Origin of the sequence: Cryobacterium sp. HLT2-28 (assembly GCF_004402495.1) — a bacterium.
In the GTDB taxonomy this organism is placed as follows: Bacteria; Actinomycetota; Actinomycetes; order Actinomycetales; family Microbacteriaceae; genus Cryobacterium; species Cryobacterium mannosilyticum.
This window is the reverse complement of record NZ_SOFH01000029.1, coordinates 225,600-277,978: the sequence shown is the minus strand read 5'-3', so window position 1 is coordinate 277,978 and position 52,379 is coordinate 225,600. Positions and strand designations below refer to the sequence as shown.

Genomic DNA, 52,379 nt, shown 5'->3' with positions numbered 1-52,379 from the left:
ATGTTCGCCGGCCTGCTTCAGACTCGCCTTGGCCTGATCGGTCTTGCCTTCAGTCTCGAGCGACTTGTCCCCCGCGATCTTGCCTGCGCTCTCCTTGAGTTTCCCCGCGGCCTTTTCAGCCGCGTTCCTGATCTTGTCAGCCTCACTCATTGTTCCCACCTCACGTCAGTCGAAGCTCGTGACGCTGCACCAACTGATCGGATCTTCAGCGTTCCGGGCGAGCCCCTTTTATTCTGACGATACTCTCGCGGCAAGGCCACGACAATGAACTGGACACCAGCTCCGCTTTCGTGAATCAACTCGCGCTGAGGATCCCGGCACCGGCAACACTCCCGCCAAGCGGCTGAAAACGACAGCGTGAACGGATGGCGCCGGCGACCACGGCGGATAGCTTTCCTATGCGAGCGAGCGTGGCGCGTTGCCTGCCTTCCCCGGTTCCCCGCCGAATGATGGGAAGGTCCCGGACCGCTACACCACTCCTCGCCCTCTTCGGGGTCGATCTGCACCCCGTTGCCATACACGGCACCACCGGACGGGCTCTTCCCCGATATGCGGGAGAACTGATATCGCCCTCAATCGCCTGGGCACCAAGTACTACGAGTGAAACCTCCCGACGGCCCTCACTCGGGTCGGCGGGAAGCCCGAAAGGCGTTTTGCTTCACTCCCCCAACACCCCGCCCAACTGCGGAGATTTCGCCACTCCGTGGGACGCCACCCCGTCCGGCGTCACCCCGACACGCAGGGATAGGTGCCGCTGCTCAGAACGACCTGACAGCAGCGAACGAAGCGATCGCAGATTCCAGACGGTCAAACATTAAGTGACGATGACGGGTCTGTCCAGCTAACCGCCCACGAGCGACGCTGGCGTGTGTGCCGACGATCCCCTACGTGTCAGGGTTGGGGGCCCGGTTAGGTCTTGCTCAGCCGGAGGACCGCGCGGATCACAGAGGGGGTCTAGTATTTTCGATAACGGACAGATGGGCTGAGCACGGGGTGGGTGCCATGAGGAGCCGAAATAGCGGCGCGCGCGGGGCGTTAGTGCTCGCCATGATGGTGGGCACCTCATTGCTCATGTCCGGGTGCACACCGGCGCTGGCTGGTCGGCCTCAGATTGATGCCCCTTTTTCTGCTGACATCACCGACCGGCTCGATGCTGCCCTCATCGACGCGATCGCGCTCTCTGGTTCATCTGGCGCTGTGGCCGGGGTTTGGGCGCCGTGGGCCGGCCACTGGGTTGCCTCCCCTGGAACCACGACGATCAACGGGGCAGTCCCCCTCCGCACGGACATGCGCTTCCGGATCGGAACGAACACCACGGCGATGACCTGCACAGTGCTGCTGCGCCTCGTCGACGAGGGCCGGGTCGCGCTCAGCGACCCGGTCAGCACCTACCTCAACCATGTCGTCGGTGTGGGCGACATCACCCTCGGCCAGCTCTGCCAGAACACATCCGGCCTGCCCGATACCAGCGCGGCACTCACCGCGCAGTTCGTGAGCAATCCCACTCGCCAGTGGCCACCCATGGAACTCGTCTCGAACAGTCTGGCCGGTGCCCGCCTAACCGCGCCCGGCGGAGCCTGGGCCCACTCGGACACGGGCATCGTGTTGCTCGGAATGGCACTCCAGGCTGCCACCAACCAGGACTGGGCCTCACTGTATCGGCAGTACCTCTTCGACCCGCTCGACTTGAACGACACCTCCTTCCCCGCTGCCACCGAGCTGGAGATCCCCGGACCACACCCGCACGGATACGCGACGGCGCTCACAGCCACCGGCCAGATGGTGTGCGAGAGCCTCTACGACGACACCACACTCTCCACCTCCCTGAGCGGGGTCGCCGGCGGTATCATCTCGACACTGGACGACATGAAAATCTGGACACAAGCCCTCGCCGACGGCAGGCTCCTCTCCAGCACGTCCACGAAAGCGCAATGGGCGGCCGGCCCGCGAGGGACGGACTTGCCCTCCTGGCAGAATCACGGTCTTGGCACCGAACAATTCGGACCATTGCGTGGACACGGTGGCACTATCCCCGGTTTCATCTCAGCCACATTGTCCGACCCGACATCCGGACTCACGGTGGTGATCATGCTCAACAACTCCAGCGCGGGCGGCGCCTTCGCCCAGACCCTCGCCCGGCGCCTAGCCACAATTGCGTCCACCGCCCCCGCGGCACCCACCGCGACGGTGCCCCCATCGACACTGCCCTGGTCGGAGGAACAAACCGTCACCACCCTCCAGGCCACCGCCGTATGCCAACTACCCGCCGCCCCCGTTAGATAGGTGAACCAGTTGGACATCATCGTGGACACCCGTCACTGGATCGGTCGCGCCCGGACCCTTCTCGCAACGCGGATAACACCTGGCCCGGCGTGCTCTCCCCTATTGGACGATAACTCGTCCGAGATGGCGACCTCGATGGCGGCCTATCTTGGGTTCAGACACCCCTTTAGATGGCGGGACTGATGGTCAAGACCTACCGGCTGGGCGGTTCGCAATGCGCGGCCAATGTGGTTTTCGGTTTGATGACGACGCGCGGCGATCGCTGATCGCATACGACCACAGACCCTTGGAGTCAACCATCTAGACGAACTACGGTCAAAGCGAAACGTGCGTGATCGATTGCCTCAGCCCCGCTGGCAGGTGCAAGCAGACCAAGCAACCTCCGCCGATAGTCTTCGCCCAAAGTAAGACGTAGAGCGGTTCGGCACGGATGACCGCCTCCTGACCGCATTCGGATCGAACGTGGTCCGCAAGGCGGGCGATGTGCCACATGTCTCCATTGTCGTAGAGTTTCTGGGCGAGTTCGGGAAACCGCAAAGATTCGGCAATGACCAGCCGGTGCAACCCGACCATCTGGGCCGAGTGCAACCGGTAGACGATACGTACCGCCAGAGAATCCGATGTGTCCTCACCCAGAGGCCGCCGTTCGACAATTCGCAGCTTTGCCCCCCGACAACGGACCGTCCTCCCGGCGCGACGGCAGCAAGATCCGGGGAGTCTCGTGGCAGCTCCGACGCCACGGAATCCGGTGACCAAGTATCCGTGCGCTGGCGGTTCCCCTGTTTTCGCCGACCTCGCCGAGAACGGTCCGACAATTTCCTACTTCGTGGGCTTTTGCATGCTTTCCGCAGGTGTGCTCAGTGCAGCCGGTCTCGCCGTTGCCTTTGACGTCGACTCGGTGCGCGGAGCAGTCACTTTCCTCGCAGCAGTGAGACCGACGTGCCGCCGCTGTGACTTGAAATCGCCGACTTCACGGCAGTAACTGCCCAGAACATGGGTACCAGCTACTTGGACTGGAGTACCAAAAAGGGCTACTCGCCAGCGGCGGCCAAGAACGCGGAGAATGTCGTGACCAAGCGGATCATCGGCCACCTCGACGAGATTGTTTTCACGTCCCTCAGCGGGTGCGGGAGATTAACCAAGGCACCCGTCGCGCTGCCGATTCGACCCGGGAACCAGGCGTCAAGCTCAGAGGCGCGGAGCACTGTCCGGCGTTGCGTGTCGGGGCTACGACACCTCGCTAAACGACGCTAAGGACACCGACTCCAATACTTCATCCCTTCGCGTCCTGATCGGTCTCAATGATCATTGCGAGTCGGTCAAGTTCGGCCGCGGCGTTTTCGCCCTCTGCTGACATCATCACCGTCGTTCCCGAATCTGCTCCGAGAGCCATGATCGCCAGAATGCTCGTTGCATCAACCGGTTCACCGTCTCCAACTGAAATGGTTATGGGGAGGCCGCACTTCTTAGCGGCTGAAACAAAGACGTGAGCGGGACGAGCATGCAAACCTGATGCAGAACGTACCGTGGCGAGTCGTTGGGGCATTGGAAGTTTCCTATCGCGAGATGCTTGTGAGTCTGGGGGTTCGGGTGGAGGACGGTTCTGCATACCATCGCAAGAGCCGCTCGACTTCCGCTTCTACTAGGCGATTGCCCTGCGTGAAGTACTTTCGGGAATCGACGACTTCGGGATTTAGCTCAAGAAAGTCCTTGATGGCATTCGTGAAGATGACGTTCAAGTGGGTCGAGACATTCACCTTCGTTATTCCGGCCTGGATTGCCTCTCGCATTCCTTGATCGCTGACGCCCGAGGAGCCATGCAGGACCAGAGGAACGGGCACTGCGTCTCGAAGTTCACCGATCAGTCCGAGGTCGAGGGTCGCTCCGCGTGTGGTCATGGCGTGGGAGGAACCAACGGCAACAGCGAGCAAGTCGACCCCGGTTGCGGCGACAAATCGGGCCGCTTCCGCCGGGACTGTCCGTGCGATCGGGTCATGCACTCCGTTCTTGCCGCCGACTTCACCAAGTTCTGCCTCCACAGATACGTTTCTGTCGTGGCAAAGCGTGACGACATCGGAGGTTGTCTTCTGGTTCACGTCGAATGGAAGCTTCGATCCATCGAACATCACAGAGGTGAATCCCAGGTCCACGGCTTCAAAGATGAGATCCACGCGCTTGGCATGATCGAGGTGAACGACGACAGGTACCTCTGCTTTTCTGGCAATGGCCAGGACACCTGTTGCGATGGGGGCTAGACCTCCATGGAAGCTGACGGCATTCTCGCTAATTTGCAGGACCACTGGGCGGCGGGCGCGCGTTGCTGCAGATACGAATCGTTCGGCGCTTTCCAGATGAACGACGTTGAAAGCGCCGAGGCCGCTGCCATCCGACGCACACAAGCGCGCGGCGGCCTTAAGGCTAAAGAGGGACATGGATCTCTTCCACTTCTACTTGGCTCAGGAATCTTGCGTAGGACGCCAGGTCCACGACTCCGGCGACGGGAGCCACGACTGCGGCAGCGGACAACGCGACGGTCTGTCGGAGGTGGTCCGGCACGATTTCGGCGAGGTTTCCACCAGCGGCTACGTGCTGGAGCAACAGGGCAAGTGCCGCAACGGCTGCGTCACCGGCGCCAGTTGGGTTGCCGTGCACGATTTCCGCTGGAGCGGCTCGCCACGCTCGCACCCCTTCTCCTCTCCCGGTAACCACGACGAGCCCTTCTTCCCCGCACGAGACAGCCACGGTGCCTGCGCCTCGAGCAATGAGCGATCGGGCACCGGCGACGACATCGTCGATCCCTGTGGCCTCCCGGAGTTCCTCTTGGTTGGGCTTCAGCAGGTCGGCACCGGAATCCGCAGCCGCACCCAGGAGCGGGCCCGACGTATCAACGAGGATGAGCGCGCCGGCGCGGCGGGCCGCCGACACGAACCCCTGGACATGCCTCGCCTGGGTACCGGGCGGAAAGGAACCAGAGAGCACAACGACGTCTCCGGATGAGCACCTGGTTGAGATCTCGGCCGAAATCCGATCCCAATCGTTCCCGGAAACGCGCGGCCCGGGCTCATTGAGGAGGGTCGTGGAGGATTCATCAACCACTACCGTCGTGCAGCGAGTCTCCCCCTCGATCGGTGTCCACTGCTGTTCGATCGGATAGGAGTCGAGCAGCTGAGAAAGGGACTGTCCGTTAGCTCCCCCCAGAAAACCCGTGGTCTGGGCTGCGTGTCCCAGTTGCGCTAGGACGCAGGCGACATTGACCCCTTTCCCTCCTGCGCGTCGAGTGACGCTGTCAACCCGATTCACTCCGCCCCAGACGGCGTGCGGAAGGCGGTAGGTGACGTCCACAGCGGGGTTGGGTGTCACTGTGATGATTGCGCCCGCAGCATTCCCGTCCTGCGCCATGGCTACTCGCCCCCGCCAATGCGATAGAGGATTTTCAGCATCGTCCCATGTGCTTCACGAACATCGCGGAACGGGAGCGTGCCATCCGTGAGTTCGTAAACTTTGCTGATGAGTGGTGCCACCTGAACCGCGCCGGAGTGGATGAGCCGAATCGCTTCCGCCCATTCGTGGCCGGGGAATGGTGCCGAATAGGACATCCAGGAACCGGTCACGCCGAGTTCGCCGCGGAGGATGTTCTCAAAGACTTCGGGCTTGAGCACGACATCTCGCGTACTAGTTCCCACGAACACGACCTGTCCGGCCTTGCCACAATATTGAAGCGCCTGCGCCTGAGTCGCTGAGTTCCCTGCGGTTTCGATGCAAACCGCGGGCAGGTCGTGGACGGCGAAGTAGTCGTCCACCTTTGTCCCCGTTCCAAGAACGGTCGCATCGGCTCCGAGATTGCGGGCCAGTGTCAGCTTTTCGTCCTGGATGTCGACGACGATGACTTCTCCGGCGCCATGGGCCTTGAGCGCCATGACGGTCATCAAGCCGATCACGCCTGCGCCAAAGACAGCGACCCGGGCACCTTGTGGAATCTTGACTCGTTCGATTCCATGGATTGCGATGGTCAGCGGTTCGACGAGAGCGGCATCGCGAAGCGACATCGACTCCGGAAGTGGCAGGACATTCTGTTCTGGCACGTTGACAAACTCCGCCAGCGCTCCCTGGCGGCGTGACCCGATGAAGCTGTAGTCCGAGCACAGTGCCGGGCGTCCGTGGTGGCAGTACTTGCAGTCGCCGCACGGCACGAGTGGAGCGACGACGACGGCGTCGCCGGGATCGACAGATGTCACTCCCGGGGCAACCGAGTCGACGACGCCGGAGAATTCGTGGCCCAACACCTGCGGGAAGGCGTGCACTCCTCCTTCGAAATAGCGGGGAAAATCTGACCCGCAGATTCCGCAGTAGGCGACCCGGACCACGACTTCGCCCGGGCCAGCGATCGGTTTCTCCATGTCGGTGAGGACGAGTTCTTCGATTCCGGTTACGGCAAGGGCCTTCATGCTCTGACGGCTGGGTGAGGTAGAGGTGGGTGTGGTGCCCGGCACCGATATGACTGTCATCGTCTTGACGCCGCTTTCTGAGTGACGGGTAGTGCGACGCGGTAGAGCGTACCTCTCTTGTACTTCAGGTAGGTGTAGACGAAGGACCCGATATAGAGGAGGAAGATCACGAAGAACCCGATTGAGACATCCCAGGTGAAGCCCTTGGCCATCAAGAAGGTAAGCGGGTTACCGCCCTGGTCGAGGGAACCGACCTGATCGGCCTTGCCGAGCAGGTTGACCCGTTCCGCCAGACTCGTCTGCAGGACGACCATTTGGTTGGCGATCCAGATCGTGATGTACATGATGACTGATCCGGAAATCAAGGTGCGGAAAAGGTTGCCCTTGTGGACGCCGACCGCCATGGCCACGAAGAAGCCAATTGTTGCGAGGTCTCCAAATGGGAGCACCTTGTTGCCCGGAACGATGAACGCAATGAGGATGGTCAAGGGCACAAACATGAGTCCGGCAGCAACAACCTGTGTGTCGCCCAAGAGAAGTGCAGGGTCGAGGCCGACCTTGTAATCGCCGCTCTTGAAATGTTTCTGGAGCATCTTCTGTGCGGCCGCGGCGATCGGCAGGAGTCCCTGCATGATGAGCTTGACGACCATGGGCATAAGAAGCATTACGGCACCCATCTGGACACCCAATTGAAGTGCCGCACCGACCTGATATCCGGCCAAAAGGCCGATAGCGAGCCCAAGGATTGTGCCGACTATCAATGGTTGGCCAAAGACGCCGAACCGTTGCTCAAGCTTCTCTGTCGTTAGGTTGATCTTGCGAACGCCCGGGATGAGTTCGATGAGGTCATCGATAGGAGATGCCATCACGCCCATGGTCGCGGACGATCCGTGAGGGATGGCTACGCCATCGAGTCCAAAGTAGTTGTCGGTAACAGACCCGAATATGTCGCCGAGCTTGTAGGCGATTGCTGCGTGAATCGCGACCGCAGCCATGCCCACCCAGACGTTTCCGGTGGCTATCTGAACAATGATGCCGGTGAAGGCCATGTGCCAGATGTTCCAGATGTCGACGTTGACGACCTTGGTCATCTTGGTGACGAGCATGAGGACGTTGACCACAATGGCGATCGGAATGGCGATCAGGCCCATTGAGGATGCCCACGCCATGGGCGATGTACCTGGCCAGCCCAAGTCGATGACGTTGAGACCGACTCCGAAATGCTTGGCCATGTCGGATGCGGCGGGACCGAGGTTGTTCGTCAACAGACCGATTACGAGGCCAATCCCGACGAAACCCACACCGATCGTCAATCCCGACATCAAAGACTTTCCAAATCCCTGACGGAGACACAACCCGATGATCATGATCACGAGCGGCAGCATGACGCTGGGGCCGAGATCCACGATGTACTGCAAGAAATTCATAACTCGTCCTTAAGTTGAATTGCTAAATGGATGGCGCAGTATCGCTGGATTCTTGAAGGCCCCCACAGCACGGAGCCGGCCTCGAGCTGATTCAGCTCGAAAGGGCGTCGAGGACCTTTTGCTCGGTCGCCTCGAGATTGATTCCGGAAATGAACGCGATCCCATGAATGACGGGCGTGCCGTAGTCAGTGGTTACCCGCGCGGTTGTGACGATCAGATCGACATCCGCAGCCCGCATCGCGATCTCCTGGATTCGGCACTGTTGCACGTCCACATCAATGTGGTGGAGCTGGCAGAGGGTACGGATCTTGTCAGCAGCGACTGTCGAGGTTGCAACGGCTCCACCGCAGGCGACGAGAATTGTCTTCATGATGATCTCCTATGACCTAAATGTTGAGTTTGAGCGTGACGAGCTCTTGAACGTCCTCGTCTGACGACGACGACATCAGGGCAGCGACGAATACAGGGTCCTGAATTGCTTTGATGGTCTCGGACAGGAAAGCGAGGTGACCGGCAGCACTCGTGAGAACGAGAAGCATGATCAGGGACACCTGGACCAGGTCATCGTCGTCGCCACCCATTTCTCCAAACGAAATCGGTTTCGCAAGAGTGGCCACCGCGATGGTGTCCTTCAGGACATGGGACGCGTCGGTGTGCGGAATCGCGACGCCACCGGGAACAGGAAGTCCGGTCGGGAATTCCGCCTCGCGATCCTTCAAAGCCTGCGCGTAGTCCGCGGTGACATAACCGGCAGCGTAAAGGTCGGATGCGACACCGTTGAAGAACGCATTTTGATCGACGAACGACGTGTTCCGATAGATGAAATTCCGGTCCAGTTTCATGCGTTGCCAATCTCGTGAGCAATCTGGATATCCGCGCCAGCTTTTTGCAGTGCCAGGACGGTCGCGCTCGGCACGGCCTCGTCTGTGATGATGAGGTCGACATCCTCAGGAATCGCCGTCTTATGGGCCGCGACGACATCGAACTTGGTGTGGTCGGCGAGCAGAACGACCTTTTGACAGTGCTCCATGGCCAACGTCGAGAACGATGTCTCGAACATGTTGTGGTTCGTTATTCCAGCGCGAGTGTCAATGCCAGCGCAGCCAAAGAAGCCGATGTTCATGAACAAGTGGTCCATGTTCCGGGCGCCGAAGGGGCCATAGAGCGAGTTCTCATTCGTCCGGACGATCCCGCCCGGGATCATGATTGAGATGCTCGTATTGGGGATGAGCAGGTTGACGATCGGGAGCGTATTGGTCACCACCGTGATTCCCTCAAAGAGGAGGAGCTCTTCGGCGACCATGAAACTCGTGGTCCCGTAATCGAGGAACACCGTGTCTCCAGGCTGGATGAGGCCAGCGGCGAGCCGCGCAATGGCCTTCTTCGCTTCAGCATCTTTCGCCTTGCGCAAGTCGTACGCCGTCTCGACATCGCCTGAGGTCAGGATGGCTCCGCCGCGCACCTTGGTCAGAAGACCATCGCGTTCGAGTTCGTACAGATCCTTGCGGACCGTTTCACGGCTGACCTCAAGCACCTTGCTGAGCTCGCCGATCTCAACAGTCTCATTGGCCCGGAGCCGGGCCAAGATGCGATCGTGCCGCTCTTTGAGATTCATGTTTTTACCTCCCGCAAGTGGTCGCCAGCGACCTGTCAAGTGCGCTTTGCAGCAGCTTGGCGCTTGACAAGTAACTATTGTCTATCGCCAAGTCTATGTCAAATTATAGAACGTCAGTAGCGGCGCAATGGCGCGCTATACGGGCGGGCGACGTGGCCAGTCACAAAAATGTCTAGCCGCCCCCGAACGTGGCCCGCTTCAGCCTTCTCCCAGCGAATCCCGATTATCGAGAATCCACAATTTCAGTTGCCTCCAACAAACCATCACGATTACGAGGAGAGAACATGCCTTTCATCACCGTTCCCAGTCACAACGGGTCCGACGTCGAGTTGCACTATGAAGACGCCAGCGCCGGCAAGCTCGTCGTACTAATCCACGGCTGGCCCCTCAGCGGAAGATCTTGGGAGGGTCAAGTACCCGCGCTGGTCGACGCCGGTCACAGAGTTATCACGTAAGACCGTCGCGGGTTTGGCCAGTCATCACAGCCATGGAACGAGTATGACTACGACACGTTCGCCGCCGATCTGAAGGCCGTTCTCGACACTCTTGACCTGCGGGACGTCACTCTGATCGGATTCTCGATGGGAGGCGGCGAGCTCGCCCGATACGTGAGTACGTACGGCACCGATCGCATCGCGAAACTCGTCTTCGCCAGTGCAGTGCCGCCGTACCTCTGGAAATCAGATGACAACCCGGATGGAGGTGTCGACGCCGAACTCGCCCAATGGTTCCACGACGGCTTGACCGGAGACCGGCCAGCATTCCTGCACGAATTTCTTCAGATGTTCTTCAGCGCCGGCAAGCCGTCGCTGATCAACATGCCGAAGGTCAGCACCGAACAAATTGCCTACAACCTCGATATCGCCCAAATGGCGTCACCGAAGGGAACGCTCGACTGCACAACCGCATTCGCCACGACGGACTTCCGCGATGACCTGACGAAAATCACCGTGCCGACCTTGGTAATACACGGCGACTCCGACACCATCGTGCCATTCGAGGTCAGCGGCAAGCGCACTCACGAAGCTATCTCGGGCAGCGAACTCGTGGTGATCGAAGATGCCCCTCACGGTGTCACCGTTTCACACAAGGACGAATGGAACCGCCACGTGCTTGCCTTCCTCGCGAAGTAGCGGAACCGACGAGGGCCCTCGCCGGTCCGCGAACGCGTCATCGGGAACAACCTTGGGACTCTTTGACGGCATCCTGTGATCGCTAGGCGGCGCATCGAGCTGGGCCCGCGGAACTCTCAGTTCCTTGCACATTCACCCTTGGCGCTGTTGCACAGTCTTCGCCAAAAGGCAATGGGAGATATGAAAAGAGGCCCCACCGATGCCAGAACCACTCACGGTCTACACGCTGCCGAATTGCATCCAATGCACCCTGACCAGACAAGCACTCGACAACGCCGGCCTGCATTACGAAACCGTCGACCTCGTCCACGACCAGGCCGGCGCCGACTTGGTCACCCAACTCGGCTACAGATCCGCACCCGTCGTGATCACCGACGCCGACCACTGGACAGGGTTCAGGCCCGACAAGATCAACGCTATCGCCGCAGCGCACGCCGCGGCACTCACGCTGCTCTCGAAGGAGGAGAACGCGTGATCAAGCCCAGGCCGGTCTCGCCCCTGATGACGCCGGCCGAAGTACGCGCAGCTCAATCGACCCCTGTCGTTTATACGTTCGATTACGTGACAACACGATCCCTCGCGCGCTGGAATCAGAATCTGTCACATAGCCAGTCATCTGTTCTCCGTGTCGCGAAGGCTAGGCGCTCGGCCAGCGTGTCTAAGATCCCAGAAACTTTGGCGACCCCATCTTGGGTACTGAATCGGATGCCTCAGATCCGCACAAAGCGGAAACGCACGTCACTCGGCAAGCGTGCGATGCGACAGCAGCTCCCTGCGATCATGGGACGAGCCAAGGCTGAGTCATATCTGTGGTCGGCGCTGTCGGTGCGGAGGCAGATATTGCCACCCCACCACTTATTATTTGCCGGATTGACCCCTCGGGCACCGTGGTGACCGAGGGAGCACAAGCCGCCCGCGACGGCTTAGCGGTCTGCGGGCGGCGCGCTCTCCTCAGCCCCCACCGTCATGACCTACTGGCTGAGACGGCTCAACGATGAGGCTATTGCGGCTCTGTCCGCCGACTGGGTGCCTATACCGACATGGAGCCAGGAATATTCTTAGCCAAGTACATAGCGGAGTCGGCGTCACGAAGCAATGCCGATGGCTCTGTTGTGGCAGAATCTGTCACGGCGAAACCAATGCTCACGTGGACAGGCATGAACCAGCCCTGGGCATCCCATGGCGTGGAGGTCGCGGCCACGACCCGAGCCGCCAACTTTTCGGCATCGCCGACGCCACCGAAGTTCTCGCAGAGGATCACGAACTCATCCCCACCGAAGCGCGCCACCGTATCGGTGGGGCGCAACACGCTGGCTAGTCTCCTCCCAAACTCGATAAGGATGTCGTCGCCCCCGCCGTGCCCGAGAGTGTCGTTGATGATCTTGAAGTCGTCGATGTCGAGGTACATCACGCAGACCATTCCACCGTTGCGCTCAAGTCTCGCCAGCGCCCCCACGAGGCGGTCCGCGTAAAGGGCACGGTTGGGCAACCCGGTCAACGCGTCCGTGCGGGCCGACCTGCGCAGTGCGAGGACAGACCCAGCCAGTTTCCCCTGGTGACGAAGGATGTCCAGGACGTCAGCGGAGAACACTCGCGCATGGTGGTCGAAGATTGCCACGCTGCCCAGAACCACGCCGTTATCGACAAGCGGGACGCCCGCGTATGAACCGATAATGCCGCTGAGTACCATCGGGTTCTGGCAGTAGACGGGATGCGCAGCGGCATCGGGGACTGTCGTGGCCCGACCCGTGTCAACCACCTCCGCACAAAAGGACAGTGCGTCCGGTACTGACGTGCATTCTGCCCCGACACCAACCTCCGCCGCGTAGGTCTGCCGGTCCGCACTGACGATGTTCACGACGACGATCGGCGCCGCGCAAGCCAGGCGCAGGGTGGCAACCACCGCATCCAGATCAGGGTCAGCCATGGACCCTCGTAGGTCTGCGTCGGCGACAACCTTGAGCCGGCGCGGATCACGCACCCCGGTGATCACACCCTCGAATAGGTCCGAGTCATCAATGGGCGACGTCACTGACACTGTCACGGCGAAATCCTCCGGTTCACCGAGGCTCACCCGGACGCTCCTGGTCGATCTTCACGAACCCTAATTCTACGACACTGGATGACCCTGGCCAGCTCTCGGTGCACCTGGCCCCAGTCCGGCTGCATGAACACACTCTCACGTACCCCGCGGCCGGGAAACAGCGCGAGATACACCTCGCCTTCAGACCTCTCGGCAACGTCATCGCAGCCCATCCCCGCCCGGTCAGAACGAGACGAACGAAACTGCACTCCGAGGGCCAGAATGGGCCGTCATCGGTGCCCTCGATCACCTTGGGGTCAAGCATCGTTCAAAGTTCGGCACACCCAGGTCGTCGTCCTTGTCGGCCACACTTTGCGCACGTCGTTTGTTGGACTTTCAGAGGATCCGGTGGCCTGCCTGGTGATCGCCCAACTGGATGCCCGGCCGGCGGGTAAGAGCGAGCTGTCACCCTCGTATCTCGCCCCTGTTGCACAAGAGTTGGGGGTGACTTCGCCCCGGGACCGGGCGAGACGGGCGGTCAGGACCAGCCGCGGGCGGCCGCCAGCGCGTGGACGGAGTTGGCGACGGTGGCGGCGTAGCCTCGCACTCCTGGCCCCGTCGTTGCCGTGGCCGCATCCGCAAACGCCGCAGCCATGTTCGTTCGGATGTGGGCGACCCGGTCGGCGGCCACGTCGGCCCGGATGCGAAGTTTGGTGGCCGCTTTGAGGAGTTCGGGCAGCCCGATGGCGTCGATCGTGTACTCGTCGTCGACCTTCATCGCGGAGCGTAGCGGTTCCGCCGCCGGATATGGGGCGTGGGTACCCACGTCATAAGGCGGCGCCAGGGTCGCCCGACGGCCGGAGAGAAGCATGGAGAAGTTCTTGGCGTGGGCGTCGGTACACGCGGCGCTCACATTGAACACCAAAGCATCAAAGAACCGGCGGCGGCTGTCGGCCTGGTCCCGGGCGTCGGAGAGATTGTCGAACAGTCCTGCTATCTGGTTGACGCCCGGGCCACCGTCCTGCTGATACTTCATGTCCGGGGCCACAGACAGCGCCTGGCACAGGTCCTCTTGGTGCAGTCGAACCCACCGGCCGCCGACCTTCCGCCGGTCGTACCGGGTAGACACGAACACCCGGTGGCCTTGGTCGGTGGTCATCAGCTCGTGCTGGGACACGGTCAGGCCCAGTATCCGGGCCGCGCCCAACGTCACGTGCTCGTTCACGTCATGGTCGGTGTACGGCGCGACGGCCGGCTTCAAAATATGGGTCGTGGGGGTCGAATCGTTCGGGGTACCCCAGGAGCCGTCGTCGAAGCGGAACAGGGCGACCTTGGGTTGGGCGCCAGGCAGGGACCAATGCATGTCGGCGCGGCTACGGCCCCACGTGTCGGAGTGTTCGATGAGGTCCGCGATGACTTCACCCACGTTGGCATTCGTGAGCGGTGTGACATCGCCCTGCCGGGTTGCGGCATCGGTGGAGTCCTCACCAGGCGGTAGCACCTGAACAGCACCAGCGGAATCCCTGCCCACATGGGCGAGGAGCCCGAAAGCGTTGCGGGGCGAGGTCTGATAATCCCGGGCAAGCTGGGCGAGTTTCGTAGGACTGTCCGGCAGGAGACCCTGCAGGAACGGCATAACGACGCGCGCCGGGTGCTCTCGGCGGGCCACCGGCATAGACAGGGAAACGGGCGTGGGAGCTGCCCGGCGGCTCGCGCCGTAGTCATCCTCGTACCGGAACGTGGTATTGCCGTGGCTGGTCTGGCGCAAGGTGCCCGCGCGGGTACCGTCGAGGTACACGCTCAGTTCACGGGTCATGGCCTGTCCAGATCCGCGAACACGTCGTCGAGGGCCGTATCCTCGTCGGCCTTCATCTCGGCGAGTTCGAGGCCCAGGTGCAGGGTATGTAACACAGTGAAGACGCGGGACAGGGACACACCGGGCTTTCCGGACTCGAAGCCCCCCAGCCACTCACGAGACACGCCGGCCGCATCGGCCGCGGCCTGCTGCGTCAGCCCGAGCGCTTCGCGCTTCTGGCGGGCAGCCGCACCCAGATCCCGGGCGTTGTAGACGTTCAAGCTTCTCCCCTCGAGTGCGGATCATCGACCACACTCAGTATTATGGATTATTGTCCACATCCCGTAAAGTGGGTTATTGCCCGCTTTTACCCAAGCGAAACATCGCTCACCCCGGTCAACCGATTAAATAAGTATGCCGCTGTGGCCTTGCAACTGGCGGCATCCTGTGATCGCTAGGTGGCACATTGAGCTGGCTGCGCGGGACTCTAGAAAAGGTCACGTCCCGCTCAGTGATGGAGTTTCTCGACGCCGTGCGGGTCAGTTGATTTGATTACGCAGCACTGAGCTCGGGAATGGGAATCACCCCCGTCAGCGTGCCGGCGTCGGGGGTGGTGAGGGCGGTGTTGAAGGCGTCCAGCTGGCGCATGGAGTCTTCGGAGAGGTAGCGGCGGGCGCCGGCTTCCCACTCGTCGTGTTGCTCGACGAGGACGGCCCCTGCGAGGCGGAGCCGGGCTGCGGGTTGGGGAACACGCCCACGACGTCGGTGCGGCGTTTGACCTCTCTGTTGAGTCGTTCGATTAACCGGCTCTCGTTGTCAGGTCACGGGGATTGGGGTTTTGGTGTCAACGTCGGACTTGGCGGAGGTGGCTGGTGAGGGCTGCCGCGGTGGTGGCGTGCCTGGCTGCTTCGCCGTCCCAGCCGCGAGCGCTTCAGCACCAGAGGCGAGCCAAAGATCCTTGGCGCCCCAGCCGCGGCCTGGATCGACACACCAACCTCAACCATCCAGGCAGAACAAGCCAAATGAACTCACGCTCGCCTCATTCAACTGGACGTTGGGAGGTGGCGTTCGACTCGACTGTCGGTGGGTCCCGTGAGAATGGATACATGAAGATCGTCATGGTGCCGCCTTTGCTCTGCTCCCCCCTCGCGTACGCGCCGGTGATCGACACTGTCTGGTCCCACGGTCAGGTCACCTTGGCCGACACCCGCCATGACGACACGATCGCGGCAATGGCTGAACGGATTCTCCGCGAGAACGCCGGAGAATTCGCCATTCTTGGTACGAGCATGGGAGGGTACGTCGCCTTGGAAGTCGTCCGGCAAGCACCCGACCGGGTCACCGCCCTCGCACTCGTGAGCACGTCCGCCCGAGCCGACACCACGGAGCAGGTCAAGGCGCGGTCCAGCCAATCCGCACTCGTCGAGGACGGGCATTTCGACGCTCTCGTCGAGGCCGCCTTCCCCGGCGTCGTCGCAGCAGACAACGAGTCTGACCAGGCATTGCTGGCCACATGGCGGGCAATGACGGCGCCAATTGGCCCAGGCGCCTTCCTGCGCCAGCAGCGTGCTGTCGTTCAGCGCGCTGACCTCCGCTCGATGCTGCCGTCGATAACGTGTTCAACAGCGATCATCCATGGGGCCTCAGATCGCCTCATTCCCCTCGACGCCGCCGAAGAGACAGCCGCCGCAATGCCCGCAGCCACATTCACCATCATCGAGGGCGCCGGCCACTTCCTGTTCCATGAACGGCCCGCCGCCGCACGAGACGCCGTAGACACATGGCTCGACTCATCTAAATAGCTGAATCGCAGCCATGTGATGCCGCCCGATGGCGGTCGCCACCGGGCCTGCGTGTGTCCGGGACGCCTCGGCAAAACCTTCTGCACCGCCCGATGCGACTTCGGGGTAATTCTGCGTTTCCGGACTTGGCAATACGTCCGGACACGTCCGTTCAACCGGTTAAGCGAACGCCGTAAGAGGGACGCTTGTCGCGCCAGATCGTTATGGGGCTGGCCTCGAATATTCGGTAGGGTGCGGAAATGGCACTGCATCCGATTGACCGCGTCCCGAAAGTCATCGCTGAGCTGCCAACTCTCTAAGGTGGATCGATGCCCTACGTGTCGGGGTGAGCTGAGGCCAGTAGCTCAGAGCAAGTCCGCCGTTTGACGTAGGGCGAGAATCAGGAAGTCCCCCCATGTCCAGCCCATCGTTGATCGCCGTGCGCGACGATAGTTCCATGAACAACAGCAGTCCCGGCCCCCGCGCGGGCGGCCCCACGCCCCGGCGCTCGTTCACGCCGAAGCAGAAACTCGACCACCTCGCCACGTATGAGGACGCCATCTCACGGAACGGGGGCGGCGCGTATTTGCGGGAGCAGGGGATCTATTCCTCGCAGATCACGGAGTGGCGAAAACTGCGAGATGCGGGCGTGCTGCAGGGCAAGAAACCTGGGGAGAAGATCGGCCGGCTCACGCCCGAACAGGCCGAGATCGCGAGGCTCCGCCGCCAGCTGGACCTGACCGAGCGACGGTTGGAAACGACGGGGGTGGCGTTGGAGATCATGTCAAAAATGCACGAGCTACTCGAAAATCTTTCGAAGAGCTCGCGGGACGAAACACCGCAGACGAAACCGTGATGACCACCTACCGCGACCTGACCGGCCGCGGCGTTCCGACCCGGACGGCCGCCGTGCTGGTCGGGTTGCCCCGGCGACCGCGACCCGGACGCCGCGCACCCGGACGCCCCGGCCGGTGCGGGTGCCGGCGAACCGGCTCGATGTCCTCGAGCGGGCCCGGATCCTGGCCGTGGTGAACTCGACCCGGTTCGTGCACTTGCCGCCGACCGCCGAAGTCGTTGAGGGCAATGACCGCAACGGGAATCGTTGGGCATCCATCGACATGACCTGGAATGGTTAGCCGGCCAACACGCGGCGAGAAGTTCGAAAGTTGACGTTGAGAGAGACCTTCCGAACGCGAATCGCGCCCCGTCCGCTCGAAGCGGAGTTGTGTCCGTAGGGAACCTTCAACGGGCCGGGCGGTCATACGGGCTCAGCCGCGTGCCCCGGTGTGATTGGTCGAGATCGGAACTGACCCGCAGCGCTGCAGTCCAGCCTAAGGTCGGACCATCGGAGGACCCGATCATCGCGCCAGTCACGGGGAACGGAGGTTGGTGGGTCTCCAGGGCTCGTGACCGTGGGAGAGCCAGACCAGTTCTGGATTCAGAGCGCGTATGAGCAGCTGGCCTTGGGTATGTGGCTCGTCAAGTTCACCGAACCAGACTGCGGTGTCGCCGGCAACAATCAGCTGTCCCTCGCCTGTGTCGACGACGACGATCTGCGTGCCGCGGCTGTGGCCAGGCGCCGGTAAGAGGCGTAGCCCTGGAAGCAGCTCGAACTCGCCTTCGACCGGCATGTAGCGCGGGCCGGGCGGGTCCACCCATTCGCGGATCGTGTAGTTGTCCTCGGAGCGGGCATCGGCGAGTTCCTGGCGCTGAACGTAGATTGGCTTGCCGGTGAAGAGTTTGTTGCCGCCGCAGTGGTCGAAGTGTAGGTGCGTGTTGACGACGATGTCGACGCTGTCAAGGTCGAATCCCTGTTCGTTCAGGGGACGGAGGCGGGGATCAAGATCTGCCACCGCCGGGTGCAGCTCGGTCATGCCGGTATCGACCAGGACGCGCGCATTGGGATGGTCGATGACGTGTACATAGATTGGCATCACCTCGCCCGCGGCAAGTAGATCGCCAACGTGGATGGGCGTGATTCGGATCGGGGAAGGGACGGTCATAATTGAACTCCCGTGCGAGATGTCGATGCAGCGAGCGGCCGGCTGAGGACCGGGATGACGATGGCGGCGAGGAGGTGAGTGCCACGAGAACGAATTTGGTCGCAACTTCCTCTGGCGTGTGCCAACCAGTAAAGCGGATACCGAACGCGTCTTCAAGGATATTCCGCACCTGCCGTACTAGTGACTGGTCACCATCAACGCGCACCCGGATAGTGGGTAAGCGCCCGTAAGACGGAGCCCTTGCGGTTCAAATCCACGAGCCGCAGGGCGATCGTCGGGCATGGTGCTCGTGTGTCACAAGGGGAACCCGTATTGGAGCACGGTTTCATGATTGAGAAAGCGGCTTCGTCGGCCTGATCGGGCACTGCCTGAAGTGGCTTCGCGCCCCGCCAATCTGCTGGCACGCCGCCCGTGTCTGTCCCTGCCGCAGTGGTATCGGGCTGATGAACTGGGCAGCCAAGGCCTGCCCTATCCGCTGGAACGTCGCCGGCACCGGCGCCTCAGGCCGGGAAACGTGCTCGCGCACCGGCCCAATCGGGTGGGCGGGTGCCGGGCGTCGATGAGTCAGTGTCTGGCGTGTTTGGCGCGGGGGTGCGCATACTGGATTCATGCTTGACGATGAGGTGCCCCTCGCGTGCGTGAGTTGTGATCGTCGGCTCGAATCCGCGGGCACTCTCGCGCACCCTTACCTGTATTGTCCCCACTGCCACACCGCCGTCCTGACCGGGCCTATCGCACTCCGAAGCAGCTGGGGAGGCGGGCGAGGTGCATTCCTCCATCTCGACGGTCCGGGCACTCCGAACCGGCATTAGAGCTCTCTCAACGCTGACCATCAGTGGAGTGGGGACCAACAGAGGCGTCACATGTTGACGGTGGCCGCACCAGACATGTGCAGCCGGTGCGGCTGACACGGTATCCGGTACGGCCACGTGTGATCGCGCTGGGTGTTGGTTAGAGCGCGGGCGCGGTGACGGTGTTCATCTGCAGGGTGACAGCGGTCTGCGAGAGCAGGCGGCCGTTGATGGTCGCGCCGGTCTTCACGGCGATGAGTGACTTCGCGAGCACGATGCCCTCGAAGTGCGCTGCTGTGCCGACCGATACCTCTCCGGCGGTCTGCCAGAACACGTTCTTCGCCTGCACGCCACCGGCGAGGGTGACCTGCTTGGCGCCAGCTTCGCTGATGTTCCCGGCGACCTGGAAGATGAAGACATCGTTCGGGCCGCCGGTCAGGGTGACGTCGCTGGAGATGGTGACACCGGTGTTCCACTGGTACAGGCCCGGGTTCAGGGTCAGGCCGCCGATCTCGCCGGCACCGAGGTCGATCGCGTCGGCCTGGTCGCGGCTGACGGCATCCTGATACGCGATCCCCATGTCACCGACGACGGTGTTCAGGTACGCCGGGTCGGTGACCGCGCACGCGGGCCCGGCAGCATCGACGGTGTAGATCGTGCCGGTGTGCACTTCGCCGCAGCTGAGGTGGATCGCGGCACCGGTGATCGGGCTGGAGCCCACGTTACCGTTGACGGCCGACGCGTAGACATCCGTCACGCCCGTTTCGGAGAGAATGGCGAAGGTACCCGCTGCGCCGAGCGCGATGGGGGCGCGAACGGACCCGGTCGGAACGGCCGCGGACGCGGAGCTGGCGCCGGCGGCGCTTAGGCCGACCGTGCCAACGCCGGAAACGGCGACGGCGAGCAGCAATGCGGGCAGCCACCGGCGGGCGCGGGTACCGGAGAGCGGTTTCTGAATGGTGGTGGTCATGGTGAATCCCTTTCCCGTGTGACGCATCCGCGAATGCGGAGGCGAGGGCAGGGCCGCCCGGCATGGCGGTCCCCGGAGTGTTGGCCGGGTTTCGCTCTTTGGCGGAAGTGTGCCGGGAATGCACCTCTCCAGCGGTGCGGGAGAGACGGGCATCACGCACGAAAAGGTGCGCCCCACTGAGCTGGAATCCAACGAATCGAATCTGTCTAACCCCAGACTAGGGCCAGAAACAGTGCCCCCGAACACGGCACGCAACGCTTAGATGAATTCCCGACGACATCCAGGATCCCACCCGTCGACGGGCACAACAACGAGCAAACAGATGCCCCAAGCCTGACCGTAGCGCCCCAACGACGAGTCGCGGATCAACCCGGCAAATGCTGGGTCGCCCACTCGAGCGCAAGGCCGTCCGTAAGAGGGATGTTAACGGGCGCTCCCCCGGAAGCTGGCGGTTCTGTCATTTTCCGAAATCGTCTGCGCAACGAACCCCTGTGTTTTCGGGGTTGTGCAGGCCAGTGTGAACATTGGCCTTTTCGTACTCCTCTGCACAAGACGCCCGTTTGTTCCATACTCCTCTGCACACCGTGAACAGGCGGCAGTGTCACCGACGCGCTGGATTGCCCTGGGAGAGAGTGGGCCTCACCCCCTGGTACACGTCGACCAGGTGCTGGCTTCTCCTGAGCCTTGGACAGTTTGGGCTGCTTGCTGGGCAGCCGAGCGGCCGCTTTCGCTATTTCGCTGCTGTGCAGGCGAGTACGAACATTTGTGCAGACGACTTCGAAAAATGACATCAAGCAAGCGCGTCCTCTGATTAGCGGCCAGCCCGGGTTTCGTTCCTTATCCCTGTCAAGATCAATGGGATCGCCGAACTTATATGTTCTTCTTGCGGATTGGGATTCCGTGAAAGCTCACACGCGAGGACTTCAGCGTCGAGCCACTCACGTTGCTGGTTGACAGAATCGGCGGACTGATTCGCGTTTTGACTCCGATCGCCAACTTTATTGTCGAGGTCGTTCCTCCTGTCGTGACCTGGTTGCGAGAGAAGGCCGCGCTGCCCAACCTGCCGTTTACGCGCACCTGCCCGGACCGTTGAGTCGGCCCGGGCAGGTTTCTGTCGTCCCCGTCAGCCGCCGTGGACCGGCGTCGTGGGACCGCGGCGGGGTCAGCGGTAGGCCACGCCGTTGGCTGTCACGGAGACCCGGGTACCCGCGGTTCCGTCCAGGAGCGCCGGCAATTCTGTCAGTGATCCGATGAAGGCGTCGCGACCGGTGTTGCGGGCGAAGTCGATCGCCGCCTCAACCTTGGGTCCCATCGAGCCCGCCGGGAAGTCGAAGCCCGCGAGCGTGTCCGGGTGGACGAGCATGATGGCGCGCTGTTCTGGTGTCCCCCAGCCGGTGTAGACGGCGTCCGCGTCGGTGGCGATCACGAGGGAGTCGGCCTTGAGGTCCCGGGCCAGCACCGCGCTGGCCCGGTCCTTGTCGATCACGGCGTCGACGCCGATGAGTTTGCGGGAGCCGGGCTGGTACATGGTGGGTATGCCACCGCCGCCGGCGCAGATCACCACCGTGTCGGCCGCCACCAGCGTTTTGATCGTGCTCAGCTCGAAGATCCGCTGCGGCATGGGCGAGGGCACCACCCGACGCCAGTGGTCGCCGTCGGGTTTGACGACCCACCCCCGCAGCACCGCCAGGCGACGCGCCTCGTCGGCGTCGTACACCGGCCCGACAAACTTAGTCGGGTCCGTGAACGCCGGGTCCGCCGGGTCCACCTCGGTCATGGTCAGGATCGTCGCGATCGACTTTTCGAACGGGAGCCGGTTGCCGAGTTCTTGTTCGATCATGTACCCGATCATTCCCTCGGTCTGGGCGCCCAGGACGTCGAAAGGGTACTCGGACGTGTGGTCGTAGGCGGCCGCCTGGAGCGCGAGCAGTCCGACCTGCGGCCCGTTGCCGTGGGAGATCACCAGCTGATGCTCCTGGGCGATTGGCGCCAGCGCGGCGCACGCCTTGGCGACGTTGGCGCGCTGGTTTTGCACCGTCATCGGGGCGCCGCGCTCCTGGAGTGCGTTGCCGCCGAGAGCGACCACGATGCGCATCAGGAACCCAGGGTGGCGACCATGATCGCCTTGATTGAGTGCATCCGGTTCTCGGCCTGAGCGAACACGATGGAGCTGGACGACTCGAACACCTCGTCCGTGACCTCAAGCTCGCCGAGGCCGGTCTGCTTGAACAACTGTTCCCCTACGGCCGTGTTCCGGTCGTGGAACGCCGGCAGGCAGTGCATGAACTTGACGTCGGGGTTGCTGGTCTTAGCCAAGACGTCCGCGGTGACCTGGTAGGGAAGCAGGGCGGCGATGCGTTCGTCCCAAGTTACCTTGGGCTCGCCCATGGAGACCCAGATGTCGGTGTAGATGAAGTCGACCCCGGCCACGCCCTCGGCGACGTCCTCAGTGTGGGTCAGCCGCGCGCCCGTGCTCTCGGCGATCGTCTGGGCGGCCGCGATCACATCGTCGGTGTTCCACAGCTGGCGGGGGGCCACGATGCGCACGTCCATGCCCATCAGCGCCCCTGCCACCAGCAGCGAGTTCGCGACGTTGTTGTGCGCGTCTCCGAGGTACGCGAAGGCGATCTCGTGGTCGTTCTTGGTGGAGTGCTCGCGCATCGTGAGCATGTCGCACAGCGCCTGGGTGGGATGCCACTCGTCCGTCAACCCGTTCCACACCGGCACACCCGACGACGCGGCCAGCGTCTCGACGTTGGTCTGCGCCGAGCCGCGATATTCGATGGCGTCGAACATCCCGCCCAGCACCCGCGCGGTGTCCTTAACGGACTCCTTGTGCCCCATCTGCGACCCGCTCGGATCGAGGTAGGTCACGTGGGCGCCCTGGTCGTGCGCGGCGACTTCCATGGCGCAGCGGGTCCGGGTGGAGGTCTTCTCGAAGATGAGGGCGATGTTCTTCCCGGTTAGCCGGGGCAGCTCAGTGCCGGCGTATTTGGCTGCCTTGAGGTCCGCGGCCAGCCCGAGGAGGAACTTCCATTCCTTCGGGGTGAAGTCGACTTCCTTAAGGAAACTCCGGTTGTGCAGGTTAAAGCTCACAGGATCACCGCATCTCTTTCGATTGGACAGGACAGACATCGCGGACCGCCGCGGCCGCGGCCGAGCTCGGATCCCACGACGGGTATGACTTCGATGCCTTCGTCGGCGAGGTATCGATTGGCGGTCGTGTTCCGCTCATAACCCAGCACGACGCCGGGGGAAACGGCGAGGAAGTTGTTCCCATCGTTCCACTGCTCTCGCTGCGCACCCGCGCGATCGATTGGGGTGCGCAGGACCCGGACCTTGTCGACGCCGAGGGCCTCGGCCACGAGAGGAAACAGGTCCGTGTGCTCCGTAATGTCGTAGTCGCCGCCGGACCCCACCGGGGTGAGCATGAACGCGCGCAGCGTCTCGGGCAGGTACGGATATACGGAGAACGCGTCGCTGTCGACCATTGTCATGGCGGTGTCCAGGTGCATGAAGGCCCGCTCCTTCGGCAGCTCGACGACGATCACCTGGCGGACATGGCCGCCTTGGAAGAGCAGTCGGGCTAGTGTCTCGACCCCCTGGGGCGAGGTCCGTTCGCCCATCCCGATCATCAGCGCCCCATTACCGATCACGAGCACGTCGCCGCCCTCGACGGTAGCGGGCTCGTGGGGCAGGGAATCGTCGCCGTAGACGATCTCCAGCCCGGCGTCGCGGAACATCGGGTGGAACTTGTAGATCAGGCGGGAGTTGATGGTCTCGCGTTTGCGGGCCCGCTTGGCCATCGGGTTGATGCTCAGGGCGCCGTAGATCCAGGCCGAGTTATCGCGCTGGAACAGGTGGTTCGGCAGGGGCCGCAGCAGGAAGTCGTCGATGCCGAGGGACTCCATCAGAAGGCTGGGCGTGTGCAGCATCGGCATGACGTCACTCTTGAGCACGCCCCCGATCAGGAGCTCGGAAAGCACCTCCGACGACGTTTGGTCGACGATCCGCTCCAGCGGCTTGTCCAGCGCGGGCCCGAACCGGATGGCCCTGGTCAGACACTTCTGCAGGAACTCCCGGGCACCCGGCGCGTCCAGCGCCGCGGCGAGCAGTTCGCGGAAGTAGTGCACCGTCACGTTGCGCTCTCTGAGCTGGCCGACGAACGCGTCGTGCTCTTCCCTAGCCCGATCGGCCCACATGACGTCGTCGAAGAGCAGGTCGTCGACGTTGTCCGGGGTCAGCCGGCTGAGCTCGAGACCCGGCCGGTGGACGATCACCTGGCGCAGCACTCCTACCTCGGATTCAACACGAAATGGCATGGCTATTCCTTACTATATTGATGGTGTAAATGCTCAGCGGTACTCGGGCACGGGGGCCGGCTTAGTCATCCAGTGCCGCTGCGCAAGGTAGACCGGGATCCCGACGACGAACGCGCCGCCGGCCATCAGGAACGGGCCCCAGACGACGTACCACAAGTCGCTGGTGTTCCTGGAGTAGTAGATGAAGGCGACCGAGAAGATCAGCGCCACGACCGCCACCGACACATCGAACGCGAACCTCGACGTGTGGACTGGGTGGCTGTCCCGCCAACGCCACTTGATCTGGACCAAGGCGGAGAATGCGTAGGGCACGGCCGCCGTGATCCCGGTCATCAGGACCAGGGTGGTAAACACCGTTGCGCCGCTGGTTCCCAGATAGCTGATCACCACGGCGACCGACGCCAGCGCGGTGGACGCGATGATCCCGAAGGCCGGAACCCGGCGCCGCGACAGGCTCCCGAACCGCGCCGGGAACAGCCCGTCCTTCGCGGCAGCCAACGGCATCTCCGCGCAGATCATTGTCCAGCCGTTCAGCGCGCCGATACCGGAGACGATGACGGCCAACGCCACCAAGTCCCCGGCCCAGGAACCGCCGCCGACGATCGAGTTGGCCGCGACGGAGTAGGACGCCTTGTTCACGTCCATAGCCAACTGCGAGGCGGGCACGATGCCGAACACGGCAACCATCGACAGCAGGTAGACGATGGCGCTAGCGAGCGTGCCGTAGATGGTCGCCTTCGGGACATTCCGTTCGGGATCGCGGACCTTCGCCGCGGCAACGGCCGCGGTCTCGACACCCAAATAGCTGAACAGTGCGATCGCCATCGCTCCACCGATCGCCGACAGGCTGCTGTCACCGCTGAGGTTCCACGGCGTGAAGTTCCCCGCCTTGATGAAGAACAACCCGACGGTCGACATGATGGCCAGCGGGATGAATTTCAGCACCGTCGTCCAGACTTGGACCGAACCCATCGCGCGCACGCCAGTCAGGTTGATCACGGCCGGGATCCACAACCCGACAAGGGCGATCAGGATGGACCAGCCGACCGCGCCGTCCTTGTTTAGGAAGTGCTCGACGTAGTACACCCAGCCGACGACGATCGCCGCGTTGCCCGCCCATGCCGTGATCCAGTAGGACCAGGCGTTAACGAACCCGGCCGCGTTGCCGAACCCTGAGCGTGCATAGGCATACGGTCCGCCGGCAGCCGGCAGGCGTCGCGACATCACCGCGAACATCAGCGCAAGCGCGACCGCCCCGACGGTGGCGAGGCCCATGGCGACCAGGCTGATCGGGCCATACGACGATAATGCGTAGGGCAGCGAGAAGATGCCGACACCGATGATACTGCCCATAATCAGTGCAGTCGACTGAGGCAGGGACAGGGCGCGCTCGGTTGTGCGCCCCTCGGGCTCGGTCGGGACAGACCCGACCTCGGACTTTGGTTGGACCATGATGACCTCCGGCGTTGATACGGATATTTGACATCCGATCGTCAGGTCGAAAGGTTTCCGGGCTTAGCGGCCGAGGGAACTAAGTGGCGAGTTCACGGATGTTCTTGAAACGGATGTTCTTGAAATCTGCCGTGCATTTCCGTGGAGCGTGTCAGAAACCGACGCAGGGCAATGCCTGATCAGGTTTTAAGAAACGCAGCGGTTGAACTTAACATTGACGGCACGCCGATCACCGCCCCAAAGAGCCAGCGCTTACGGCCGAGCAGAAATCGAGACAATAACGTCAGCGACCAGACCGAAGAGGTTCTTGGGATCGAAGGGACCGGCGATCAGATCGAGTTCGACGAAGAATGAGGCGCCGGCGACCAAATCGCGCAGGTAGCGCAGCACCGAAAAGTCCTCGATGGCAAAATCGACCGAGTCGAAGATGGCGATCTAGTCGTAGTGCGTGCGCCCCGCCGCCTGGGCCTTATCAGTAGTGGAGGTCGTGATGATGTCGGCGCCCGCCACCGCGTCCCGCACGCTCGCTACCACGACGATGTCGAAGCCGAACGGCCGGGCGGTGATGTTCTTTACGTTCATGAAACGCACCACGACAACCTTCTTTTTGTTTTCTGGAATTAGCCTATGACCGGGCAATGTGCACGCGTAACGAGCAGAGCGAGCCAATATGTGCCATAAATCTTTCAAGATGCTTCCCCTGGCGGTACAGTGTGAATCATGAATACGCTCGATGACCTCGATCGCCGCCTAATCGGCGCACTGCGGGCGGACGGGCGAACCCCCGTCACCACGCTCGCCCATGACCTCGGAGTCACGAGGGCAACGGTGAACATCCGGCTGCAGCGGCTGCTGGACTCGGGCACCATCCTCGGATTCTCCGTCCGGGTTCGCGAAGAGCGGGATCCCGACTCGATCCGGGCGATCGCGCTCATCGAGGTCGAGGGGCGCTCAACAGATCGGGCGATCAGCCAACTTCGCGGCTTTCCCGAAGTCCGGGCGCTACACACCACGAACGGCGGCTGGGACCTGGTGGCCGAGATCCGGACCGACACGCTGAGCAACTTCGACCGGCTACTCGGCCAGATTCGCTCCGTCGAGGGCGTCGTTAACAGCGAGACGAGTCTGCTGCTCAGTTCGACGCTGTCCTAAGCCGTCACACATCGGTTCTGCGAACCCCGAGGCCTCACAGAACACCCGAACCTTTCAGTGGGGACGAGGGCTATTGCACCATCAGGTGGCAGGTTGGCCGGCGTACGATGTCCCCCGGCCTTGTCTTGCACTCTCCCTTTGACACTTTGGCGACCGTGCTTGCGCGCGTTCCCGTGCCGCTTTGTAGCGCAATGGCGCCCAGACGGTCGTGGATCAGGTCCAGGACACTAGCGGCGGTGTCCTCGGTCAGTAGTCGGCGACCGTGCCAACGGTCGTTAGCAAGTCGTTCGCCGTTGGCTTGGGGTGGTCGCGGCTGGTAGCTGCCAGGCCGACCCGCTCCCCCGAGTCCTGTCCTCCGCGCATCATCGACCCTTTCTGCCGACCATCAGATCACCAACGTGATCACCGAGCCTACTGGGACGAGCCCGTGGTCCACTGACATCGAGATGAGCAGATTCCGCCAAGTACTGACGTCGAGATGGGCATTCTCAGCCGTGGTGGGTTTTGTGCCCCCTGTCATTTCCCGAAGTCGTCTGCGCAACGAGCCCCTGAGTTTTCGGGGTTGTGCAGGCCAGTGTGAACATTGGCCTTTTCGTACTCCTCTGCACGGCCACGACCCCCGCAGCGAACTCGTCCTCGGCCAAGTCAACGTAGACGCGGACAACTACGTGCTGGTGGACCACCCCACCACCGCCACCAACCTGCCCGGCGTGTTCGCCTGCGGCGACCTCGTCGACCACCGGTACCGGCAGGCGATCACCGCCGCCGGAACCGGCTGCGCCGCAGCGGCCGACGCAGAACACTTCCTCGCCGCATCAGGCCTCGGAACCTACGCCCAGAACGAAACAGCGCTGCTCGACGACGCGACCACTCGCTAACCGAACGTTGAGCGGCGCAGAGCCACGCCTGATCCGTAAGCCCTTACATCACACGGGACACGGCCTGAGTTGGCGGCCGTGGCAGTGGCAGTGGGCCGTTTTAGATGCCGTTGTGCACCGGCGTCAGCGTCGTCACCAGGTACAGGCGTGCGAACTGGCTCCGCTCCCCCGCTGCAGGCATGGCGCCCACCTCACCAAATATTCCTTCCGGCCTCAGCGCGGAGGTAGGCGCAGACGGTTTCGCGGCTGATCCCAAAGTCTCGAGCCAGAGCAGCTTTTGGCACACCGGCGGCGGCCTTCCCCCGCAGCTCCGCGGCGCGAGCCCCGTCAAGGGACGGAGTACGGCCGCGATAGACGCCACGCTTCTTGGCCAAGGCAATACCCTCACGCTGACGCTCGCGGATCAAAAAGCGCTCGAACTCAGCAAAAGCACCCATGACATTCAGAAGCAGGTTTGCCATCGCGTTGTCGTCTCCGGTGAAGCCGAGTTGCTCTTTGACGAACTCGACCCGGACCTTCTTCGCCGTGAGCCGGCGTACGATCAAGCGGAAATCCTCCAAGTTGCGGGCAAGGCGGTCCATCGAGTGCACGAGAACGGTATCGCCGTCGCGGACAAACTTGATCAACTCCTCCAGTTCCGGCCGGTTTAGGTCCTTCCCCGACGCCTTGTCTGTGACTCTTTGCGCTCTCTGGCGGCGTTCTGTGATCGCTATTTGGCGCATCGAACTCATTGCCTGCGCCGCTCCGGAACAGGTGTCAGTGTCTTGTATCCCATGGGTTGTGAGGCACTCCAGTTGCGAGACACCTCAGACTTTCTCCGGTCGATCGCCAGCATGTGGAGTGTCGAGGCAAATGGCCGTTACGACCCCTCATCGGCCGTTGGGACTTCTGCATCGAGCGAGACGATCTCTCCGTTATCCGAAATGAACAGCCGCTCATCAGCGAAAATGCTCAGTGTGCGTCGGAACAGATGGGTGGACTGCGACCCGATGATGAGATCCTCATCATCCGTCACCAGCTTGAGCGCATTGAGGCGAACAATTCCTGACGAAATATCGCTGAGAAGCCGTGTATGAAGGGGATCGGGGAACCCCTACGTGTCAGGGTGAGTTGAGGCCAGTAGCTCAGAGCAAGTCCGCCGTTTGATGTAGGGCGAGAATCAGGAAGTCCCATCATGTCCAGCCCCTCGTTGATCGCCGTGCGCGACGATAGTTCCATGAACAACAGCAGTCCCGGCCCCCGCGCGGGCGGCCCCACGCCCCGGCGTTCGTTCACGCCGAAGCAGAAACTCGACCACCTCGCCGCCTACGAGGACGCCATCTCCGGCAACGGGGGCGGCGCGTATTTGCGGGAGCAGGGCATCTATTCCTCGCAGATCACGGAGTGGCGAAAGCTGCGCGATGCGGGCGTGCTGCAGGGCAAGAAACCCGGGGAGAAGATCGGCCGGCTCACGCCCGAGCAGGCCGAGATCGCCCGGCTCCGCCGCCAGCTTGAGTTGACGGAACGGCGGTTGGAAACGACGGGGGTGGCGTTGGAGATCATGTCAAAAATGCACGAGCTACTCGAAAATCTTTCGAAGAGCTCGCGGGACGAAACACCGCAGACGAAACCGTGATGACCACCTACCGCGACCTGACCGGCCGCGGCGTTTCGACTCGGACGGCCGCCGTGCTGGTCGGGTTGCCGCGGGCGACCGCGACCCGGACGCCTCGCGCCCAGGTGGCCCGGCCGGTGGTGGTGCCGGCGAACCGGCTCGACGTCCTGGAGCGGGCCCGGATCTTGGCGGTGGTGAACTCGGCCCGGTTCGTGGACTTGCCGCCGATCCAGATCTACGCGCAGCTGCGGGATGAGGGCGTGTATTTGGCGTCGATCTCAACGATCTATCGGGTGTTGGCCGAGAACAAGCAGGTCAAGGAACGCCGTCGGCTGGCCCGGCACCCGGCCCGGGCGATCCCGGAACTGGTCGCCACCGGCCCCGGGCAGGTCTATACGTGGGACATCACGAAGCTGCCCGGGCCGATCAAGGGCAAGTACTTCGACGCCTACGTGATGATCGATATCTTCTCCCGCTACATCGTCGGCGTGAAGGTCCATCCGGCCGAATCCGCCGTCCTGGCCGCGGAGATGATGAGAGAGACCTTCGGCATTCATGGCACCCCGCAGGTAGTCCACGCGGACCGCGGCACGTCGATGACGAGCAAGACCGTCGCCGCCCTGCTCTCGGATTTGGAAGTGACCAAGTCGCACTCCCGGCCCCGGGTCAGCAACGACAACCCCTACTCGGAGGCGTGGTTCAAGACGCTCAAGTTCGCCCCGGTTTTCCCGGAACGCTTCGCCAGCCTCGGCGACGCCCGCCGCTTCATGAACACCTTCGTCGAGGGTTACAACCACACCCACCGGCACACCGGCATCGGGCTGAACACGCCCGCGGACGTCCACTTCGGCCTCGCAGCCGGCAAAGCCGCCGAGCGGGCGGCGACCCTCGCCGCAGCCCGCGCCCGGAACCCTGAGCGCTTCAGCACCAACCTCGACCCGAAGATCCTCGCCACCCCCGACGCTGCCTGGATCAACAAGCCAGCCGAACAAGAAGAAGGGCCGAAACTAGCCGCCTAAAGTCACGCTGGCCTCATTCACCTTGACAAATTCCGACGAGCCCTTGCTTGGATGCTTGAGGGTGTTGTAATTGTTCGCTACCGCCCGTGCCAAGGCAATCTCTGACGCGGCGATCTGTTTCCAGTTGAGACCGAGGGGCTTGATGCCACGGTAGATGTCGGTAGCTACCGTTTTCCAGCGAGAGGATGCCTTCTTTGGCGTCGACGGATCTTTCATCTTCGTCGCGAATTCGACCGCCCGTTTGCCCTCCTGATAGGTGGCCTCCTCGCCCTCCACGTAGCCGACGAGGACAGCGCCGAGCGCCTCGAGGCTCATTGCTGAGTTGAGGCGATGTTCTCTACGAATGACATTGACGTTTGCACCCGGTAGACCCCTGAGATAGGCAGAATGAACCTCTCCCACTGGTCGTAGTTGTCAGACCATTGAGATAGAGACTCGGACTGAAGTTGAGGCATCCGAACAAGTGGGTGGTCCAGTTCCTTCTTGGGCGGCAAAGGTTTGGAGTATTCGCGGATGGTCTGCCTACTGATGAGCTCAACGGAGGGATAGTCCATGATCTGACCCCCATGGTTTTGGTCGTGTAGCGGTCGTCCCTCACGCGATGTCCTCGAAACGAGAGCGAAGTTCCGAACATCAGCGACAGGAATGTGACGAATTTCCGCTGTTCAACCAAGTGTTCATGGAAGGAACGCGGAAGATCAAAAGCGCTGCGGAGGACTGCCTTCTCTTCGAGGTTGATGCCACGACCGCTGGACCCGCTGAACGTTGTTGAAACGGAAAGAGTGGCATCACCTTGTCGCCATATAAGACCCTGGGCAGCCTTCACAGTGAAGGCAAGGGTGTTGGTTAATGACCAGCCGTCCCCCTCTGTTGAATGGTCAGTCGTGACTGATTTCAGCCGTGCCCATTCGTAGAGTCCATCAATCTCTGAGATGACTTCTTTGACTCGCAGAGGATCCGAGAACTCCCCGTCACGTTCCTTCAACACTGCTTCCTCAGCATCGATGTGCCCTTCCGCAGTTCCATGTGGAGTGTTCGAAGTTAGTCCACTGAAGCCACAGCCGAAGAGGCCGATTCGGAGATTGTTCCCAATAACCGACAGATGAGAAGGGGGATTCTGTCCGTCAAACCAGTCTTCGACTGATTCGAACTCTTTGCTGCCCTGAACAAACGGGATGAAGACTCGGACTCCGCGTTCATCGTCAAGCTTCAAGGTTCCCACTACGTGCGGGGTCTCATCGATGCCATCGATGAATGTTGCAGCCAAGACTGAGCCCACTTCAAGATGTTTGATCATCGTCACAATGCCTCCAGTGGATTTTTGCTTTGCTCCTCCGTTGGGTGGGAGCTCATGGACGAGCATGGCAGGCGAGGTCCACCTCCGCTGAAGGAGCGGACCACCCGCAACCCGGACGGTGAACAAACGCGGGATCGTGATGCGCGATCCAGATCGGCAAATGTGTCGTCTCGTAACCGTAGGGATATAAGACGTCTCACGACTCCCGTTTTTCGCCTTTGCGGATCGCCGGATTCTCGCAGCGCGGCGATTCTCATAACTACGTCGCATAACCCTCTGCCGGAATCACAATCGTCGGCCCATCTCGTCGCGGCCGTACAGGAGATGATTGAGCGACTGCGTTGGGCAATCGGCGAGAGACCGCCAAAGCAAGGTTCGGAACTTAGCGACCAAGAATGAGTTCGTTTGTCGCAGTAAGGTCGCGAGTCGTGATCGCGAAACCCTGCCAATGTTCGTCCATGATCGGCTCGTCTTCATCGCGCGGGATGTGGTGAAACCGCGTCTGCACCCACATAACAGGTTGCGTGAGCGACTCGCCGATTGGTTGCAACTACAGCGACCTCGGCCGGGACCGCCATCCCAATGATTTCACGGGATCAACTCGATGCAATTGATCAGAATCAGAGCAAAGGGTCAATGAGCTCCGGGTCCCGCTTCTCCTCGTCGGGCACCCGCGCGTTGTTGACGCGGCGCGACACCGGGTGGCTCCTGATGTTGCCGGCCACCGTCAGTGACGACCGGTCGAGCAGGTCGAGCAGGGCACCGGGGTCGGCGACCTTGCCCGGCCGTAGCCACTCATCCCAGGCATCCCTGGTGAGGAAGGCGGGCATCCGGTCGTGGATGTCGCCGGAGGCGTCCCGGGCCTCCCTGGTGATCACCGCCATGCTGTGCGACCAGGTTCCGTCGTGCTCCTGCCGCCCGGCGTAGAGTCCGGCCGCTGCCAGGACGCCGTCGCCATGGATGAAGTGCGGTTGTTTGCCGTCGGGCAGGTCTTCCCATTCGTAATAGCCGGTCATCGGCACGATGCACCGCCAGGAGGTGAACGCGGCACGGAACATGCCGTTCGTGGCCACGGTCTCGAGGCGGGCGTTGATCGGGGCCGGGCGCCGGGCATTGGTCTTCGAGCCGGCCGGCGCGGCCTGCGCGCCGGCCGCCCAGGCCGGGGCCAGGCCCCAGGTGGCCCCGTCCACCTCGCGGGTGACGGTGTGGTCGTGCTCCCATTCGCGCACGACGGGGACGAGATCGGTCGGGGCGATGTTGTACGACGGCCGCCAGTCCCGGAAATCGCCGCCGGATGCGACGAACTCCCGGATCAGGTCGTCGGTGTCCTTGTCCATCGCGAAGCGTCCGCACATGCGCACAGGCTATTCCGCGACGCCCCGCGCGGCAATGGAGGCGTCCCGGAGGATCGCCACCACGCCCGCCGACTGCTGGACCAGGGACGCAGCCGCGCGGAACGCTGAAACCGACCTCCCGGGCGAAGTCAGCGGTGAGCGCGTCGACCCAACAGGAAGTATGAGATCGGGCCGACGAAGTTCACCGCGATGACCACCGCCCACACCGCCTTCTTCCCGTTGACGAGCTTCGCCGGCCGGTTCGCGAGGTCGGACCACGCCGCTGCTGCCAGGGCGAACTGCACCGCCGAGCCCACGATCGTCCCCGCCCGCTGGCTGCCGGTCAGTTCGCTCCACCGTTTTTTCGCCATGTCCAACTCCGTCTCGTCGTGATTGCGCCGTTAGCTGCCCTTGCGCATCTCCCGCTCGATGTCGGCGTCCGTGATGGCCCGGGTGTAGGACAGGCTCCAGGATTCCAGCACCAGCGCGACACCCCACCCGGCGAGTACCCAGCCGGGCCAGAAATAGCCCATGCCGACCGCCGCCCAGATGCCGATCAGGAACAGGTTGATCACAACATACGCCACAATGGTGTCGCCGAGCTTGCGACTGCGTTCGAGCCTCCTGCCCGCCCATTCCCGGTCCGTTGCCGGCTGCGCCGAGGCGTCCTGACCGGGCACGAAGCCCGATTGGCCTGGTTCCGTGAATCCTGACATGTCCGCCACCTCCTGGTTGGCTGGTCAGTCCGATCGGGCCGGATGACGCGATCGCCCAGGGCACACGGTAGCCCCGCCGGCCCGCCGCCGCCACTGGGCGGAGGTCCCGCAACGGCAGGGCCCCGAAGCTGCGAAACTGGAGTCCGGCGTTGGCGCTGCCAACATTCTGGAGGCCCCTTGTCACCCGCACCCTTCGACCCGGCCGCTCTGCCGGCATCCGTTCGCCTGGAGACCGGCGAGGGCGGCCTGCCCGTCGTGCGGGTGGACGGCTCACACGGATCTGCCGAGCTGTACCTGCACGGCGCTCACCTGACCAGGTGGACGCCGGCCGACGGGCGCCCCGTGCTCTGGCTGAGCGCGGCCAGCCTGTTCACCGAGGCGAAGGCCATCCGCGGCGGAGTTCCGATCTGCTTCCCGTGGTTCGGCGCCAACCCGCTCGATCCGGGCGCCCCCGCGCACGGATTCGCCCGGTTGGCCGAGTGGGAGCTCGTCGCCGCGCGAGACGACGGCGACACCGTGGCCGTCACCCTGCGGCTGGCCGACAGCCCGGCCACCCGCGCCACGGCCTGGCCGCACCGTTTCGAGGCGCTCTACACCGTGACCGTCGGCGCCCGGCTGACCCTCGCGCTGACGGTGACGAACCGGGACACGGATGCCGTCGGCTTCGAGGAGGCGCTGCACAGCTACCTGGCCGTGGACGACATCCGCGCCACCGAGGTCACCGGCCTCGAGGGTGCGCCCTACCTCGACCAGCTCGCCGGAATGTGGGTCGGGACCGAGACCGGCCCCGTGCGGTTCAACGCCGAGACGGACCGGATCTACCTGGACAGCCCCGCCGCCACGGCCGTGACCGACGGCTCCGTGCGCACCGTGGGGATCACGACCCAGGGCTCGCACAGCACGATCGTCTGGAACCCGTGGATCGCCAAGGCCGCCTCGATGGGCGACTTCGGCAACGACGAGTGGACCGGGATGGTCTGCGTCGAATCGGCGAACGTGCGGGAGAACCGGGTGCGGCTCGAACCCGACCAGAGCCACACCCTCACGGCCGTGTTCGACGTCGCCGGCTGAGCCGCGCACACCCGTCGCCGGGACACCGCGTTCGGCTGAGTTGCGGAGAAAGCACCCTCCCCATTGGGCGGAAGGTGTGGGCGGAAGGTGTTTACTCCGTGATTCACCTGCAGCGCGGGCTGGAGGCGCGGCTAATCGCGGCTCAACGGGCGGCGGGCACCTGACCGAGCAGCCAGGCCACCACGTCGGCCGCACCCCAGCCCTCGGGATGCGCGGCGCGGAGCAGACCGGCACCCTCGATGTCGTTGCCGAGGGTGAGCAGGGGCGACTCGACGTACCCGGTCTTGCGGGTCTGGCCCAGGCCGACCGTCGCGGTGAGCGCGTTGCAGAGGCAGGCCCGGCCGACCGTGTCCTCTGCAGCGCCGCCCTTGCGCACGTACATGTGCACCGGCTCGCTGGGGCAGCGGAAGCCGACGACGCCGTCCTTTCGCTGGTACGGTTCGCGCAGGTAGCTGAGGTCGCAGAGCCGCACCCGATCGTCGTAGACGGCGGCCACGGAGAGCGTTCCCGGCAGTTGCGCGACCTTGAACGGGAAGCCGGTCGGCGAGGCCGCGGCATCCGTTCTGATCGACAGTTCGCCGTCGTCGAGCCGGTCGAGCACGGCATCACGGAGGGTGTCGGCGAGGCCGGACTCGCGGCTCAGCGCGAACAGCGTGCCGACCTGCACACCGGCCGCGCCGGCCCGGCGGGCCTCGGCCACGCGTTCGGGCTGGCCATAGCCGCCGGCGAGCCAGAACGGCAGGCCCAGGTCGGCGATCTTCTCGAGGTTGGCGTCGTCCCGGGGGCCGTAAATGGGCTGCTTGTCGTCGTCGAGGGTGAGCCGGCCGCGCGGCGGTGCATTGTGGCCGCCGGCCGTCGGGCCCTCGATGATGAAACCGTCGGGGCGGATCTCCTCGTCCCTGGCCAGGTAGAACGCGAGCACGTGCGCGGCGACGATCGCGAGGAACTTCGGGCGTTTCAGGGAGGGGAGCGCCTCGCCGAGCAGGGCGACCGGGTCGACGCCGATGGTGTGCACGGTCTCCGAGCCGGAGACGTCGATGGTGACCCGGCCCTCCCCGCCCGCCGCGAACTCGTTCAGCAGGTGCGGGATCTCCCGCGGGATTCCCGCTCCCATCAGCACATAATCCACGCCGGCCAGCATCGCACCTAAGGCGGCGGCTGGGGTGGCGAGTTGTACCTTCTCCATGTAGTTGATGCCGACCAGACCGGCATGGCCCTCCTTCGCCAGCCAGACCTCGACGAAGTTGCCCAGCACGCTCAGTTCCTGCTGATCCCGGGTGGGGTGCAGGGAGAGCTTGGGCACGGGCAGGTAGGAGCCTCCCGTGGGGCGGCCGTCGACCAGGAAGAACCGCTCCAGCACTCGCTCGGCGATGGCCGGCACCGGGAAGGCGGCGAGGGCCCGACGGATGTCGCCGGTCACGTCGCCGTCCTGCAGCCGCCGGGTGAGCACGGTGTCAAGCGCGATCCCGGACACGACGCCGAGCTGACCGGCCTGGGACACCGTGCGGGCGAGTTGCCATGAGGAGACGGCCATGCCCATGCCGCCCTGGATGACGACCGGCAGTGTGTTTTCGAGCACGAGAACCTCCGTGGGTGTTGCCTGAGGCCCGCGAGTTCGGGGTTGCCGAGCCGATCTCAGCTTAACTCAGGGCATATGCCCGACCAGGAGTGCAACCTCGCCGAAAACGGCGGGCGGCGGCATCCGTGCAGGGCCTCCCGCACCTGATTGTCACGTCTTCCAGACTTTGTGCAACTTCGACGTGACGAATCCGTCCCGGCTAACGTCTTAGTAATTGACCAAGCTGCGGTCGCCGCCCTTTCCGGGCGGGCAGGCAGAGAGAGACTGGAGTTCACCATCGTCGACACCACCGCATTCGAAGCCCCGGAAGCCGGCACCGGCAAGACCGTCATCGTGGACGGCGTTGTTGCGAAGATCGTCGGAATCGCGGCGCGTGAGGTTCCCGGGGTCTTCGCCCTCGGCGGCGGCGCCGCGCGCGCCCTCGGCGCCATCCGGGAGGCCATCAGCGGAACCGACCCGTCCCAGGGGGTGAGCATCACCGTCGATGAGACCCGCGTCGCCGTGGAGATCTCCCTGGTCGTGGAGTACCCCCACGAACTGCAGAAGGTCGCCGACGACGTGCGGGCCGCGATCACGACTGCGATCCACACGATCGTGGGCATGCAGGTGACCGCTGTCGACGTGACCGTCAAGGATGTCCACTACGCCGGGGCCCCGGCCGACGAGCCCGAGACCCCGGCCGTCCCGGAGTAACCAACCCGAGCGAACCCGCTCGACCCGCGCTGCGGCGCCCCCACTCGTGCACTGACCCAGGGTCCACCGACCCGACTCCCCCACAAAAAAAGAAGGACACACCCATGAGCTTCATCGGATTTCTGATTCTCGGACTTATCGCCGGCGCCATCGCAAAGGCGATCCTGCCGGGCCGTCAGGGCGGCGGCTGGTTCCTCACGCTGCTCCTCGGCGTTATCGGCGCGTTCCTCGGCGGCTGGCTCGGATCAATCATCTTCGGGGTCAACCTCGGCGACTTCTTCTCGATCTCGACCTGGCTGCTCGCCATCGCCGGATCGATCATCGTGCTTCTGGTCTACGGCGCCCTCGCCGGACGCCGCCGGGCCTGACCGGCACGAAGGCCACTCAGCCGAGAACGGGCGCACCAGTCATGGTGCGCCCGTTTTTTCGCGACCTCCGGGTGTCAGTCGGGTGTCAGTCGCCGGCCACATCGTGCAGATGATGCACCGGGTCGTGCAGGAAGTACCGGCCCAGCGTCGCCACGGTGAACACGGCGCCGTCGCTTCGGCGCCCGGTACGCCCCAGGTCGCCGACCGCGACCTGGGCGAACGCGTCGGCGACGGATGCCGCGGCCTCGGTGAGTTCCCGGGCCACGACGGCTGGTTCCTGCTGATCGTACCGGTCGGCGACCGCCGTCGCGTCCTGGTCCCAATTCGGGAAGACCGGGTCGACCTCGGTGAGCATCAGCCGCAGGCGTGCCTCGAAGATGCGGAAGACGTCGCGGACATGGGCCGCGTACTCCAGGGCCGACCAGGTGTTCTCGTTCGGGCGCACCGCGACATCCGCGCGGTGCAACACCGGAATCCATCGGGCCGCGTTCCGGCGCACGAGCCGAGGGATGTCGTCGAAGTCGACCTCGGCCGCCGCGAAACCGCAGTCGGGGCACGGGGTCTCGAGCACCCAGGTCCAGTCCTTCGTGTCTGGGTCGATTGCCATGGGCAGATCCTACCCGGCCGGTGCCGGCGCAGCGGGAGGGGCGCACGCCGTGGCGGCGCGGATCGCTTCCGCGGCCTGCTCCTCGGTCCACGGCAAGGGTGTCGTCGGTGCGGAGGCCGGCGTAGAGTCCGCGGCGGGGGCGGCGGCACCTGCCCCGGTGCCTGCCGTGTCGTCAGCCGCAGGCACGGCCCACACGATGGCGGCGAGGCGCCGCGCCACGGCCTCGGCGAAACCGGCCCCGTCAGTCGAGTTGTTGAAAGCGACCACGATCGTGAGGCCGCTGGCCGGATCGGAGTACGCCGCCGAGATGAACCCGGGGATCGCCCCGGACCGCCCGCGGAGCGGACCGATCTGCTCGGCGCCGAGGCCGTAGCGGCGCCAGCCGGGCGCGTCGGCTCCTTCGGCCACCGTCGCCCACTGCGCCTTCGCCGTCGCGTCGGTGAGCAGGCTGCCCTCGGCGAGGGCGCTCACCCACTTCTTCTGATCGGCCAGGGTCGACACGGCGCCGGCCGCGGCACCGCCCATCGACGGCGACAGCTCGGTCACGGTGAGGACACTGTCGCAGACGGGGTGCCCGGCCGCGTCGAGCGCGGCGGTGAGCCCCTCGGGGTGTGAGCCGGGCAGGCCCAGCTCATTCGGGCCGGGCAGGCTCGTGCCGGTCATGCCCACCGGTTCGAGCACCAGGCTGCGGTAGAGAGACGACAGGTCCTGGTGGGCCGCCTCCTCGAGGGCCATCCCGAGCAGCACGACCCCGGTGTCGGACTGCGCCCAGACGCCACCGGGCAGCCCCACGCGCGGAGACCCCATCCCGCTGGACACCACCTCCTGCGCCGGCCAGATCCGGGTCGGGTTCTTCACGAACTGCGGGAGCAGGTTCCGGGTGTAGTCGGCCAGGCCGGACGTGTTGCGGCACAACTGGCCGAGAGTGACTCCCTCGAGTCCCACCATCCGGTCGAGGTAGGTCGAGACCTGGTCGTCGAGCTTCACGATGCCCTCATCGACGAGCTTCGCCAGCACAGTGCAGGTCAGCGCGGTCGTGTTCGTGCCGATCCGGTAGGTCATGGCCGTGCCCATGGGAACGGCGTTCCCCGGCGCCGTGGTGCCGGGCGACACGACCCATTGCCCCGCCCACGGCGCCCAGACGCCGGCGAGGGCTCCGCTGGAGCCGGACTGGGTGATCGCTTCGGCGAGGGCTGCGTCCAGGCGGCCGGCGATCGCCGCCGGGAACGGGGCCTGCACCTGCGGGTGGCTGTCGCCGACGGCACCGGCCGTGCCCGTGCATCCGGAGAGCAGAAGGGCCGCGCTCACCGCGAGTGCGCTCACGGCGCATCGTCGGGGCGCCCTCCCAGCGTTCGTCATGACATCTCGACGTTCATTCCGTTACCCCCATTGGCTGCTGACCCCTCTACGAGGGAGTGTACTCAGGACCCGGATGCCGTGCGTGCATTGACCAAACCGAATCGCCCGGAACTCCGAATAGTTATCGTGCACGGATCGACCGTGACACCAAACAGGAGGTCTTCTCATGCGCACTTCACCCAACCGCCTCGTCGCCACGGTCTTCGGCGCTGTCTACCTGCTCGTCGGACTCCTCGGCTTCGCCGTGACCGGCGGCATCAGCTTCATCGCGACCGAGGGCGGCCTGCTCCTCGGCCTCTTCGCGGTCAACCCGCTGCACAACGTGGCCCACCTTCTGATCGGCGCGGCGCTCCTGATCGCCGGGCTGGCGAGTGTTCCCGCCGCGAAGGCCGTCAACACCACGATCGGAGCGGTCTACCTGCTGCTCGGCATCGTCGGCTTCTTCATCGCGAGCACCGCGCTGAACATCCTCGCCCTCAACACGCCGGACCACTTCCTGCACCTCGCCAGCGCGATCGTGCTGCTCGGGGCCGGCCTCGCAACCGACAAGGTCGTCAACCGCACCCACGACCGCGCCGCCACGGCCTGACCGGCAACGGCCCGGCTCGCACGGCCCTCGTCCATGCCCGATCCACGGAAAGGCACGCCATGACCTCGATCAGCCGCCTCTGGCTCGCCTTCGCCGCGATGGGCGCCGGCACGATCCACCTCGCCGTCGGCGCCAGCGCCCCGGTGCTCCTCGCGATCCTCCTGGTCGGGTTCGGCGCCGCCGAACTCGGCTGGGGCGTCGTGATGCTGGTCAGCGGGCGGCTGGTCGCCGCGGACCTGGCCCTGTTCGGCGCCCTCATCCCCGTCTTCGTGTGGGGAGCGACGGCGACGCTGGGCAGCGGGTTCGGGCTGCCCACCGGCGCCACGGGCCTCCCCCTCTTCCCGATGATGGTGGCGTCACTGTTCGGTCTCTTCATCGCCGCCGCCCTCGCCATCGGTCGCCGCACGGCCGGCCGGGGTGTCCGCCCGCCCGGTGGCGCGGGCACCGCCGGGCCGGGCGCCGGGCCAACGGATGCCGCGGCCGCCCCGCCGGGCTGGCGCTTCCTGCTCGCCCTCACGATCGGCGGGCTGTTGTTCTCCGGCCTGACCACGCCGGCCCTGGCCGCGACGGACGCCGGAGCCCACGCCGTGCCCCACGGCTCACACGGCCTCCCGGCGTCGACGTCCCCCACCGTCGACCCGACCGGCCACCACCACTGACCCCAGGCATCCGTCGCCTCGCGGCGCAGGTTCGAGCTGGGGGCGCATGTTCGATCGTGCGCCCGCTTTCGCAACGTGCGCCGCGGCGCTCGTTCGTGACGCGCAGACCGGGCGGGCCGGTCAGTCGGGCAGGGCAGGCAGGTCGCCGCGGGGACCGTTCATGAACCGCTGCACGTTCTCGTCCACGATGATGTCGCTCGGCCGCAGCGGACGGGTGAGGTAGAGGCCGTCGAGGCTGGTCAGCCGGCTCAGGGCGACGTAGGTCTGACCTGGACTGAACACCCGCGCCCCGAGGTCCACGATCGCCCGCTCGTAGGTGGCCCCCTGCGACTTGTGGATGGTGACCGCCCACGCCAACCGCAACGGGAACTGCGTGAACTCGGCCACGACGTCCTTGCTCAGTTTCTTGGTGGTGGCGTTGTATGTGTACTTGAACTTCTCCCACACGGCGGGCTCCACCTCGTGGGTGACCCCGTCGATGTCCACGTAGACCGTCGAGTCGACCCGGGTGACGGTGCCGATGCTGCCGTTCACCCAGCGCGGACCGCCGTCCTGCGGGGAATCGTTGCGCAGGAACATGACCTGCGCGCCCACCTTGAGTTCGAGCACCTCATCGGCCGGGAACGTGCGGCCGCCGAAATCGCCGGTGACGTCCGCCTTGGCGGTGAGGGCCTTCCCGGAGAGGCTCTTCAACGCGGCCGCATTGATCCGGTTCACGGAATCGTTCCGGGTCGCGAGGGTGATCACGCCCTCCGTCGGCGGCTTCCGCTCCCCCGCCGCGTTGAGCGCCCCGCCGATCTCCGGCGTGACCTGGCCGTGCCGGACCGCGTTGAGCATGAGCTTGAAGTCCGCGTCGCGCTGGCGGTGCACCTCACTGAGCTCGAAGATGCGCAGGTCGGCGTCCCGCCAGACCTTGGCGTCGAAGAACCACATCGACCGGTAGGTGTCAGCGAAGTAGGCGCGCTCGTCGGAGTCCCCCGGGACCGGGGCAAGCTGGTACGGGTCGCCGAAGAGCACGATCTGGGCCCCGCCGAAGGTGTCGTTGGGCCGTTGGCGGGCCTGGCGCAGGCTGCGGTCGATCGCATCCATCAGGTCGGCGTTGACCATGGACACCTCGTCGATGACCACGGTGTCAATCGTGTTGAGCAGCTTGCGCAGCTGGTCGTTCTGGTCGATCGGGTGATCGGCGATCACCCCGATCGGCAGCCGGAACAGCGAGTGGATGGTCTGGCCGCCCACGTTGAGGGCGGCGACGCCGGTGGGCGCCGCGATGACGATCTGCTTGCTGGTGTTCCAGGAGAGGTGGTTCAGCAGCGTGGACTTTCCCGTTCCGGCCCGGCCGGTGACGAAGACGTTCTGGCGGGTGCCCTCGATCGCCTGGAACACCTCGGCTTGTTCGCGCGACAGCGGGATCTCGGACACGTGGGACGCTTTCGATGGGTGCGGGAGGGACATTCCACTGTATCCGCTGTCCTGCGACCGGCGGCCGTCACCACCCGGCTTGTGCACTCCGGCCGAGCGGGTGCCTGCCCGTGGACCCGCGCCATGGGAGGATATGGACGTGAGCAATGGGGACGGCACCGGCCGTAGCAGCCGGCGACGCGCCATCCTCGCCATGGTCGTGATTGCCGCCCTGCTCTGTGCCGCCTTCGCGGCCGCGATCGGTTCACTCAACCGCGACCTGTACAGCGCCGGCGGTTTCGTGCGCCAGTACCTCGAGGCCATCGCCCGGCACGACACGACCAGTGCGCTCCAGCTGCCCGGGGTCGAACTCACGGATAAGGCGCTCAAGGCCGCCAAATTGCCCCAGAACCTGCCGGCCACGCTGCTGCGACCGGCGGTGCTCGGCGCGCTCACCGACATCCACCTGACCAGTGACACCGAGGACGAACCGGGCAAGCACACAGTCGTCTACGGTTTCCGCCTCGACGGCAAGCCCGCCTCGATGGCGTTCAGCGTCGCCCACACCGGTACCTTCGCCGGGGTCTTCGACAGTTGGCGCTTCAACGCCAGCCCGCTCGCCGTGTTGCAGGTCACGGTGCTGCACGAGGCGTCCTTCACGGTCAACGGCCTGACCCTCGACACCCGGGCACACGCAGCGGCCGACGCCCCGGCCACCTTCTCGAACCAGGCCGCGTACCTCGCGTTCGCGCCCGCGCTGTACTCCGTCGGACACTCGTCGAACCTGCTCACCGCCCCGGCCCAGCAGATCGCGGTCACGAAGAACGGGGCCGCGGATGTCACGATCGACGCCGAACCGAACAAGCTGTTCCTCGATCAGGTGCAGACCGAGCTGAACGGCTTCCTCGACGACTGCACCACCCAGCAGGTGCTCCAGCCGTCGAACTGCCCCTTCGGCATCGAGATCAACGACCGGGTCAAAGGCGTTCCGGTCTGGACGATCGCGGCCTACCCGGTGGTGGCCCTGACCGCGGGAACAACCACCTTCGAGATGGCCGACACCACCGGCCAGGCCCACATCGTCGTCGAGGTGCAGTCCCTGTTCGACGGCGACGTCGAGACCCGCGACGAGGACGTCCCGTTCGCGGTCGCGCTGAGCGTGACCGTCCGGCCCGACGGATCGCTGGCGATCCAGCTGCACTGACCCGTTCGGCGCGTTCAGCCCGGCGGCTCGTTCAGCCCCGCCGGTCGCGGGAGGCCAGGGCGGCCAACTGGTCGTTGTACCGCTTCAACTCCGCCTCACCGGTGCGGTCCGCGTTGCGGTCGGTGCGCCGGGATTCCTTCTCATCACTGCGGCTCCACTGGATGGCGACGGCGATGGCCAGGGCGATCGTCGGGATCTCGCCGACGCTCCACGCGATGCCGCCGCCCATCTGCTGGTCGGCAATGCCGCTGAGGCCCCAGTTCCGTCCCATCGCGCCATACCAGTCGGCGAGCAGGAGCCCGGTGCCGGTCATCAGGGTCACTCCGAAGAAGGCGTGGAACGCCATCGTCCCGAGCAGCAGGAGCAGCCGGCCGGCATACGGCAGTCGGTAGGGCACCGGGTCGATCCCGATCAGCGACTGCACGAACAGGTACCCGGTGATCAGGAAGTGCACCACCATCCACTCGTGGCCGATGTGGTCGGTCGTCGCCCAGCTGAACAGGGACGAGTAGTAGAACACCCACAACGACCCGGCCCAGAGTCCGGCGGCGACGAGCGGGTTCGCCAGGATGCCCGCATAGCGGGAGTGCACGGCCAGCAGGATCCACTCGCGCGGGCCCCGGCTGCCGTCCTGACGCTTGCGGATAGCCCTGGCGGCGAGCGTCACGGGCGCTCCGGGCACAAGGAACACCGGCACGAGCATCGTCAGCGCCATGTGCATGAGCATGTGCGACGAGAACAGGTAGCTCGCGTAGAGGTTGGCCCCGCCGTTGGTGATGTAGAAAAGGATGAGCATGCCGATGACCCAGAGCACGGTGCGGTAGAGCGGCCACTTGTCGCCGCGGCGCCGCAGGCGGGCCACGCCCGCGAGGTAGAAGAAGATCCCGAACGCGCAGAACAACACCCAGGCCAGGTCGAACCTCCACTCGGTGAAATACCGGCCGAAGGTGAGTTCCGGCGGAAGCACCTCCCCCGTCAGGATCTGGGCGGGCGTCGCGGTCGGCACCGACGTCGCCACGATCTGCGCCACCGGGGTGGCCGTGCGCGCCAGCGCCGCGGCGACGCCGGAGGCCAGGCCCATGAAGCCCAGTTCGGCCACGACAAGCCACCAGAACCAGGTGCGCGACCGGGCGTCGCCCGGCTGCGCGCTCCGTTGCATCCGGGCCACCAGGAAGCGGCGCTGCAGCACCCCGAACCCGCCGAGGGCGATCAGCGCGATCACCTTGACCAGCACGAGAATGCCATAGCCCGTGAGCAGCCGCTCCCAGGTTCCGATGCGGAGCTCGGCGCTGACATAGCCGGTGGCCGCGACGACGATGAAGCAGACCACGGCCAGTGAGGAATACCGGCCGATCACGACGCCGATCCGACTCCCGACCAAGTGTTTGCGGAGCACGACGATGGTGAGCAGGCCGCCGAGCCAGACGGCCGCGAAGACGAGATGCAGGCCAAGGGCGGTGATGGCGACGTCGTGCCCCTCCGCGCCGGCCGCGTGCCCCTGCAACGCCATGGGCACGAGCGCCCCGACGGCGAGGGCCGCCACGAACACCAGCGCGGTCTGGTTCCGCACCGCGAAGCAGAGCACCGTGACGCCCGCCGCGATGAGCGTCGTGCCGAGCCAGGCCTGGCCGAGTTCGATCTCACTGAAGAACTGCCCGGCGGTCGCACTGAACCGGTCGTCGAAGCTGAGCGGCACATTGGTCACCTGCAGGAAGGTGAGGAAGCCGGTCAGCGCAGCGGCCACCGTGAGCAGGGCGGCGGATGCCGCGGCGAAGTCGATCGCCGTGTTGAATTCCGGCTCCCGCGGGCTCAGCGCGAAACAGGTGAGCACGAGCGCACCGATGGTTCCGGCCGCACCGAGGTTGACGAGCAGTTTGGCCAGCGGAAGACCCCACCGCACGACGGGACCCGGGTCGGCGAGCAGCTGTCCGGTGGCGCCGCCGCCGTACGCGAGGGCGACCAGGGCCGACAGCACGGCCGCGATCAGGAGGACCGCCGGACCGGAGATGCGCAGGAGACGAGTCACTGACTCAGCCTATCCGCGCCCACCTGTGCCGAACGCCCAGACCTCCCTTACTCACACCAGGGAGGTTAAACACAGGGGGCGTCGACCGAAGTCGACGCCCCCTGCACGAAAGCGAGACTACTTTGCGGCGGCCTTCAGCTTGCTGCCTGCGGTCAGCTTGACACGGTGGCCCGCGGCGATGGCGATCTCTTCACCGGTCTGCGGGTTGCGGCCCGTGCGCGCTGCGGTAGCGGTGCGCTCGACTCCGAGCCAACCCGGGATCGTGACCTTGCCGTCGTTTGCAACGGTGTCGGCGAGGGTTGCGAAGAAAGCGTTCAGAACGCCGTCGACGGCAGCCTGGCTCTGGCCAGAGTCTGCGGCAACCTTGGCAACGAGCTCGGTCTTGTTCAGCGACTTGTCAGCCATTGAGTGTCCTCCTCGGACCTTTGTCTGTAAAAACAGGTTTTCACGTAAATGCGGGCGACGCCCTGAGAGCGACCCCGTCGGTCGGTTCGACCGCGTTGAATCTAACAGAGTTCCGCGAAAAACCGCGGATTTACGGCGTTTTGAGACGCATTCACCCCCGGAAGCGGCTCATTTTGCGCTCTCCGCGCAAAACAAAGGGGATGCCGACCGAAGTCGACATCCCCTTCACTGTTCAAAACCTGGGTCTCGAACCGGAATCAGGCGGTATTACCAGCTGGACTTGGTGATCCCGGGCAGTTCGCCCCGGTGAGCCATGTCGCGGAAACGAACGCGCGAGATCCCGAACTTGCTGAGGTGTCCGCGGGGACGGCCGTCAACCGCGTCGCGGTTGCGCAGGCGAACCGGCGACGCGTTGCGGGGCAGCTTCTGCAGGCCGAGGCGTGCCGCTTCACGCGACTCGTCGGTACCGGCCGGGTCAACGAGGGCCTTCTTCAGTTCAAGGCGCTTCGCCGCGTAGCGCTCGACGATAACCTTGCGCTGGTTGTTCTTGGCAATCATGCTCTTCTTCGCCATTTTTAGCGCTCCTCACGGAAGTCAACGTGCTTGCGCACTACGGGGTCGTACTTCTTGAGCACGAGACGGTCGGGGTCGTTGCGGCGGTTCTTCTTGGTCACATAGGTGTAACCGGTTCCGGCCGTCGAACGAAGCTTGATGATCGGGCGGACGTCATGCTGCTTGGCCATTAGATTTTCTCCCCACGGGCGAGAAGGTCCTTGACGACCGACTCGATGCCACGAGCATCGATTACCTTGATGCCCTTGACCGAGAGGGTCAGGGTCACGTTGCGGCGAAGCGACGGTACGTAGTACTTTTTGGTCTGAACGTTCGGGTCGAAGCGACGCTTGGTGCGTCGGTGCGAGTGCGAAATGTTGTGTCCAAAGCCGGGAACGGCTCCGGTCACCTGGCAGGTAGCTGCCATGGTTCTCCTCCAATACCGAAGGGCGAATGCCCTTCCCAAGATCTCTTGTCGGCCGAAACGCAGGCGATTCCCGGTGAACCGGGAGCCCGTGACACGGCAGTGCACGCACAGATATGCGCAGCAACGTCCAACACTACGGGCATGGCCGCCGATCCGCAAACCGGTGCCGCTCCCGGGCCGGGTGGCCCGGTTCAGGACGACGACAGGTCAGGCGGTGACGGATGCCGCGGTGCAGGCGGCGCAGACTCCGAAGATGTCGATCACGTGCGCCGCCTGGCTGAAGCCGTGCTCGGCGGCCACGTTCGTCGCCCAGTTCTCGACGGCATCCACTTCGATTTCGATCGTGAGGCCGCACCGGCGGCAGATCAGGTGGTGGTGATGGTCGGTGGTGCTGCACGCGCGGTACAGGCTCTCCCCCTCCGGGGACTGCAGGGAGTCGGCCTCGCCCTCGAGGGCCAGGTCGGCCAGGGCCCGGTAGACCGTGGCGAGGCCGATCGGCGACCCGGTGGAGTGCAGCCGGGAATGCAGGCCCTGGGCGCTCACGAAGCCCTCGGTGTCGCCGAGTGCCGTGCGCACGGCCTCCCGCTGCCAGGTGTTTCGCTTCACGGTCTCAACCTCATGGTCTCAACCGTAACCGCGCCCGGCCGAGGGAGCGCACACCGAGGGCGGCAAGGAAGAACGCGGCGGCGGTGAGGGCGATGGCGGGCCCGGCCGCGATATCCAGCCCTCGGGACAGCAGCACCCCGCTGATGCCGGCGACGGCGCCGAGCACCGGGGCGGCAAGGAAGATCTGTGTCGTCGTGCGGGCCAGCAGGCGTGCCGCGGCGGCCGGCGCCGCGATCAGCGCGATGGCGAGAATGGCGCCGACGGCCGGCATGGCCGTGACGACGGTCGCGGTGATCAGCGCGAGGCTGAGGAGCTCGATCGGCCATTCCCGGTAGCCCGCCGCCCGGTATCCGGTGCGATCGAAGGTCGAGAACAGGATCTCCTTGCCGAGGAAGACGACGACGAGCACGGCGACCACGAGCACCCCGCCGGCCAGCGCGACATCCGCCGTCGTCACGGTGAGGATCGACCCGACCAGGAAGGAGTCGACGTGCACCGGCAGGGCGGGGTTCAGCGATTGCAGGAGCACCCCGAACGCGAAACCGGCGGTCAGCACGATCCCGGAGGCGACCTGGCTCCCCTGCCGGCGCACCCGTCCGATCAGCGTCATCACGCCCACGATCGCGATGCTGGCAAGAAATGCCCCCAACGGAATACTCAGTCCGAGGACGGCCGCCGCCACCGCGCCGGGAAAGGTCGCGTGAGTCAGGGCCTGGGCGAAGAAGGTGCGCCGGCGCAGGATGACCAGCGCGCCGACCAGTCCGCAGAGCGCCCCGATCACCGCGGCGGCCAGCAGTGCCTTCTCGAAGTAGCCCATCAGCGGGCCACCCGCGCACGTCTCAGCCGGTCGACGGCGAGCCGCCCCACGAGTGCGAGGAAGTACGCGGCCACCAGCACGAGCACGACGGTCGCGCCGCTGGGCAGGTCGATCCCGGCGCTGACGGATGCCGCATAGCCCAGCGTGAGCCCCAGCCAGGCTCCGACGGCGGCGACCGTCGCAGCGATCGGGAAGAGCAGCCAGAGCCGGTTCGTGGCCAGCCGGGCCACGGCACCGGGGACGATCAGCACGGCCAGCACGAGCAGCGTCCCGACGGCGCTCGATGCGGCCACCACCACGAGGGCGATCGCGACGTTGAGGAGCACGTCCAGGAGGAGCGGGTGGAAGCCGACCGCGGCGAAGCCGGTGCGGTCGAACGCCCGGAAGACCTGTTCCTTGAGGGTGAAGGCCACAATGGAAAGCGCTGCCGCGCAAATGACCACGGTCTGGATCACCTCGACCGGGCTCACCGTGAGGAGGCGCCCGAACAAGAGCTGTTCGAGCTGGCCGACGTAGTTCGTCTCCCGCGACACCACGATGACGCCGATGCTGAACATGGCGGTGAAGACGATCGCGATCGCGGCGTCGATGGCCACGGCCCGGCGCGCGATCAGGGCGAGCACGACGGCCGTGAGCACTGCGGCGACCATGGCGCCGGCGAAGAGACCTTCCCGGCCTCCCCAGACGAAGCCGATGGCGATGCCGGGGAAGACGGCATGGGTGAGCCCGTCGCTGATGAATTCGAGTCCGCGAAGGTTCACGAGCACCCCGACCACTCCGGCGACCAGGCTGAGCACGAGCAGGAGCACGAGGGCGCGGGCCATGAACGGCAGCGTGAACGCGTCGAACAGGGCGCCGGGGATGTCCAACTCAGTGACCGGTGTGGCCGGGGACGACTACGGTGTGCTCGTCCATTTCGACGCCGACGGCCTTGAACGTGCGCTGCACGTTTTCCAGGCTCAGCACCTGCTCCGTCGGCCCGAAGGCCACCTGGCTGCCGTTGAGCAGGAGGACGTCTTCGCAGACTTCGCGGGCAAGTCCGAGGTCGTGGGTGGAGACGAGGACGGCCACGCCGTCGCTCTTCAGCCGTTTGACCGTGTCGACCAGCGCCGCCCGGTTCTCCTGGTCGAGGCCGTTGAACGGTTCGTCGAGCAGCAGCAGGCGCGGCCCGGAGGCGATGGCCCGGGCGAGCAGGCCCCGTTGCTGCTGGCCGCCGGAGAGCTCGCCGAAACGGGTCTTCGCGAGGTGGCCGAGACCGACGGCGTCGAGCGCTTTCGCCGCCAGGGCACGGTCGCGTTTGCCGGGCAACCGGAGCCAGCCCAGCGTGCGGTAGCGGCCCATCAGCACCACCTGCCCGAGGGTGACCGGGAATTCGGGGTCGAGCTCGTCGGTCTGCGGCACATAGCCGATCGTGCCGGTCGGGGCCGGCGACTCCCCGAGCACCTCGACGGTGCCGGCGACCCGGGTGATCAGGCCGAGGATGCCCTTGAGCAGGGTGGACTTGCCGGAGCCGTTGGGGCCGATCAGGGCCACAGCCTCGCCGGCTGCCAGCGCGAAGCTGATGTCTTCCAGGGCCGGCTTCTGCCCGTAGGAGAAGGATGCGCCCGCCACCCTGAGGGCGGCGGTGGGCGTCCCGCCCAGCTGAGAATCGTTCTCGTTCACGAGTCCACTATTGCAGGTCGGCCGGGATCGCGGAGGGGGTGACGCCCCACGACCGGAGGATCAGTCGCACGTTGTGCAGTTGGGACGCGATGTAGGTGGCGCCGTCGCTCCCGGCCGGGCCGAGGGAGTCGCCGTAGAGGGCGTCCGCGCCGGAGTAGACGGCGACGCCGGCCTGGGTGGCGATGGTGTCCGCGGCCTTCGGGTTGATCGAGGCCTCGGAGAACACCGCCTTCACCCCGGTGGCCTTGATGGCGGCGACCAGCCGGTCGATGGCGGCGGCGCTCGGCTCGGCGTTGTCGTCGAAGCTCGGGATGACGCTGCCGACGTAGGTGATGCCGTAGGCGGTCGTGAAGTAGCCAAAGGCGTCGTGGTTGCTCACGAGCAGGCGCTGGCCGGCCGGGACCTGGGCGACATTGGCTCGGATCCACGCGTCGAGTTCTTCCAGTTTGGCCCCGTAGGCGGCCGCGTTGGCGGCGAACGCGTCGGCGTGGCGCGGTGAGGCCGCGCCGAGCCCCGTCTCGATGGTGCGCACCATGGCCTCGGCGTTGGCCACGTCGGTCCAGATGTGCGGGTTCCCGCCGGCGTTCTCCTGGGCGGCGTCGCCGCGGGGCGCCGTCTCATCGTTGCCCGCGGCATCCGCGGCGATGGTGATGCCGGTGTCGGACTCGATCGTGACTCCACGGAAGCCGGAGGCGTCGATCGCGTCGGTGAGCCATTCCTCGAGGCCGACGCCGTTGATCACGAGCACGTCGGCGCGGCCGAGGGCGGTGAGGTCGGCGGCCGAGGGGTCGTAGGCGTGGGCGCTCTGGTTGGGCTGCACCAGCTGGGTCAGACTGACCCCGCTGGTGTCCCCCACCACGTTGCGGGTGAGATCGGCGACCTGGGTCGTCGTTGCAACAACCGTCAGTTCACCCGACGAGCCGCCGGAACCGCCGGCCGACCCGGACGTCGCTGCCGAGCATCCGCTGAGCGCGAGCGCGGCCGCGATCAGGATCGCTGGCAGGACAAGTTTCGAGGTGGTCACACCGTCAACGTTATGCCTATTGATAATGAGTGTCAAAACCATTAGGTGTGCGCGCCGCGTCCCGCCCAACGATCGGCGCCGCAACTATTGCCGCTACGGACAACTGTTGCTCGTGCGCGGGCCACAATTGTCCGCATCGGCCACAGTTGCCCTCGAGACCGGGGCGGCTGGCCACGAGCACCGCAACGCAACTCGTTCTGGGTCGTGCGCGACTGATACTCGGGTCGGTCGCGGTCGTGCCGCTCCCCCTTGCGATCACGCTCCTGACTCTGAGCTGTTCAACCGGTCCCTGGTCCTCATCACGGGCGGCACCCTTGTCAGCGGGCCGGGCGCGGATGCGCCTTCCTCGGCGAGATTCGACTGGCCGCCGCCGACGCTCCCGAGGGCGCCAGGGCGCGGTCTCTCTCCCTTAGTACTTCGCCTTCAGCTATCGGGCTGCGGGAGTGCCCACCCTGGGCGCCGGCGGGGCGAGCGCTACTGTCGGAATCCTGCCTGCGATCGCCGGCTTCGCCGCCGGAGCCGTCGTTGCGGCGTGCGCTTCGGTCAGCCCCATCTTTCGCGCGGAACGTACGGCCGCCCGGGGGGGGTGAGCCGTCGGGCCTAGACGACGCCGGACGTGCCGAGGAGCGAGCCGATGGCAAACGTCACGAAGAGGGCTGCGGCTCCGCCGAGGACCACCCGAGCGATCGCGCGGGGTTTCGGGCTGCCGCCGAGGTGGGCGCCCGTCGCCCCGAGGGCGGCCAGCGCGATCAGGACGGCGGCGAAGGTCACCGGGACCCGCACGGTCTCCGGCAGCAGCAGGATCGCCAGGAACGGCAGGAGCGCGCCGAGCGTGAAGGCCATGGCGGAGACCCAGGCGGCGTGCCAGGCGCTCACGACGTCGTCCTCTGCAATGTTGTGCTCCGCGAGAAGATGGGCCCGAACGGGGTCGATCGTGGTGAATTCCACGGCGACCTGCCGGGCGGTGGCTGGGGCGAGGCCTTGGTTTTCGTAGAGTCTGGCGAGTTCCTCGAGCTCGCCGGCCGGATCGGCGAGGAGTTCCCTCTTCTCGCGCGCGATGAGGGTGCGCTGGCTGTCGCTCTGGCTGCTCACCGAGACATATTCCCCGAGGGCCATAGAGATGGCGCCGCCGACGAGGCCGGCGGTACCGGCCGCGGCGATCGCGGCGGCCGAGTGGGTTGCCCCCGCGACTCCGACGACGAGCGCTGCGACGGAGACGATGCCGTCGTTGGCGCCGAGCACCCCGGCGCGGAGCCAGTTCAGGCGGCCGGCATGGCCTTCGGCAGGCTTCCGGTCGTCG

The 52,379-nt window shown here is 64.8% G+C and carries 56 protein-coding genes and 3 pseudogenes (1 of these 59 only partly in view); 16 read left to right on the top strand and 43 right to left on the bottom strand.

The features are described 5' to 3' along the window. On the bottom strand, window positions 1–150 hold a 150-nt coding region (locus E3O48_RS16315), incomplete at its 3' end, for a CsbD family protein (RefSeq protein ID WP_134540518.1). 1,047 nt (window positions 151–1,197) lie between these two features. Here E3O48_RS16315 and E3O48_RS16310 point away from each other — a divergent pair. Next, window positions 1,198–2,283, top strand: coding sequence for a serine hydrolase (locus tag E3O48_RS16310; protein WP_166788735.1), 1,086 nt, complete (start codon window positions 1,198–1,200; stop codon window positions 2,281–2,283). Window positions 2,284–2,598: 315 nt separating this feature from the next. Here E3O48_RS16310 and E3O48_RS18415 read toward each other — a convergent pair whose 3' ends face one another. From E3O48_RS18415 to E3O48_RS16270, 9 genes are all read right to left on the bottom strand, one after another. Further along, window positions 2,599–3,039 carry a TetR/AcrR family transcriptional regulator C-terminal domain-containing protein gene (locus E3O48_RS18415; RefSeq protein ID WP_370250271.1) on the bottom strand — a complete coding sequence of 147 codons (441 nt, stop codon included), beginning with the start codon at window positions 3,037–3,039 and terminating at the stop codon, window positions 2,599–2,601. A gap of 517 nt (window positions 3,040–3,556) precedes the next feature. Further along, the gene (locus E3O48_RS16305) at window positions 3,557–3,829 is read right to left on the bottom strand and encodes an HPr family phosphocarrier protein (protein WP_134540512.1); all 273 of its coding nucleotides are present in this window, start codon (window positions 3,827–3,829) and stop codon (window positions 3,557–3,559) included. Window positions 3,830–3,839: 10 nt separating this feature from the next. Further along, complete coding sequence (locus E3O48_RS16300) at window positions 3,840–4,715, bottom strand: class II fructose-bisphosphate aldolase (RefSeq protein WP_134540509.1); 876 nt, start codon at window positions 4,713–4,715, stop codon at window positions 3,840–3,842. Further along, entirely contained in the window at window positions 4,702–5,682 is a 981-nt protein-coding gene (locus E3O48_RS18240) for a 1-phosphofructokinase family hexose kinase (RefSeq protein WP_134540506.1), read from the bottom strand. Before E3O48_RS18240 ends, E3O48_RS16300 begins: the two co-directional genes overlap by 14 nt. A 2-nt stretch (window positions 5,683–5,684) precedes the next feature. Further along, entirely contained in the window at window positions 5,685–6,728 is a 1,044-nt protein-coding gene (locus E3O48_RS16290) for a galactitol-1-phosphate 5-dehydrogenase (RefSeq protein WP_134540503.1), read from the bottom strand. 56 nt (window positions 6,729–6,784) lie between these two features. Continuing rightward, window positions 6,785–8,155 carry a PTS galactitol transporter subunit IIC gene (locus E3O48_RS16285; RefSeq protein WP_134540500.1) on the bottom strand — a complete coding sequence of 457 codons (1,371 nt, stop codon included), beginning with the start codon at window positions 8,153–8,155 and terminating at the stop codon, window positions 6,785–6,787. A gap of 91 nt (window positions 8,156–8,246) precedes the next feature. Beyond that, window positions 8,247–8,525 carry a PTS galactitol transporter subunit IIB gene (gene gatB / locus E3O48_RS16280; RefSeq protein WP_134540497.1) on the bottom strand — a complete coding sequence of 93 codons (279 nt, stop codon included), beginning with the start codon at window positions 8,523–8,525 and terminating at the stop codon, window positions 8,247–8,249. A 16-nt stretch (window positions 8,526–8,541) separates the two neighbouring features. Then, window positions 8,542–8,997 carry a PTS sugar transporter subunit IIA gene (locus tag E3O48_RS16275; RefSeq protein ID WP_134540495.1) on the bottom strand — a complete coding sequence of 152 codons (456 nt, stop codon included), beginning with the start codon at window positions 8,995–8,997 and terminating at the stop codon, window positions 8,542–8,544. Continuing rightward, a complete protein-coding gene (locus E3O48_RS16270) occupies window positions 8,994–9,770 on the bottom strand; it encodes a DeoR/GlpR family DNA-binding transcription regulator (protein WP_134540492.1) in 777 nt (258 codons plus the stop codon). The genes E3O48_RS16275 and E3O48_RS16270 overlap by 4 nt, the downstream gene beginning before the upstream one ends. Window positions 9,771–10,054: 284 nt before the next feature. Here E3O48_RS16270 and E3O48_RS18410 point away from each other — a divergent pair, with 284 nt between their 5' ends. The 3 genes and pseudogenes from E3O48_RS18410 (at window position 10,055) to E3O48_RS16260 (ending at window position 11,378) form a co-directional block, all read left to right on the top strand. Further along, entirely contained in the window at window positions 10,055–10,225 is a 171-nt protein-coding gene (locus E3O48_RS18410) for an alpha/beta fold hydrolase (protein WP_370250266.1), read from the top strand. 12 nt (window positions 10,226–10,237) lie between these two features. Beyond that, window positions 10,238–10,903, top strand: a pseudogene (locus tag E3O48_RS16265) (alpha/beta fold hydrolase); the annotation flags it as partial. 199 nt (window positions 10,904–11,102) lie between these two features. Continuing rightward, window positions 11,103–11,378, top strand: coding sequence for a glutaredoxin domain-containing protein (locus tag E3O48_RS16260; protein WP_134540490.1), 276 nt, complete (start codon window positions 11,103–11,105; stop codon window positions 11,376–11,378). 555 nt (window positions 11,379–11,933) lie between these two features. Here the strand turns inward: E3O48_RS16260 and E3O48_RS16255 are convergent. The 4 genes and pseudogenes from E3O48_RS16255 to E3O48_RS18405 form a co-directional block, all read right to left on the bottom strand. Further along, the gene (locus tag E3O48_RS16255) at window positions 11,934–12,977 is read right to left on the bottom strand and encodes a sensor domain-containing diguanylate cyclase (RefSeq protein ID WP_134540487.1); all 1,044 of its coding nucleotides are present in this window, start codon (window positions 12,975–12,977) and stop codon (window positions 11,934–11,936) included. A 487-nt stretch (window positions 12,978–13,464) separates the two neighbouring features. Then, complete coding sequence (locus tag E3O48_RS16250; RefSeq protein ID WP_134540484.1) at window positions 13,465–14,742, bottom strand: HipA domain-containing protein; 1,278 nt, start codon at window positions 14,740–14,742, stop codon at window positions 13,465–13,467. Next, the gene (locus tag E3O48_RS16245) at window positions 14,739–15,002 is read right to left on the bottom strand and encodes a helix-turn-helix domain-containing protein (protein ID WP_134540481.1); all 264 of its coding nucleotides are present in this window, start codon (window positions 15,000–15,002) and stop codon (window positions 14,739–14,741) included. The genes E3O48_RS16250 and E3O48_RS16245 overlap by 4 nt, the downstream gene beginning before the upstream one ends. A 271-nt stretch (window positions 15,003–15,273) precedes the next feature. Beyond that, window positions 15,274–15,521 (bottom strand): annotated as a pseudogene (locus tag E3O48_RS18405) (transposase); the annotation flags it as partial. A gap of 306 nt (window positions 15,522–15,827) precedes the next feature. On the opposite strand from E3O48_RS18405, the gene E3O48_RS16235 reads away from it, so the two are divergent. Together E3O48_RS16235 and E3O48_RS16230 are read left to right on the top strand one after the other, a co-directional pair. After that, window positions 15,828–16,523 carry an alpha/beta fold hydrolase gene (locus E3O48_RS16235; protein ID WP_166788733.1) on the top strand — a complete coding sequence of 232 codons (696 nt, stop codon included), beginning with the start codon at window positions 15,828–15,830 and terminating at the stop codon, window positions 16,521–16,523. 409 nt (window positions 16,524–16,932) lie between these two features. After that, a complete protein-coding gene (locus tag E3O48_RS16230) occupies window positions 16,933–17,358 on the top strand; it encodes a hypothetical protein (protein WP_134540476.1) in 426 nt (141 codons plus the stop codon). Between the two features lie 514 nt (window positions 17,359–17,872). Here E3O48_RS16230 and E3O48_RS16225 read toward each other — a convergent pair. Together E3O48_RS16225 and E3O48_RS16220 are read right to left on the bottom strand one after the other, a co-directional pair. Further along, window positions 17,873–18,505 carry an MBL fold metallo-hydrolase gene (locus tag E3O48_RS16225; protein WP_134540474.1) on the bottom strand — a complete coding sequence of 211 codons (633 nt, stop codon included), beginning with the start codon at window positions 18,503–18,505 and terminating at the stop codon, window positions 17,873–17,875. Window positions 18,506–19,456: 951 nt separating this feature from the next. After that, on the bottom strand, window positions 19,457–20,266 hold the full coding sequence (locus E3O48_RS16220) for an ice-binding family protein (protein WP_134540472.1): 810 nt from the start codon (window positions 20,264–20,266) through the stop codon (window positions 19,457–19,459). 765 nt (window positions 20,267–21,031) lie between these two features. On the opposite strand from E3O48_RS16220, the gene E3O48_RS18210 reads away from it, so the two are divergent. After that, complete coding sequence (locus tag E3O48_RS18210; protein WP_255453766.1) at window positions 21,032–21,220, top strand: antibiotic biosynthesis monooxygenase; 189 nt, start codon at window positions 21,032–21,034, stop codon at window positions 21,218–21,220. A gap of 208 nt (window positions 21,221–21,428) precedes the next feature. Here the strand turns inward: E3O48_RS18210 and arcC are convergent, their stop codons facing one another. The 6 genes from arcC to E3O48_RS17840 form a co-directional block, all read right to left on the bottom strand. Next, window positions 21,429–22,361, bottom strand: a complete 933-nt coding sequence (gene arcC, locus E3O48_RS16210) for a carbamate kinase (protein WP_134522459.1) — start codon at window positions 22,359–22,361, stop codon at window positions 21,429–21,431. Beyond that, window positions 22,361–23,362 carry an ornithine carbamoyltransferase gene (gene argF, locus E3O48_RS16205; RefSeq protein WP_134540470.1) on the bottom strand — a complete coding sequence of 334 codons (1,002 nt, stop codon included), beginning with the start codon at window positions 23,360–23,362 and terminating at the stop codon, window positions 22,361–22,363. Before argF ends, arcC begins: the two co-directional genes overlap by 1 nt. Next, window positions 23,359–24,588 carry an arginine deiminase gene (locus tag E3O48_RS16200; RefSeq protein WP_134540468.1) on the bottom strand — a complete coding sequence of 410 codons (1,230 nt, stop codon included), beginning with the start codon at window positions 24,586–24,588 and terminating at the stop codon, window positions 23,359–23,361. The genes argF and E3O48_RS16200 overlap by 4 nt, the downstream gene beginning before the upstream one ends. Before the next feature lie 33 nt (window positions 24,589–24,621). Beyond that, window positions 24,622–26,040 carry an amino acid permease gene (locus E3O48_RS16195; protein ID WP_134540465.1) on the bottom strand — a complete coding sequence of 473 codons (1,419 nt, stop codon included), beginning with the start codon at window positions 26,038–26,040 and terminating at the stop codon, window positions 24,622–24,624. 252 nt (window positions 26,041–26,292) lie between these two features. Beyond that, window positions 26,293–26,430: a hypothetical protein gene (locus E3O48_RS17845; protein WP_198413087.1), complete on the bottom strand. Its 138-nt coding sequence runs from the start codon at window positions 26,428–26,430 to the stop codon at window positions 26,293–26,295. A 45-nt stretch (window positions 26,431–26,475) separates the two neighbouring features. Beyond that, complete coding sequence (locus tag E3O48_RS17840; RefSeq protein ID WP_166784670.1) at window positions 26,476–26,622, bottom strand: hypothetical protein; 147 nt, start codon at window positions 26,620–26,622, stop codon at window positions 26,476–26,478. Window positions 26,623–26,760: 138 nt separating this feature from the next. On the opposite strand from E3O48_RS17840, the gene E3O48_RS16185 reads away from it, so the two are divergent. Both E3O48_RS16185 and E3O48_RS16180 read left to right on the top strand, forming a co-directional pair. After that, window positions 26,761–27,192: an Lrp/AsnC family transcriptional regulator gene (locus E3O48_RS16185; protein ID WP_134540463.1), complete on the top strand. Its 432-nt coding sequence runs from the start codon at window positions 26,761–26,763 to the stop codon at window positions 27,190–27,192. Window positions 27,193–27,800: 608 nt separating this feature from the next. Then, window positions 27,801–28,070: pseudogene (locus E3O48_RS16180) on the top strand (FAD-dependent oxidoreductase); the annotation flags it as partial. Window positions 28,071–28,261: 191 nt separating this feature from the next. On the opposite strand, the gene E3O48_RS16175 reads toward E3O48_RS16180, so the two are convergent. After that, the gene (locus E3O48_RS16175) at window positions 28,262–28,840 is read right to left on the bottom strand and encodes a recombinase family protein (RefSeq protein WP_255453768.1); all 579 of its coding nucleotides are present in this window, start codon (window positions 28,838–28,840) and stop codon (window positions 28,262–28,264) included. A gap of 446 nt (window positions 28,841–29,286) precedes the next feature. Between E3O48_RS16175 and E3O48_RS16170 the strand changes: the two genes are divergently transcribed. Then, a protein-coding gene (locus tag E3O48_RS16170; protein ID WP_134540457.1) for an IS3 family transposase occupies window positions 29,287–30,683 on the top strand; the annotation gives its coding sequence in 2 pieces (ribosomal slippage) (window positions 29,287–29,614 and window positions 29,614–30,683; 1,398 coding nt in all). On the opposite strand, the gene E3O48_RS16165 is transcribed toward E3O48_RS16170, so the two are convergent. From E3O48_RS16165 to E3O48_RS16135, 5 genes are all read right to left on the bottom strand, one after another. Beyond that, window positions 30,672–30,998, bottom strand: coding sequence for a hypothetical protein (locus E3O48_RS16165; protein WP_134540454.1), 327 nt, complete (start codon window positions 30,996–30,998; stop codon window positions 30,672–30,674). The two genes, E3O48_RS16170 and E3O48_RS16165, sit on opposite strands and share 12 nt — an antisense overlap. A gap of 22 nt (window positions 30,999–31,020) precedes the next feature. Further along, entirely contained in the window at window positions 31,021–31,980 is a 960-nt protein-coding gene (locus E3O48_RS16160) for a hypothetical protein (RefSeq protein WP_241982586.1), read from the bottom strand. A gap of 620 nt (window positions 31,981–32,600) precedes the next feature. After that, window positions 32,601–33,335 carry an SOS response-associated peptidase gene (locus tag E3O48_RS16145; RefSeq protein ID WP_134540448.1) on the bottom strand — a complete coding sequence of 245 codons (735 nt, stop codon included), beginning with the start codon at window positions 33,333–33,335 and terminating at the stop codon, window positions 32,601–32,603. A 128-nt stretch (window positions 33,336–33,463) separates the two neighbouring features. Beyond that, window positions 33,464–33,685: a PLD nuclease N-terminal domain-containing protein gene (locus tag E3O48_RS16140; RefSeq protein WP_134540445.1), complete on the bottom strand. Its 222-nt coding sequence runs from the start codon at window positions 33,683–33,685 to the stop codon at window positions 33,464–33,466. Window positions 33,686–33,715: 30 nt separating this feature from the next. Further along, on the bottom strand, window positions 33,716–34,030 hold the full coding sequence (locus E3O48_RS16135) for a 2TM domain-containing protein (protein ID WP_134540442.1): 315 nt from the start codon (window positions 34,028–34,030) through the stop codon (window positions 33,716–33,718). Window positions 34,031–34,207: 177 nt separating this feature from the next. On the opposite strand from E3O48_RS16135, the gene E3O48_RS16130 reads away from it, so the two are divergent. Beyond that, window positions 34,208–35,101, top strand: coding sequence for a D-hexose-6-phosphate mutarotase (locus tag E3O48_RS16130; protein ID WP_166788732.1), 894 nt, complete (start codon window positions 34,208–34,210; stop codon window positions 35,099–35,101). 142 nt (window positions 35,102–35,243) lie between these two features. Here the strand turns inward: E3O48_RS16130 and E3O48_RS16125 are convergent, their stop codons facing one another. Next, window positions 35,244–36,680, bottom strand: a complete 1,437-nt coding sequence (locus E3O48_RS16125; RefSeq protein ID WP_370250255.1) for a nitronate monooxygenase — start codon at window positions 36,678–36,680, stop codon at window positions 35,244–35,246. Window positions 36,681–36,848: 168 nt separating this feature from the next. Between E3O48_RS16125 and E3O48_RS16120 the strand changes: the two genes are divergently transcribed. Together E3O48_RS16120 and E3O48_RS16115 are read left to right on the top strand one after the other, a co-directional pair. Then, entirely contained in the window at window positions 36,849–37,373 is a 525-nt protein-coding gene (locus E3O48_RS16120; RefSeq protein ID WP_241982580.1) for an Asp23/Gls24 family envelope stress response protein, read from the top strand. Window positions 37,374–37,477: 104 nt separating this feature from the next. Further along, window positions 37,478–37,741, top strand: coding sequence for a GlsB/YeaQ/YmgE family stress response membrane protein (locus E3O48_RS16115; protein ID WP_134509480.1), 264 nt, complete (start codon window positions 37,478–37,480; stop codon window positions 37,739–37,741). A gap of 85 nt (window positions 37,742–37,826) precedes the next feature. On the opposite strand, the gene E3O48_RS16110 is transcribed toward E3O48_RS16115, so the two are convergent. Together E3O48_RS16110 and E3O48_RS16105 are read right to left on the bottom strand one after the other, a co-directional pair. Continuing rightward, entirely contained in the window at window positions 37,827–38,348 is a 522-nt protein-coding gene (locus E3O48_RS16110; RefSeq protein WP_134540436.1) for a DinB family protein, read from the bottom strand. 9 nt (window positions 38,349–38,357) lie between these two features. Beyond that, window positions 38,358–39,671, bottom strand: a complete 1,314-nt coding sequence (locus E3O48_RS16105; RefSeq protein WP_166788731.1) for a serine hydrolase — start codon at window positions 39,669–39,671, stop codon at window positions 38,358–38,360. A gap of 202 nt (window positions 39,672–39,873) precedes the next feature. Here E3O48_RS16105 and E3O48_RS16100 point away from each other — a divergent pair, with 202 nt between their 5' ends. Together E3O48_RS16100 and E3O48_RS16095 are read left to right on the top strand one after the other, a co-directional pair. Next, complete coding sequence (locus tag E3O48_RS16100) at window positions 39,874–40,296, top strand: DUF4383 domain-containing protein (RefSeq protein WP_134540430.1); 423 nt, start codon at window positions 39,874–39,876, stop codon at window positions 40,294–40,296. A 59-nt stretch (window positions 40,297–40,355) separates the two neighbouring features. Beyond that, a complete protein-coding gene (locus tag E3O48_RS16095) occupies window positions 40,356–40,955 on the top strand; it encodes a hypothetical protein (RefSeq protein WP_134540427.1) in 600 nt (199 codons plus the stop codon). Between the two features lie 120 nt (window positions 40,956–41,075). Here the strand turns inward: E3O48_RS16095 and E3O48_RS16090 are convergent, their stop codons facing one another. Then, window positions 41,076–42,377, bottom strand: a complete 1,302-nt coding sequence (locus E3O48_RS16090) for an ATP-dependent RecD-like DNA helicase (RefSeq protein WP_134540425.1) — start codon at window positions 42,375–42,377, stop codon at window positions 41,076–41,078. A 139-nt stretch (window positions 42,378–42,516) separates the two neighbouring features. On the opposite strand from E3O48_RS16090, the gene E3O48_RS16085 reads away from it, so the two are divergent. Beyond that, window positions 42,517–43,560 carry a hypothetical protein gene (locus tag E3O48_RS16085; protein ID WP_134540422.1) on the top strand — a complete coding sequence of 348 codons (1,044 nt, stop codon included), beginning with the start codon at window positions 42,517–42,519 and terminating at the stop codon, window positions 43,558–43,560. Window positions 43,561–43,591: 31 nt separating this feature from the next. Here E3O48_RS16085 and E3O48_RS16080 read toward each other — a convergent pair whose 3' ends face one another. The 11 genes from E3O48_RS16080 to E3O48_RS16030 form a co-directional block, all read right to left on the bottom strand. After that, a complete protein-coding gene (locus tag E3O48_RS16080; RefSeq protein WP_174774815.1) occupies window positions 43,592–45,586 on the bottom strand; it encodes a cytochrome c oxidase assembly protein in 1,995 nt (664 codons plus the stop codon). Between the two features lie 117 nt (window positions 45,587–45,703). Beyond that, on the bottom strand, window positions 45,704–45,991 hold the full coding sequence (locus E3O48_RS16075) for an HU family DNA-binding protein (protein WP_066598601.1): 288 nt from the start codon (window positions 45,989–45,991) through the stop codon (window positions 45,704–45,706). 267 nt (window positions 45,992–46,258) lie between these two features. Continuing rightward, window positions 46,259–46,564, bottom strand: a complete 306-nt coding sequence (rpsN, locus tag E3O48_RS16070; RefSeq protein ID WP_134364793.1) for a 30S ribosomal protein S14 — start codon at window positions 46,562–46,564, stop codon at window positions 46,259–46,261. Window positions 46,565–46,566: 2 nt separating this feature from the next. Beyond that, window positions 46,567–46,734 carry a 50S ribosomal protein L33 gene (gene rpmG, locus E3O48_RS16065; protein ID WP_104099752.1) on the bottom strand — a complete coding sequence of 56 codons (168 nt, stop codon included), beginning with the start codon at window positions 46,732–46,734 and terminating at the stop codon, window positions 46,567–46,569. Beyond that, window positions 46,734–46,970 (bottom strand): 50S ribosomal protein L28, encoded by a 237-nt coding sequence (gene rpmB, locus E3O48_RS16060; protein ID WP_104099753.1) that lies wholly within the window; start codon window positions 46,968–46,970, stop codon window positions 46,734–46,736. Before rpmB ends, rpmG begins: the two co-directional genes overlap by 1 nt. A gap of 207 nt (window positions 46,971–47,177) precedes the next feature. Beyond that, window positions 47,178–47,576: a Fur family transcriptional regulator gene (locus tag E3O48_RS16055; protein WP_134509494.1), complete on the bottom strand. Its 399-nt coding sequence runs from the start codon at window positions 47,574–47,576 to the stop codon at window positions 47,178–47,180. Window positions 47,577–47,586: 10 nt separating this feature from the next. Further along, window positions 47,587–48,393, bottom strand: a complete 807-nt coding sequence (locus tag E3O48_RS16050; protein ID WP_134540419.1) for a metal ABC transporter permease — start codon at window positions 48,391–48,393, stop codon at window positions 47,587–47,589. Next, complete coding sequence (locus tag E3O48_RS16045; RefSeq protein WP_134540416.1) at window positions 48,393–49,262, bottom strand: metal ABC transporter permease; 870 nt, start codon at window positions 49,260–49,262, stop codon at window positions 48,393–48,395. The genes E3O48_RS16050 and E3O48_RS16045 overlap by 1 nt, the downstream gene beginning before the upstream one ends. A gap of 1 nt (window position 49,263) precedes the next feature. After that, window positions 49,264–50,055, bottom strand: coding sequence for a metal ABC transporter ATP-binding protein (locus E3O48_RS16040; RefSeq protein ID WP_241974805.1), 792 nt, complete (start codon window positions 50,053–50,055; stop codon window positions 49,264–49,266). 7 nt (window positions 50,056–50,062) lie between these two features. Then, a complete protein-coding gene (locus E3O48_RS16035; protein WP_241982579.1) occupies window positions 50,063–51,079 on the bottom strand; it encodes a metal ABC transporter substrate-binding protein in 1,017 nt (338 codons plus the stop codon). A gap of 600 nt (window positions 51,080–51,679) precedes the next feature. Further along, window positions 51,680–52,379, bottom strand: partial view of a VIT1/CCC1 transporter family protein gene (locus E3O48_RS16030; RefSeq protein WP_134540410.1) — the 3' portion only. 59 nt of this gene lie beyond the right edge of the window; 700 of the gene's 759 nt are visible here — the last part of the coding sequence; its start codon lies beyond the right edge, outside the window; its stop codon occupies window positions 51,680–51,682.

Bases quoted from the DNA above. Each gene is read 5' to 3' on its own strand.
- E3O48_RS16050 (WP_134540419.1), bottom strand. From the start codon at position 48,393: ATGGGCTACTTCGAGAAGGCACTGCTGGCCGCCGCGGTGATCGGGGCG.
- E3O48_RS16260 (WP_134540490.1), top strand. From the start codon at position 11,103: ATGCCAGAACCACTCACGGTCTACACGCTGCCGAATTGCATCCAATGC.
- E3O48_RS16095 (WP_134540427.1), top strand. From the start codon at position 40,356: ATGACCTCGATCAGCCGCCTCTGGCTCGCCTTCGCCGCGATGGGCGCC.
- E3O48_RS16100 (WP_134540430.1), top strand. From the start codon at position 39,874: ATGCGCACTTCACCCAACCGCCTCGTCGCCACGGTCTTCGGCGCTGTC.
- E3O48_RS16275 (WP_134540495.1), bottom strand. From the start codon at position 8,997: ATGAAACTGGACCGGAATTTCATCTATCGGAACACGTCGTTCGTCGAT.
- rpsN (WP_134364793.1), bottom strand. From the start codon at position 46,564: ATGGCGAAGAAGAGCATGATTGCCAAGAACAACCAGCGCAAGGTTATC.
- E3O48_RS16185 (WP_134540463.1), top strand. From the start codon at position 26,761: ATGAATACGCTCGATGACCTCGATCGCCGCCTAATCGGCGCACTGCGG.
- E3O48_RS16290 (WP_134540503.1), bottom strand. From the start codon at position 6,728: ATGAAGGCCCTTGCCGTAACCGGAATCGAAGAACTCGTCCTCACCGAC.
- arcC (WP_134522459.1), bottom strand. From the start codon at position 22,361: ATGCGCATCGTGGTCGCTCTCGGCGGCAACGCACTCCAGGAGCGCGGC.
- E3O48_RS16195 (WP_134540465.1), bottom strand. From the start codon at position 26,040: ATGGTCCAACCAAAGTCCGAGGTCGGGTCTGTCCCGACCGAGCCCGAG.
- rpmB (WP_104099753.1), bottom strand. From the start codon at position 46,970: ATGGCAGCTACCTGCCAGGTGACCGGAGCCGTTCCCGGCTTTGGACAC.
- E3O48_RS16165 (WP_134540454.1), bottom strand. From the start codon at position 30,998: ATGAGCCTCGAGGCGCTCGGCGCTGTCCTCGTCGGCTACGTGGAGGGC.
- E3O48_RS18240 (WP_134540506.1), bottom strand. From the start codon at position 5,682: ATGGCGCAGGACGGGAATGCTGCGGGCGCAATCATCACAGTGACACCC.
- gatB (WP_134540497.1), bottom strand. From the start codon at position 8,525: ATGAAGACAATTCTCGTCGCCTGCGGTGGAGCCGTTGCAACCTCGACA.
- E3O48_RS16140 (WP_134540445.1), bottom strand. From the start codon at position 33,685: ATGGCGAAAAAACGGTGGAGCGAACTGACCGGCAGCCAGCGGGCGGGG.
- E3O48_RS17840 (WP_166784670.1), bottom strand. From the start codon at position 26,622: ATGAACGTAAAGAACATCACCGCCCGGCCGTTCGGCTTCGACATCGTC.
- E3O48_RS16270 (WP_134540492.1), bottom strand. From the start codon at position 9,770: ATGAATCTCAAAGAGCGGCACGATCGCATCTTGGCCCGGCTCCGGGCC.
- E3O48_RS16305 (WP_134540512.1), bottom strand. From the start codon at position 3,829: ATGCCCCAACGACTCGCCACGGTACGTTCTGCATCAGGTTTGCATGCT.
- E3O48_RS16285 (WP_134540500.1), bottom strand. From the start codon at position 8,155: ATGAATTTCTTGCAGTACATCGTGGATCTCGGCCCCAGCGTCATGCTG.
- E3O48_RS16225 (WP_134540474.1), bottom strand. From the start codon at position 18,505: ATGACCGTCCCTTCCCCGATCCGAATCACGCCCATCCACGTTGGCGAT.
- E3O48_RS16110 (WP_134540436.1), bottom strand. From the start codon at position 38,348: ATGGCAATCGACCCAGACACGAAGGACTGGACCTGGGTGCTCGAGACC.
- E3O48_RS16235 (WP_166788733.1), top strand. From the start codon at position 15,828: ATGAAGATCGTCATGGTGCCGCCTTTGCTCTGCTCCCCCCTCGCGTAC.
- E3O48_RS16300 (WP_134540509.1), bottom strand. From the start codon at position 4,715: ATGTCCCTCTTTAGCCTTAAGGCCGCCGCGCGCTTGTGTGCGTCGGAT.
- E3O48_RS16115 (WP_134509480.1), top strand. From the start codon at position 37,478: ATGAGCTTCATCGGATTTCTGATTCTCGGACTTATCGCCGGCGCCATC.
- E3O48_RS16145 (WP_134540448.1), bottom strand. From the start codon at position 33,335: ATGTGCGGACGCTTCGCGATGGACAAGGACACCGACGACCTGATCCGG.
- E3O48_RS16135 (WP_134540442.1), bottom strand. From the start codon at position 34,030: ATGTCAGGATTCACGGAACCAGGCCAATCGGGCTTCGTGCCCGGTCAG.
- E3O48_RS16220 (WP_134540472.1), bottom strand. From the start codon at position 20,266: ATGACCACCACCATTCAGAAACCGCTCTCCGGTACCCGCGCCCGCCGG.
- E3O48_RS16200 (WP_134540468.1), bottom strand. From the start codon at position 24,588: ATGCCATTTCGTGTTGAATCCGAGGTAGGAGTGCTGCGCCAGGTGATC.
- E3O48_RS16250 (WP_134540484.1), bottom strand. From the start codon at position 14,742: ATGACCCGTGAACTGAGCGTGTACCTCGACGGTACCCGCGCGGGCACC.
- E3O48_RS18410 (WP_370250266.1), top strand. From the start codon at position 10,055: ATGCCTTTCATCACCGTTCCCAGTCACAACGGGTCCGACGTCGAGTTG.
- E3O48_RS16075 (WP_066598601.1), bottom strand. From the start codon at position 45,991: ATGGCTGACAAGTCGCTGAACAAGACCGAGCTCGTTGCCAAGGTTGCC.
- rpmG (WP_104099752.1), bottom strand. From the start codon at position 46,734: ATGGCCAAGCAGCATGACGTCCGCCCGATCATCAAGCTTCGTTCGACG.
- E3O48_RS16160 (WP_241982586.1), bottom strand. From the start codon at position 31,980: ATGATCAAACATCTTGAAGTGGGCTCAGTCTTGGCTGCAACATTCATC.